Source organism: Pseudoalteromonas ardens, assembly GCF_030125445.1.
In the GTDB taxonomy this organism is placed as follows: Bacteria; Pseudomonadota; Gammaproteobacteria; order Enterobacterales; family Alteromonadaceae; genus Pseudoalteromonas; species Pseudoalteromonas ardens.
This window is the reverse complement of sequence record NZ_JASJUV010000003.1, coordinates 573,367-631,037: the sequence shown is the minus strand read 5'-3', so window position 1 is coordinate 631,037 and position 57,671 is coordinate 573,367. Positions and strand designations below refer to the sequence as shown.

General features: G+C 49.1%; 49 protein-coding genes and 21 tRNA genes (1 of these 70 running past the window's edge). 31 read left to right on the top strand and 39 right to left on the bottom strand.

Annotated features, from left to right (window positions below; all coding sequences use genetic code 11):
* From rsxC to nth (QNM19_RS13555), 5 genes are all read left to right on the top strand, one after another.
* Positions 1-1,334, top strand: partial view of an electron transport complex subunit RsxC gene (gene rsxC / locus QNM19_RS13575; protein WP_284026795.1) — the final stretch only. Its footprint begins 1,513 nt before the window's first position; the window shows 1,334 of its 2,847 coding nt (coding positions 1,514-2,847); the start codon falls outside the window, past its left edge; it ends in the stop codon at positions 1,332-1,334.
* Positions 1,331-2,389: an electron transport complex subunit RsxD gene (rsxD, locus tag QNM19_RS13570; RefSeq protein WP_284026794.1), complete on the top strand. Its 1,059-nt coding sequence runs from the start codon at positions 1,331-1,333 to the stop codon at positions 2,387-2,389. The genes rsxC and rsxD overlap by 4 nt, the downstream gene beginning before the upstream one ends.
* A complete protein-coding gene (gene rsxG, locus QNM19_RS13565; RefSeq protein WP_049866269.1) occupies positions 2,386-3,027 on the top strand; it encodes an electron transport complex subunit RsxG in 642 nt (213 codons plus the stop codon). The genes rsxD and rsxG overlap by 4 nt, the downstream gene beginning before the upstream one ends.
* Complete coding sequence (locus QNM19_RS13560; protein ID WP_049866268.1) at positions 3,020-3,718, top strand: electron transport complex subunit E; 699 nt, start codon at positions 3,020-3,022, stop codon at positions 3,716-3,718. Before rsxG ends, QNM19_RS13560 begins: the two co-directional genes overlap by 8 nt.
* Positions 3,719-3,799: 81 nt before the next feature.
* Positions 3,800-4,432, top strand: coding sequence for an endonuclease III (nth, locus tag QNM19_RS13555; RefSeq protein ID WP_049866267.1), 633 nt, complete (start codon positions 3,800-3,802; stop codon positions 4,430-4,432).
* 58 nt (positions 4,433-4,490) lie between these two features.
* Here the strand turns inward: nth (QNM19_RS13555) and QNM19_RS13550 are convergent, their stop codons facing one another.
* Entirely contained in the window at positions 4,491-5,168 is a 678-nt protein-coding gene (locus QNM19_RS13550; protein ID WP_049866266.1) for a hypothetical protein, read from the bottom strand.
* 309 nt (positions 5,169-5,477) lie between these two features.
* On the opposite strand from QNM19_RS13550, the gene QNM19_RS13545 reads away from it, so the two are divergent.
* Positions 5,478-7,058, top strand: coding sequence for an L-lactate permease (locus tag QNM19_RS13545; RefSeq protein ID WP_049866265.1), 1,581 nt, complete (start codon positions 5,478-5,480; stop codon positions 7,056-7,058).
* Here QNM19_RS13545 and zigA read toward each other — a convergent pair.
* The 4 genes from zigA to QNM19_RS13525 form a co-directional block, all read right to left on the bottom strand.
* Positions 7,055-8,266: a zinc metallochaperone GTPase ZigA gene (gene zigA, locus QNM19_RS13540; RefSeq protein ID WP_417712343.1), complete on the bottom strand. Its 1,212-nt coding sequence runs from the start codon at positions 8,264-8,266 to the stop codon at positions 7,055-7,057. The genes QNM19_RS13545 and zigA overlap by 4 nt on opposite strands.
* 54 nt (positions 8,267-8,320) lie before the next feature.
* A complete protein-coding gene (locus tag QNM19_RS13535) occupies positions 8,321-8,764 on the bottom strand; it encodes a TraR/DksA C4-type zinc finger protein (protein WP_058797409.1) in 444 nt (147 codons plus the stop codon).
* A 148-nt stretch (positions 8,765-8,912) separates the two neighbouring features.
* Entirely contained in the window at positions 8,913-9,089 is a 177-nt protein-coding gene (locus QNM19_RS13530; protein WP_156202186.1) for a hypothetical protein, read from the bottom strand.
* 90 nt (positions 9,090-9,179) lie between these two features.
* Positions 9,180-9,695, bottom strand: a complete 516-nt coding sequence (locus tag QNM19_RS13525; protein ID WP_049863652.1) for a hypothetical protein — start codon at positions 9,693-9,695, stop codon at positions 9,180-9,182.
* A gap of 162 nt (positions 9,696-9,857) precedes the next feature.
* Here QNM19_RS13525 and QNM19_RS13520 point away from each other — a divergent pair, with 162 nt between their 5' ends.
* Together QNM19_RS13520 and nth (QNM19_RS13515) are read left to right on the top strand one after the other, a co-directional pair.
* Positions 9,858-10,904, top strand: coding sequence for a helix-turn-helix domain-containing protein (locus tag QNM19_RS13520; protein ID WP_049863653.1), 1,047 nt, complete (start codon positions 9,858-9,860; stop codon positions 10,902-10,904).
* 18 nt (positions 10,905-10,922) lie between these two features.
* Positions 10,923-11,657: an endonuclease III gene (gene nth / locus QNM19_RS13515; RefSeq protein ID WP_284026792.1), complete on the top strand. Its 735-nt coding sequence runs from the start codon at positions 10,923-10,925 to the stop codon at positions 11,655-11,657.
* Here the strand turns inward: nth (QNM19_RS13515) and QNM19_RS13510 are convergent.
* From QNM19_RS13510 to QNM19_RS13470, 9 genes are all read right to left on the bottom strand, one after another.
* Complete coding sequence (locus QNM19_RS13510) at positions 11,654-13,234, bottom strand: methyl-accepting chemotaxis protein (protein ID WP_049863654.1); 1,581 nt, start codon at positions 13,232-13,234, stop codon at positions 11,654-11,656. The two genes, nth (QNM19_RS13515) and QNM19_RS13510, sit on opposite strands and share 4 nt — an antisense overlap.
* A 213-nt stretch (positions 13,235-13,447) precedes the next feature.
* Positions 13,448-13,523 (bottom strand) — tRNA-Glu (locus QNM19_RS13505).
* A 76-nt stretch (positions 13,524-13,599) separates the two neighbouring features.
* Positions 13,600-13,675 (bottom strand) — tRNA-Glu (locus tag QNM19_RS13500).
* A 152-nt stretch (positions 13,676-13,827) separates the two neighbouring features.
* Positions 13,828-13,903: transfer RNA gene (locus QNM19_RS13495), tRNA-Glu, on the bottom strand.
* A gap of 68 nt (positions 13,904-13,971) precedes the next feature.
* Positions 13,972-14,047 (bottom strand) — tRNA-Glu (locus tag QNM19_RS13490).
* Positions 14,048-14,199: 152 nt separating this feature from the next.
* Positions 14,200-14,275, bottom strand: a tRNA-Glu gene (locus QNM19_RS13485).
* A gap of 68 nt (positions 14,276-14,343) precedes the next feature.
* A tRNA-Glu gene (locus tag QNM19_RS13480) sits at positions 14,344-14,419 on the bottom strand.
* Between the two features lie 164 nt (positions 14,420-14,583).
* Positions 14,584-14,659: transfer RNA gene (locus tag QNM19_RS13475), tRNA-Glu, on the bottom strand.
* A 72-nt stretch (positions 14,660-14,731) separates the two neighbouring features.
* A tRNA-Ala gene (locus QNM19_RS13470) sits at positions 14,732-14,807 on the bottom strand.
* A 648-nt stretch (positions 14,808-15,455) separates the two neighbouring features.
* Between QNM19_RS13470 and QNM19_RS13465 the strand changes: the two genes are divergently transcribed.
* From QNM19_RS13465 to QNM19_RS13435, 7 genes are all read left to right on the top strand, one after another.
* Positions 15,456-15,531, top strand: a tRNA-Val gene (locus tag QNM19_RS13465).
* Positions 15,532-15,551: 20 nt separating this feature from the next.
* A tRNA-Val gene (locus tag QNM19_RS13460) sits at positions 15,552-15,627 on the top strand.
* 69 nt (positions 15,628-15,696) lie between these two features.
* A tRNA-Val gene (locus QNM19_RS13455) sits at positions 15,697-15,772 on the top strand.
* 114 nt (positions 15,773-15,886) lie between these two features.
* Positions 15,887-15,962, top strand: a tRNA-Val gene (locus QNM19_RS13450).
* A 116-nt stretch (positions 15,963-16,078) separates the two neighbouring features.
* Positions 16,079-16,154: transfer RNA gene (locus QNM19_RS13445), tRNA-Val, on the top strand.
* Positions 16,155-16,194: 40 nt separating this feature from the next.
* Positions 16,195-16,270 (top strand) — tRNA-Val (locus QNM19_RS13440).
* Between the two features lie 392 nt (positions 16,271-16,662).
* Positions 16,663-18,297, top strand: coding sequence for a response regulator (locus QNM19_RS13435; protein WP_049863655.1), 1,635 nt, complete (start codon positions 16,663-16,665; stop codon positions 18,295-18,297).
* A gap of 20 nt (positions 18,298-18,317) precedes the next feature.
* Here the strand turns inward: QNM19_RS13435 and msrB are convergent, their stop codons facing one another.
* From msrB to QNM19_RS13405, 6 genes are all read right to left on the bottom strand, one after another.
* On the bottom strand, positions 18,318-18,773 hold the full coding sequence (gene msrB, locus QNM19_RS13430; protein ID WP_010386505.1) for a peptide-methionine (R)-S-oxide reductase MsrB: 456 nt from the start codon (positions 18,771-18,773) through the stop codon (positions 18,318-18,320).
* Between the two features lie 170 nt (positions 18,774-18,943).
* Complete coding sequence (locus QNM19_RS13425; RefSeq protein ID WP_049863656.1) at positions 18,944-19,429, bottom strand: DUF2919 domain-containing protein; 486 nt, start codon at positions 19,427-19,429, stop codon at positions 18,944-18,946.
* A 44-nt stretch (positions 19,430-19,473) separates the two neighbouring features.
* Positions 19,474-21,495 carry an NAD-dependent DNA ligase LigA gene (gene ligA, locus QNM19_RS13420; RefSeq protein WP_049863657.1) on the bottom strand — a complete coding sequence of 674 codons (2,022 nt, stop codon included), beginning with the start codon at positions 21,493-21,495 and terminating at the stop codon, positions 19,474-19,476.
* Between the two features lie 81 nt (positions 21,496-21,576).
* Positions 21,577-22,284: a cell division protein ZipA gene (gene zipA / locus QNM19_RS13415; protein WP_049863658.1), complete on the bottom strand. Its 708-nt coding sequence runs from the start codon at positions 22,282-22,284 to the stop codon at positions 21,577-21,579.
* 16 nt (positions 22,285-22,300) lie between these two features.
* Positions 22,301-25,708, bottom strand: coding sequence for an AAA family ATPase (locus tag QNM19_RS13410; RefSeq protein ID WP_284026791.1), 3,408 nt, complete (start codon positions 25,706-25,708; stop codon positions 22,301-22,303).
* A 48-nt stretch (positions 25,709-25,756) separates the two neighbouring features.
* A complete protein-coding gene (locus QNM19_RS13405) occupies positions 25,757-26,488 on the bottom strand; it encodes a TrmH family RNA methyltransferase (protein ID WP_049863659.1) in 732 nt (243 codons plus the stop codon).
* A gap of 134 nt (positions 26,489-26,622) precedes the next feature.
* Here QNM19_RS13405 and QNM19_RS13400 point away from each other — a divergent pair, with 134 nt between their 5' ends.
* The gene (locus QNM19_RS13400; RefSeq protein ID WP_010386512.1) at positions 26,623-26,919 is read left to right on the top strand and encodes a hypothetical protein; all 297 of its coding nucleotides are present in this window, start codon (positions 26,623-26,625) and stop codon (positions 26,917-26,919) included.
* A gap of 81 nt (positions 26,920-27,000) precedes the next feature.
* Here QNM19_RS13400 and QNM19_RS13395 read toward each other — a convergent pair whose 3' ends face one another.
* Together QNM19_RS13395 and QNM19_RS13390 are read right to left on the bottom strand one after the other, a co-directional pair.
* On the bottom strand, positions 27,001-27,603 hold the full coding sequence (locus QNM19_RS13395) for a CBS domain-containing protein (protein ID WP_049863660.1): 603 nt from the start codon (positions 27,601-27,603) through the stop codon (positions 27,001-27,003).
* Between the two features lie 222 nt (positions 27,604-27,825).
* Positions 27,826-28,101 carry a hypothetical protein gene (locus QNM19_RS13390; protein WP_010386514.1) on the bottom strand — a complete coding sequence of 92 codons (276 nt, stop codon included), beginning with the start codon at positions 28,099-28,101 and terminating at the stop codon, positions 27,826-27,828.
* A 254-nt stretch (positions 28,102-28,355) separates the two neighbouring features.
* Between QNM19_RS13390 and cysZ the strand changes: the two genes are divergently transcribed.
* The gene (gene cysZ, locus QNM19_RS13385) at positions 28,356-29,084 is read left to right on the top strand and encodes a sulfate transporter CysZ (RefSeq protein WP_049863661.1); all 729 of its coding nucleotides are present in this window, start codon (positions 28,356-28,358) and stop codon (positions 29,082-29,084) included.
* A 43-nt stretch (positions 29,085-29,127) separates the two neighbouring features.
* Here cysZ and QNM19_RS13380 read toward each other — a convergent pair whose 3' ends face one another.
* Positions 29,128-30,657: a response regulator gene (locus QNM19_RS13380; protein WP_049863662.1), complete on the bottom strand. Its 1,530-nt coding sequence runs from the start codon at positions 30,655-30,657 to the stop codon at positions 29,128-29,130.
* A 154-nt stretch (positions 30,658-30,811) separates the two neighbouring features.
* Here QNM19_RS13380 and QNM19_RS13375 point away from each other — a divergent pair, with 154 nt between their 5' ends.
* A complete protein-coding gene (locus QNM19_RS13375; protein WP_049863663.1) occupies positions 30,812-36,364 on the top strand; it encodes a response regulator in 5,553 nt (1,850 codons plus the stop codon).
* Positions 36,365-36,396: 32 nt separating this feature from the next.
* On the opposite strand, the gene QNM19_RS13370 is transcribed toward QNM19_RS13375, so the two are convergent.
* From QNM19_RS13370 to hemA, 16 genes are all read right to left on the bottom strand, one after another.
* On the bottom strand, positions 36,397-36,795 hold the full coding sequence (locus QNM19_RS13370) for a DUF5004 domain-containing protein (RefSeq protein ID WP_049863664.1): 399 nt from the start codon (positions 36,793-36,795) through the stop codon (positions 36,397-36,399).
* The gene (locus QNM19_RS13365) at positions 36,785-37,312 is read right to left on the bottom strand and encodes a P-loop nucleotide/nucleoside kinase family protein (RefSeq protein ID WP_284026790.1); all 528 of its coding nucleotides are present in this window, start codon (positions 37,310-37,312) and stop codon (positions 36,785-36,787) included. Before QNM19_RS13365 ends, QNM19_RS13370 begins: the two co-directional genes overlap by 11 nt.
* Positions 37,313-37,386: 74 nt before the next feature.
* The gene (locus tag QNM19_RS13360) at positions 37,387-38,895 is read right to left on the bottom strand and encodes a serine hydrolase (protein WP_284026789.1); all 1,509 of its coding nucleotides are present in this window, start codon (positions 38,893-38,895) and stop codon (positions 37,387-37,389) included.
* Positions 38,896-38,964: 69 nt separating this feature from the next.
* Entirely contained in the window at positions 38,965-39,747 is a 783-nt protein-coding gene (locus QNM19_RS13355; protein WP_049863668.1) for an AraC family transcriptional regulator, read from the bottom strand.
* Positions 39,748-39,880: 133 nt separating this feature from the next.
* A complete protein-coding gene (rlmM, locus tag QNM19_RS13350; protein WP_010386523.1) occupies positions 39,881-40,966 on the bottom strand; it encodes a 23S rRNA (cytidine(2498)-2'-O)-methyltransferase RlmM in 1,086 nt (361 codons plus the stop codon).
* Between the two features lie 23 nt (positions 40,967-40,989).
* A complete protein-coding gene (locus tag QNM19_RS13345) occupies positions 40,990-41,358 on the bottom strand; it encodes a DUF423 domain-containing protein (RefSeq protein ID WP_049863669.1) in 369 nt (122 codons plus the stop codon).
* A complete protein-coding gene (locus QNM19_RS13340; protein ID WP_049863670.1) occupies positions 41,351-42,013 on the bottom strand; it encodes an alpha/beta family hydrolase in 663 nt (220 codons plus the stop codon). The genes QNM19_RS13345 and QNM19_RS13340 overlap by 8 nt, the downstream gene beginning before the upstream one ends.
* On the bottom strand, positions 42,010-42,903 hold the full coding sequence (locus QNM19_RS13335; protein WP_010386532.1) for a transcriptional regulator GcvA: 894 nt from the start codon (positions 42,901-42,903) through the stop codon (positions 42,010-42,012). The genes QNM19_RS13340 and QNM19_RS13335 overlap by 4 nt, the downstream gene beginning before the upstream one ends.
* A gap of 62 nt (positions 42,904-42,965) precedes the next feature.
* The gene (gene kdsA / locus QNM19_RS13330; protein WP_010386533.1) at positions 42,966-43,820 is read right to left on the bottom strand and encodes a 3-deoxy-8-phosphooctulonate synthase; all 855 of its coding nucleotides are present in this window, start codon (positions 43,818-43,820) and stop codon (positions 42,966-42,968) included.
* A 33-nt stretch (positions 43,821-43,853) separates the two neighbouring features.
* Positions 43,854-45,104: a DUF819 family protein gene (locus QNM19_RS13325; protein WP_010386534.1), complete on the bottom strand. Its 1,251-nt coding sequence runs from the start codon at positions 45,102-45,104 to the stop codon at positions 43,854-43,856.
* 97 nt (positions 45,105-45,201) lie between these two features.
* The gene (locus QNM19_RS13320) at positions 45,202-46,005 is read right to left on the bottom strand and encodes a tetratricopeptide repeat protein (protein ID WP_049863671.1); all 804 of its coding nucleotides are present in this window, start codon (positions 46,003-46,005) and stop codon (positions 45,202-45,204) included.
* A gap of 142 nt (positions 46,006-46,147) precedes the next feature.
* Entirely contained in the window at positions 46,148-46,522 is a 375-nt protein-coding gene (locus QNM19_RS13315; RefSeq protein ID WP_049863672.1) for a SirB2 family protein, read from the bottom strand.
* A gap of 25 nt (positions 46,523-46,547) precedes the next feature.
* On the bottom strand, positions 46,548-48,089 hold the full coding sequence (locus QNM19_RS13310; protein WP_284026788.1) for a DUF3369 domain-containing protein: 1,542 nt from the start codon (positions 48,087-48,089) through the stop codon (positions 46,548-46,550).
* A gap of 160 nt (positions 48,090-48,249) precedes the next feature.
* Positions 48,250-49,098, bottom strand: a complete 849-nt coding sequence (gene prmC / locus QNM19_RS13305; RefSeq protein ID WP_284026787.1) for a peptide chain release factor N(5)-glutamine methyltransferase — start codon at positions 49,096-49,098, stop codon at positions 48,250-48,252.
* Positions 49,098-50,183, bottom strand: coding sequence for a peptide chain release factor 1 (gene prfA, locus QNM19_RS13300; protein ID WP_010386540.1), 1,086 nt, complete (start codon positions 50,181-50,183; stop codon positions 49,098-49,100). The genes prmC and prfA overlap by 1 nt, the downstream gene beginning before the upstream one ends.
* Before the next feature lie 7 nt (positions 50,184-50,190).
* Entirely contained in the window at positions 50,191-51,447 is a 1,257-nt protein-coding gene (hemA, locus tag QNM19_RS13295; protein WP_049866601.1) for a glutamyl-tRNA reductase, read from the bottom strand.
* A gap of 83 nt (positions 51,448-51,530) precedes the next feature.
* On the opposite strand from hemA, the gene lolB reads away from it, so the two are divergent.
* The 13 genes from lolB to QNM19_RS13230 all read left to right on the top strand — a co-directional run bounded on the left by lolB (position 51,531) and on the right by QNM19_RS13230 (position 57,636).
* A complete protein-coding gene (lolB, locus tag QNM19_RS13290; protein ID WP_284026786.1) occupies positions 51,531-52,118 on the top strand; it encodes a lipoprotein insertase outer membrane protein LolB in 588 nt (195 codons plus the stop codon).
* Positions 52,115-52,972, top strand: a complete 858-nt coding sequence (gene ispE, locus QNM19_RS13285; RefSeq protein ID WP_284026785.1) for a 4-(cytidine 5'-diphospho)-2-C-methyl-D-erythritol kinase — start codon at positions 52,115-52,117, stop codon at positions 52,970-52,972. The genes lolB and ispE overlap by 4 nt, the downstream gene beginning before the upstream one ends.
* 79 nt (positions 52,973-53,051) lie before the next feature.
* Entirely contained in the window at positions 53,052-53,999 is a 948-nt protein-coding gene (locus QNM19_RS13280) for a ribose-phosphate pyrophosphokinase (RefSeq protein WP_010386544.1), read from the top strand.
* Between the two features lie 200 nt (positions 54,000-54,199).
* On the top strand, positions 54,200-54,808 hold the full coding sequence (locus QNM19_RS13275; RefSeq protein ID WP_049864751.1) for a 50S ribosomal protein L25/general stress protein Ctc: 609 nt from the start codon (positions 54,200-54,202) through the stop codon (positions 54,806-54,808).
* Positions 54,809-54,827: 19 nt separating this feature from the next.
* Positions 54,828-55,412, top strand: a complete 585-nt coding sequence (gene pth / locus QNM19_RS13270) for an aminoacyl-tRNA hydrolase (protein WP_049864750.1) — start codon at positions 54,828-54,830, stop codon at positions 55,410-55,412.
* Positions 55,413-55,529: 117 nt separating this feature from the next.
* Entirely contained in the window at positions 55,530-56,621 is a 1,092-nt protein-coding gene (ychF, locus tag QNM19_RS13265) for a redox-regulated ATPase YchF (RefSeq protein WP_049864749.1), read from the top strand.
* Positions 56,622-56,865: 244 nt separating this feature from the next.
* Positions 56,866-56,942: transfer RNA gene (locus tag QNM19_RS13260), tRNA-Met, on the top strand.
* Positions 56,943-56,981: 39 nt separating this feature from the next.
* Positions 56,982-57,066 (top strand) — tRNA-Leu (locus QNM19_RS13255).
* Between the two features lie 36 nt (positions 57,067-57,102).
* Positions 57,103-57,177 (top strand) — tRNA-Gln (locus QNM19_RS13250).
* A gap of 2 nt (positions 57,178-57,179) precedes the next feature.
* Positions 57,180-57,256, top strand: a tRNA-Met gene (locus tag QNM19_RS13245).
* Between the two features lie 4 nt (positions 57,257-57,260).
* A tRNA-Leu gene (locus QNM19_RS13240) sits at positions 57,261-57,345 on the top strand.
* A gap of 36 nt (positions 57,346-57,381) precedes the next feature.
* Positions 57,382-57,456 (top strand) — tRNA-Gln (locus tag QNM19_RS13235).
* A gap of 95 nt (positions 57,457-57,551) precedes the next feature.
* Positions 57,552-57,636, top strand: a tRNA-Leu gene (locus QNM19_RS13230).
* The last annotated feature ends 35 nt before the right edge of the window (positions 57,637-57,671 follow it).

Genomic DNA, 57,671 nt, shown 5'->3' with positions numbered 1-57,671 from the left:
AACAGAAAAAAGACAGTCAGTCAGCGGTGCAGGCCGCCATCGAAAGAGCGAAGGCTAAAAAAGCCGCTGATGGCACACTGGAACCAGACAATTCAGAGGTCGCGCTGGAGCGCGCTAAGCGAAAAGAAAAAGCGCGTCAGTATAAAGCAGAAAAAGACGCCCAGGCTTCACCTGAAATGCATGCCGGTGGAGAAGGGTCGCGCAAAGATGCCGTTGCTGCTGCGATAGCACGCGCCAAGGCCAAAAAAGCGGCCCAACAAAGTGATGCAGCTGAACCGCAAACAGCAACCGACGATCCGCGTAAAGCAGCTGTCGCTGCCGCAATAGCACGTGCTAAAGCCAAAAAAGCAGCGCAACAGGATGATCAGCCAGCGCAACAACAAAACGAAGAGGCAGACAGCGATCCGCGCAAGGCCGCCGTCGCAGCTGCCATTGCCCGTGCTAAGGCAAAGAAAGCCGCCCAAGAGGCCGAGCAACAAGCAGACGCAGAGCCTGCAGAGACTGACGCTGAACCGGAAGATCCTCGCAAGGCCGCCGTTGCAGCTGCCATTGCCCGTGCCAAGGCGAAGAAAGCCGCCAAAGAGACCGAGCAGCAAGCAGACCCAGAGCCGGTCAGTAATGACGCTGAACCGGAAGATCCCCGTAAGGCCGCCGTTGCCGCTGCCATTGCCCGCGCTAAGGCTAAGAAAGCCGCCAAAGAGGCCGAGCAACAAGCAGACGCAGAGCCTGCAGAGACTGACGCTGAACCGGACGATCCTCGCAAGGCCGCCGTTGCAGCTGCTATTGCCCGAGCCAAGGCGAAGAAAGCCGCCAAAGAAGCTGAACAGCAAGCAGACGCAGAGCCTGCACAGACTGACGCTGAACCGGAAGATCCTCGCAAGGCCGCCGTTGCAGCTGCCATTGCCCGTGCCAAGGCGAAGAAAGCCGCCAAAGAAGCTGAGCTGCAAGCAGACGCAGAGCCTGCACAGACTGACGCTGAACCGGAAGATCCTCGCAAAGCCGCCGTTGCAGCTGCCATTGCCCGTGCCAAGGCGAAGAAAGCCGCCAAAGAAGCCGAGCAGCAAGCAGACGCAGAGCCTGCAGAGACTGACGCTGAACCGGAAGATCCTCGCAAAGCCGCCGTTGCAGCTGCCATTGCCCGTGCCAAGGCGAAAAAAGCCGCCAAAGAAGCTGAGCAACAAGCAGACGCAGAAACGGCCGATTCAGCGACCGAGAATGATGCGCCCCTGAGCGCGGAAGAAAAACGTCAGGCGGCAATTAAAGCCGCTGTGGCACGCGCAAAAGCGAAAAAGCAGGCTGCCGCCAAAGACCAAGAAGGAAATGATCTGTCATGAAATTAACCATGGCTTCATCGCCCCACAATCACAGCCATAAAACACTTAGCCGCCTGATGCTGACAGTGATCGCCGCGTGTGTTCCCGGTATTCTGGTACAAAGTTACTTTTTCGGTGCCGGCACCTTATTCCAGCTAGTACTGGCGCTGCTTACGGTCAGTGCGACCGAAGCCGTGATGATGAAACTGCGTGGTCGCCCTGTCTGGCCAACACTCAGCGATGGCAGTGCCTGGCTGACCGCAATGCTGCTGGCGATAAGTATTCCGCCTTTGGCCCCCTGGTGGGTCACTGTAATTGGCTGCGTGTTTGCCATTGCGATGGTCAAACAGCTCTATGGTGGTCTGGGTTTTAACCTGTTCAACCCCGCGATGGCTGCATACGTTTTGCTGTTGATCTCCTTTCCGGTGCAGATGACCAGCTGGACACCAGTCATCGACATACAGGCAACACCACTGTCAGTACTGGATCAACTGGCACTCATATTTACTGAACAGACCCTTGCAGGAGTGCCACTTGCGGAAGCACGCCAGGTCATTGACGGTACTACCTCAGCTACCCCGCTAGATCATGTCAAAACGGCCGTATCGCAAAATTTGACTGTCTCAGAAGCCACTGATAATGCTGCGTACGGGGAATATGCAGGACAAGGCTGGCAGTGGGTTAACCTAGCTTACCTGTTAGGCGGTTTGTACCTGCTAAAAGCCAAAATCATTAACTGGCACATCCCGGTGGCGTTTATTATGACCCTGGCGATATGCAGCGGCCTTGGGTTTGTGCTGTCTCCAGCAACGCAAGCAGGTACCCTGTTCCACCTGCTGAGCGGTGCGACTATGCTGGGCGCCTTTTTTATCGCCACCGATCCGGTGTCAGCCAGTACCACCAACCGCGGCCGCCTGATCTATGGCGCACTCATTGGGCTGCTGGTTTATCTGATCCGTCATTTTGGTGGCTACCCGGACGCCGTCGCCTTTGCCGTATTGATCATGAACATGGCGGTGCCTTTGATTGATTACTACACGCAGCCTCGTACTTACGGGCATGGAGCAAGCTCATGATCCTGTCATCAATGAAGAAAAACGGCTTTATTCTGACCGCCTTTGCACTGGCGACCACAGGTAGCGTCGCATTGGTACAAACCTTTACGGCGCCAGAAATTGCCAAACAGGAACAACGTCACCTGATGCGCGTCCTCACCCAGGTCATTCCACAGGCGCAATACGATAACGAGCTCTATCTGGACTGCACGGTAAGTAGTGCGCCTGAGCTGGGTCCTAACGGACCACATGTCATCTACCGAGCGCGCCTGCAAGATACCCCTGTCGCCTTGCTGGTACAACATATTACACCGCGTGGCTACAGCGGCAATATCGACATTCTGAGCGCAGTCTACAATAATGGTGAGATCGCCGGCGTACGCGTCACGCGCCATGAAGAAACCCCCGGTCTTGGCGATAAAGTCGAGCTGGCAAAGTCTGACTGGATAACCCGTTTCAGTGGAACGGTCGTAACTCAGGAAAAAGACCCGGCTTTTAATGTCCAAAAAGATGGCGGCCAATTTGACCAATTCACCGGTGCGACTATCACACCTCGCGCCGTCGTTCAGAGCGTTAATGCCGCAGCGTGGTATGCCCGCAGCAATTTTGACACGCTCTTTGCCGCGCCAAACCACTGTCAGGAGGCCATCGATGAGTGAATTTAAACAACTCGCCCACGAGGGGATGTGGAAAAACAACCCCGCACTCGTGCAGCTGCTAGGCCTGTGTCCATTGCTGGCCGTCACCAGCACCATCACCAATGCTTTGGGCCTGGGGCTGGCCACTTTGCTGGTACTGGTTGGCTCCAATGTCACCGTTTCCATTGTGCGAAACTGGGTACCCAAAGACATCCGGATCCCGGTCTTTGTGATGATCATTGCCGCCTTTGTAACTATCGTGCAGCTACTCATGAACGCTTACACTTTCGGTCTGTATCAGTCATTGGGGATCTTTATTCCACTTATCGTCACCAACTGTGCCATCATTGGCCGCGCCGAAGCGTACGCCTCTAAAAATACGCCCCTGCTGTCAGCATGGGATGGCATTATGATGGGATTGGGCTTTGGTGCTGTACTGGTATTACTTGGCGCTATGCGCGAGTTAATTGGCCAGGGTACCCTGTTTGATGGTGCAAATCTGTTACTGGGCGACTGGGCAACGGCACTGCGGATCGAAATCATCGAGTTCGACAGTCAATTCCTGGTGGCCATTTTGCCACCCGGCGCATTTTTAGGACTCGGTTTAATCATTGCTGCCAAAAATTATGTCGATGCCCGCAAAGAAGCCCAGGCTGAACCTATCAGCAACCCTGAAAAGGCGCCTCGAGCCCGGGTCACCAGCTTAGATTAATTCGCAGCGGGAAAGCCGTCACTTTCCCGCTTAACACCGATAAAATCAACAGCACAACCATACAGCAAGTAAGTCAGTACTATGAATAAAGCAAAACGACACGAAATTCTCACCCGTCTGCGGGATGACAATCCTAACCCGGAGACTGAACTGGAATACACCTCGCCTTTCGAGCTGCTGGTCGCTGTCACTTTGTCGGCTCAGGCCACTGATGTGAGTGTCAACAAAGCCACCCGTAAGCTGTTTCCCGTGGCTAACACCCCACAGGCGATTATCGACCTCGGTGTAGATGGCCTGAAGGACTACATCAAAACCATCGGTTTATTTAACTCCAAAGCCAATAATGTCTACAAGATGTGCCATATTCTGATGGAACAACATGGTGGAGAAGTCCCGGAGAACCGCGAAGCGTTGGAAGCCCTGCCCGGCGTCGGTCGTAAAACCGCTAACGTAGTGCTTAATTGTGCTTTCGGCTGGCCAACCATTGCGGTTGATACACACATTTTTCGCGTTTCAAACCGTACCAAATTTGCCATGGGTAAAGATGTGGTCGCAGTTGAAGAGAAACTAGAAAAGGTGGTGCCAAAGGAGTTTAAAGTCGACGTCCATCACTGGCTGATTTTACTTGGTCGCTACGTCTGTACCGCACGCAAGCCTAAATGTGGTAGCTGTATCATCGAAGACTTGTGCGAGTTTAAAGAGAAAACAGAGTAAATACCTTGGTGCACAGTGGGCGCAACTCAAAGCCCACCACGCATCACTGCCACCCACATTATTCGCTGTTTGCTGGTCGCCTGATCATCATTAGTCTTTTAAGCAACACACTGCTGCCCAGCACATCTGTGATTTGATTGTACCAGTTGGTGAACAAGACCCGGATCACCCAGTAGAAAAGTACCCCTATCATCAGATATATCAGCGCATTACTGTCTATGAAATCCGGCCAGCTGTCTGATGTATTGGCTGAGAAAGACATCACCGCACCTAATAACGCAAAACACGCTCTCCACGTATGCCTGACCATACGGTGCTTGCCGCTGAGCCCTCCACTCAGTATCATTTTGGCATCTAAACACGCAGCCATCGCGGCAATCACCGCATGAAGGGTAAATATGGTTTTGAAAGTCGCCGAAAGCTCGGTAGCGGTATACACGAAGTAAAACAAATCAAAGCTGATGTAGATAATCACCAGCATTGCAATGAACTCAAAAGCACCCACTGAGCGCTCTTTCCTCAACACAACCGCCCAGGCTGTTGAGCCATAGTACAAGGTCAGTAACGCCATCGTCAGGCCGCCATTAAACAGAGCAGCACTGCCCGCCATGACTAACATAGATAAGAAAAATAGATTTCCGGACCATCTGTGTTTGGTCGTTCCTTTGGCAAAACTCAACGCGCCTATGCCAAACAACAATAAAAATGACCCAGCAATAATATGCAACGTCAGCATGTCGCCTCCTTGTTGTATCTGATACCTGTGAGCATCGCTTTTGTGCGCCGTTGCTCGCCAAAGCCAGGAGCTACGCAAACCTTCCCTGACTAAAATTCATACTAACAAGACGTATGTTAATCGAGTACATCAATTGCACGATAAGCCCAAATGAAGTGTTACAAACCATTACATTTGTGTCTTACCTGACCCATTTTTTGCGCAGCTTGCCGGCGTTACCTCTAGAACAAGTGTTGCAAACTCCATATATTCAGTGCCTTATTGACGTGCTAAGCTCACTTTATTAAGCAACGGATTGGTTATTCTCTGATGACACTACCACAACAACTCACGGCTCTGGTGCCAATCCTTAGCGTGTTTATCTTGCTGGTATTATTTAGGTTACCTGCGAGACAAGCTATGCCATTTAGTTTGCTGCTTAGCGCTTTATCCGCTTATTTGGTCTGGCAAGTCCCCTGGCAACAAATCTCAGCCGCCGCGCTGGAAGGCTTGATCATCGCAATAACCATAATATGGATTGTTTTTGGGGCAATCTTTTTACTGAAGGTGCTACAACACACCAGGGCTATCCTCACCATTAAAAATGGTTTCGCCCGGATCAGTCCGGACAAACGAGTACAGCTGATTATCATTGCCTGGTTATTTGGCAGCTTTCTGGAGGGGGCAGCCGGATTTGGTACACCCGCTGCCATCGCAGCGCCTTTGTTGGTTGCCCTGGGGTTTACACCGCTGAGCGCAGTTGTACTGGCGCTGGTGGCCGACTCCAGTGCGGTCTCATTTGGTGCCGTTGGTACACCGGCGATTGTCGGAATTGGTCAGGGCGCCGCGAATATCGATTACACACAAGTTCAGCACATTGCCTTAACCGCCATTGGTATTGATATTGTTGTTGCAGCCCTGCTGCCGTTGATTTTAGTTATGCTGTATTGTCGCTTTTTCAGCGACGCCCCTAGCTGGCGATCCGGATTTGCTATGGCGCCTTTTGCTCTATTCAGTGCGCTGGCTTTTACCCTGCCCGCGTATAGCGTCGCCTGGTTATTGGGGCCAGAGTTTCCCTCTGTGCTGGGCGCAATGGCGGGGTTAGCTATTGTCTGCCCCTTAGCGCGAAAAGGATTTTTGTTGCCTAAACCCGAAAACACAACAATATCGACGACGTCGAATGCAGACACTCCTTCATTGGGCCTGATCAAAGCTTGGTTACCCTATGTGATAGTTGCTGCATTACTTGTGCTAACCCGGATCCCCTCATTGCCGTTCAAGGCCATTCTACAAAACGTTCAGTTTGAATGGGCCCATATCCTGGGATCAGCCATTTCAGTTAATGTCATGCCTCTGTACCTGCCTGGCAGTGTGTTTGTCGTAACCGCGCTTTTTGCCTTGTGGTTACAAGGCGGCACGATGTCACACTTTCGCCTTGCGCTGCAAAACAGTGTCAGTATGCTATTGCCCTCTGTCATCGCACTGAGCGCAGCCGTGCCTATGGTACGCATCTTTCTTCATTCAGCAATAAATGATGCAGACCTGCCTGCCATGCCAATGGCACTGGCTGAATCTGTTGCGTTACACTTGAGTGACTTTTGGCTATTGATTGCACCCCTGGTAGGTGCGTTAGGGGCGTTTATCGCGGGCTCGGCAACCTTTTCTAACCTGATGTTTGCCAGCTTTCAGCAAGCATTGGCAACAGAAGCCGGGCTGGATATGCAGCTGGTGCTGGCACTACAAATGCTCGGCGCGAATGGTGGCAATATGATTGCGGTAGTCAATGTGGTGGCAGCCGCCAGTGTCGTCGGCCTGCATGGCAAAGAGGGCGATATTATTCGCTACACCCTAGTTCCCATGCTTTATTACTGTCTGACGGCCAGCCTGATTGCCTGGTTGGTTTTTGTTTAGTGCTCCCAAGAAGGGAAAGGATCCGGCAGCGTTTTCCACGCTTGCTGGCCTTTTAGCACGTCTTCTTCACTCAACAAACACGCGTTCAGGCGGCGGATAATGTCTTCTTTATCCAGCCCCTGACCAATAAACACTAATTCCTGGCGCATGTCACCAAACGGCTCAACCCAGTGCTCTTCAATGGCAGCAATATATTCCGGGTCTTCTGGCCACTGATCTCGTGGTACGGCTTTCCAAAATAATCCTGCCGCACCATGTCTGGCAATCCCCCCAGCCTGACTCCAGCTACCGGCAAAGTGAGGCCGGGTTGCCAGCCAGAAAAACCCCTTTGAGCGAATCAGCTTACCGGCCAGCTCGTCACTGTGTAAAAAGTCATAAAATTTTTCCGGATGGAAGGGTCTTCTGGCACAAAAGGTAAAACTGCTGATGCCAAATTCTTCCGTTTCCGGAATGTGCTCGCCCCTGAGCTCTTTGAGCCAGCCGGGTGCCTGCTGGGCTTTTTCAAAACTGAATTTTTTGGTATTTAACACCTGCGCCAGAGGGACCTTACCATGTGCCATTGGTATTTGCTCAGCATCGGTATTAAGTGTACGCAAAATGCTCTGCAAGCGTTTAAGCTCGGTACCTGAGATCAAATCTGTTTTGCTGATCAGCAATACATCGGCAAATTCAACCTGCTCAACAAGTAAATCGGCCACACTACGCTCATCTTCTTCACCTAAACTCTCGCCGACATCCTGCAACGCCTCTGCCCTGTCGTAATCTTTCAGAAAGTTCACCGCATCCACCACTGTGACCATGGTATCCAAAGTGGCGATGTCAGATAAACTTACCCCCTGCTCGTCTGCAAAGGTAAAAGTTTCGGCCACAGGCAGTGGTTCAGAAATGCCAGTTGATTCGATCACCAGATAATCATATTTACCCGACTTAGCCAGCCGGTTGACCTCTTCAAGCAGGTCTTCTCTGAGTGTGCAACAAATGCATCCATTACTCATCTCAACCAATTTTTCCTCGGCCCGATTGAGATTCACTTCATTTTGAACCGTCGCAGCATCAATGTTGATTTCACTCATATCATTGACAATAACGGCTACTTTTAGCCCCTCACGGTTACTCAGAATATGGTTCAGCACCGTGGTTTTTCCTGCCCCTAGAAAACCTGACAACACGGTTACGGGCAATAAATTTGATGTATTTAACATAGCCATTGCTTGATTACCTTACACAGTTTTTGACGGTAGATTGTGTGGGTTCAAGTTCTGTCAGGCATCTCTGTCTTTAACATACATGTGCTCCTTCAGTTCAGAGCACAGTTTTACGTCAGCGCATAATTCAGCCGTGGGCCTTGCCAACAAGCGGGCAATGCCGATCGGCTCACCCGTTTCCTGACAATAGCCATACTCATTGAGCCGGATCCGCTCCAGTGCCTGCTGAATTTTAGGTAACAGCTTTTGCTCACGGTCAACAATGCGCATCAGGATCATGCATTGCTCCTCCCATGATGCTCTGTCACTCAAATCAACCAATTCAGGCGGATCCATTATTTGTGCTTTGGTGTCGCGAATACGCGCTCTGGTAGAGTCATGTAACTCAATCAGATATTGTCTGAAAAATGCCAATTGTTCGGCATTCATATAATCGGATTCAGGTGCAGCCAGAATTTGCTCAGTTGTGAGCGTTGAGGGAGTGGAATTAAGTGCTTGCATAAAGGTGCCTTGTCAGAACATTGAACTTGACAATGTTATATTATAACAAAATCGTATTTAAAAGGATCACCCGATAAAATTTATTTATTTGCGATACTGTGTTGCAAAAGTAAGTTAGTAGAACTTTGCACCACAAGCTAAGACAAGGTCAGTCAATATTTAGCCTATTCGCCAAAGACATATGGTAATTTAGCAAGGTTATTTTTGCCTGTATCACCGCGCTTTCTTCCTCTGTGAACTGGCTCAGCACTTGTTGCAGCTGAGCTTTGTCTGAACTGATTGCATTCAGAAGTTCCAGCGCGCTGAAACGCTCATTGTATATCACACTCCCTCCGTTGCCCTATAGCACCCAAAAACACCGTGGAGGCAGTTATACGTACCGCCCCGGTATCTCCGGTTTTGCTAGCTTATTCTGTTATGACGTCTTATCATTAATTTGCTTCTTGCGTCTCCATGGCTCAATAGGCAGAGTAACGTATCTCCACCAGACATATTTCCATGGGATCAAAACAATCAATACACATATACCAATAATTGATGATTTTGCGTTTACGATACCCGGAACATCCTGACCTGCGAGAAATGATGGCAAAGCGACAACAGTCAGCCAAACGAGTTTCCAGGCAATTTCAAAGATCATAATAGGTAAAAAGGCTAAAGGGCGAAAAACACCTCCAATTGCCAATACAGCCAGCGTTACCAACATCGAATGTCCTAGTCCCCTCCAGTTGTTCCACTCAGAAGCCCCCTCCAGTATGTAGTTCAATTGCTTTGACCCCAATACAATGACCATTGCAGCAAAAATGATCCTAAGCCCCCAAGTTTTCCACAACGGTACAGGCGGAGCACCCTTTTCTATGAAATCATGCATATTATTGTTTTCTCTTGTTATATTATTAGATTCGTTCTCTGTGGATGAATTACTTTGCATAGCAATGCCTCGTTTTCTAGATTTCACCTCTATGCTGCCATGCATGGGAGTTCAAGGAAGATCGAATTTGAAAATCGATGTACGAAAGGGCGATAAATAAGAAGATTCTCGAAAAACATTGAAATTAATGTAGAATCGCAGCAGGAATGGGGGGAGTAAGCATTGGACCTGCTGAACATCGCGCAACTATTTGTTATTTTACTGAGCCTGGTTTTAGCTGCGATTCATTATCGTCTGCGAAGAAGCCATGTATTGCATATAGTATTTGCCGTGTTTTGCGCCTCTTCGTCTATGCACCTTGGCTATAAACTGACAGGTAATTATTGGGCCCCTTATCATCATCTGATAGGCGTTTTCGGTTTCGCTACCTGTAGTGGTTACTGGCTATTTTCGCGCGCTTTTTTCCGTAAAACGAACCCAATCAATCGTCATCACCTCCTTTTCGTCGGCTTACTTGGAGCATGTATGATATTGCGGCACCTGCTACGCTTTTCTGAGAAAATGTGGCTGCTGGATACCAATTTGCTCCCTGCGCTGACAATCGTTTTATCAGAAGCCATTGCCTTATTATCTTCTGGTATGCTCATTCTCGCCTTTTGGGAAGGCTATCGTGTCTTGCAAAGTGCCACAGCAATATACCGTAAAATGGCTGGAATTTTCCTCACTTCATTCATGATTAGCTGTTCCAGCGTCATGCTATTTGCAGCTGCACTACCAACTGATTTACTGGCTGGAGAGGGACGAGGCTGGCTTGTTGCTTTTGCCTACACGTTAATATTAATCAGCACACACGGATTGATCCGATACCGTCAACAACAGTTTGATCAAAAAGTAAAACGTACTGATTCGTCTGTTCAGGAAGAAAATGCGCTTGCTCATCAAATCCATACTTTGCTGGTTAAAGAAAAACGCTATTTAGAGCCTAGTTTGCGAGTTGCTGATATTGCCCGGGAGTTAGACGTTCCCGAATATCGAATTCGCACGATTATGCTCAACCATTTCAAAGCCAAAAACTTTAATCATTACGTTAACCAGATGCGTGTTGAACATGCCAAAACGATATTAAGTGCACCAGATAAAAGTGACTGGCCTGTACTGGTTGTTGGGATTGAAAGTGGCTTTGCTTCTGCCGCGCCCTTTTCACGCGCATTTAAGGAATTTGCAGGTTGCACACCAGGACAGTATCGCAAGCAACTACTTACAACCTAAATAGCTCAAAACATCAATATGAATACATCGATATCAAAGAAAGAAAAAGTACAGGCAATCATAAACATTTTGGACGAACTGTACCCTTCGCCCCCCATTCCTTTAGATCATAAAGATCCTTATACTTTGCTTATCGCTGTTTTACTCTCAGCGCAGTGTACTGATGAGCGCGTCAACCAAATCACCCCTAAGTTGTTTGCCCGTGCAGACAATCCGTATGACATGGTGAAACTGACAATTGATGAAATCAAAGAAATAATTAAGCCATGCGGATTATCACCGATGAAGTCCAAAGGGATCTGGCATCTTTCAGATATGATCATTAAATTGCATGATGGAGCAGTTCCTCAGGATTTAGCGGCCCTTGAAGCTATGCCTGGTGTTGGCCATAAGACCGCCTCTGTTGTAATGTCACAAGCTTTCAATGTGCCAGCCTTCCCCGTTGATACACATATTCACAGACTTATGTATCGCTGGGGATTAACCAACGGGAAAAGTGTTGAACAAACCGAGCGCGACGCAAAAAGGTTATTCCCCAGAGAAAAGTGGAACGACCTCCATTTGCAAATTATCTACTATGGCCGGGAATACTGTCCCGCGCGCGGTTTTTCGCTCGATAAGTGTGTTATTACCCAGCAGTATGGACGCAAGAGCTTCATCAATGAAGTCCTGAAAAAACAATCCAGAAAAAGCAAACTCACTGAGTGGGACAGACATACCCAGCTCCTGGCGCATGTCACCAAAAAGGGCTAACAACTTAGCCTTAACAAAAACTGGTCAACCAATGCAGCTTGATCGGCCAGTGCTTGCTCTGTATTTTTCATCGCTGCTGTAGTGGTGTCTGCACTTTGCATTGAGGCATTCGCAAGCCCGGAGATATTCACGGCTTTGTCGTTGATCTCATTACTGGCCCCCGACATTTGGTCAGTCGCCGTGGCTATTTCGTAATTCAGTGCAGAAATATCTTTTACCATATGCTCTATCGAGGCCAGGTTTTCTTTTGTTTGCTCAGCCTGAGCCACACATTCAGTCGACTTCTCAACCCCATTTTGAATCGCCGCTACCGCGCGCTCAGCCCGTTGTTTGAGCCCGGCCACTATGTCATCAATCTCTCTGGTCGAATCCTGAGTACGCTGCGCCAATGCCCTTACTTCATCAGCCACTACAGCAAAACCTCTTCCCTGCTCACCGGCCCTGGCCGCTTCTATTGCCGCATTCAGAGCGAGCAAGTTAGTCTGCTCTGAAATATCACGTATCACGTCAACCACTCCCCCAATATGCACGGTTTGTTCATTTAGCTCAGCAATATCACGCTGAGTGCGGCTCAACTCTTCGCATAGAGCATGGTTTGTTTGCATACTGGCCTGCACCACAGAGTTCGAATCCAATACTGAGCGCAAAGCCCCTTCAGAGCGGTTTGCTGCATCACTGGTATTGCCCGCAATATCAGAAATCGCAGCGGTCATTTCGTTCATCGCTGTCGCCAAGGAGCCTGTTTGACTTTGTTGTTCCTGCAGTAACTCGGTATTGCTGTGGCACTCTGACACGGTTGCTTGTGCATGCTGGTCAACAAGTTGACTGGCATCCTGTACTCTGCCCAGTACAGCGCGTAGTTCAGAGCCGCGTGCCAGCAACGCCAACTCAATGGCCGCAACATCATTCACTTTATTGAGATAGATTTTTTGCATCAGCGGATTGTCATAAACTTGTTTGGCTTTTTTACTCAAACGACGCACTGGTGACAGCCTTTGATAAGTCAGCGTAAGTACGCCAACGAGCAGTAAGGTCTCGAGGATATAGTTCCATGGTGCAGGTAAACTGGTAAAAATCATGCTCAATATATAAGACACTAAAAGGATCAACATCATTTGAGCTGACAAAGACATAGATGAACGCGTCAATTTTGCCGCATCAACTCCCTTATCAAGTTGCTGGTAAATGTTTTCAGCACGTTTCACCACCTCCCGCTCGGGCTTGGTTCGCACGGATTGATACTCGGCAGTTTGACCAAGCTCATCATTGATTGGCGTCACATAAGCATTGACCCAGTAATGATCTCCATTTTTACAGCGATTTTTTACTATGCCCATCCAGGGCTTGCCTGACCCGATGAATTGCCAGAGATCTTTAAATGCGGCTTTGGGCATGGTTGGGTGACGTACCAGGTTATGTGGCTGCCCTTCCAGCTCATCTAATTCGAAGCCAGCAACGTCACAAAAGCTCTGGTTCGCGTATGTGATACGCCCTTTTGTATCTGTGGTAGATAAGAGGTTATAAGAGACCGGATAATCATTTTCTTTATCCGTATAATCGGTACATCTTTTGGCCATGATACTCACCTAAAAGACGCGATACTAACCCATTTTTCTGAGGTGAGCTTGTTAATAAAGCCTTAACTTTGTTTTAAATCAAATAATTCAAGTAAATGAAATATATGAAAAAATTCATTTTAATATTGAAAATAATGAAACAGGGGATAATGAATCTAATGAGATATTTTGAAGATAAATTATTAACAAGAATGGTATTACTAAAAAGAAGAGTGGCGTCCCCTAGGGGATTCGAACCCCTGTTACCGCCGTGAAAGGGCGGTGTCCTAGGCCTCTAGACGAAGGGGACGCAGGTGTTGTTCCTGTGTCACTAGGACTGGTTATTTAGACTCTCACCATATGAGTTTGGTACTTACCTGAGTAAGTGGCGTCCCCTAGGGGATTCGAACCCCTGTTACCGCCGTGAAAGGGCGGTGTCCTAGGCCTCTAGACGAAGGGGACAAAAAATTTGCTTATTGAAGCACCGCTTCAATAATTTTTTGTTAGCGTGAAAGTCGAGCCAGCGAGACCGAACTTCCTTTAACAAAATCTTTTGTCACTAGGACTGGCTATTTAGACTCTTACCATACGAGTACTGTACTTACCGAAGTAAGTGGCGTCCCCTAGGGGATTCGAACCCCTGTTACCGCCGTGAAAGGGCGGTGTCCTAGGCCTCTAGACGAAGGGGACACAGAATGTGTCACTAGGACTGGCTATTTAGACTCTTACCATACGAGTATCGTACTTACCGAAGTAAGTGGCGTCCCCTAGGGGATTCGAACCCCTGTTACCGCCGTGAAAGGGCGGTGTCCTAGGCCTCTAGACGAAGGGGACAAAAAATTTGCTTATTGAAGCACCGCTTCAATAATTTTTTGTTAGCGTGAAAGTCGAGCCAGCGAGACCGAACTTCCTTTAACAAAATCTTTTGTCACTAGGACTGGCTATTTAGACTCTTACCATACGAGTATCGTACTTACCGAAGTAAGTGGCGTCCCCTAGGGGATTCGAACCCCTGTTACCGCCGTGAAAGGGCGGTGTCCTAGGCCTCTAGACGAAGGGGACACAAAATGTGTCACTAGGACTGGCTATTTAGACTCTCACCATATGAGTTTAGTACTTACCGAGGTAAGTGGCGTCCCCTAGGGGATTCGAACCCCTGTTACCGCCGTGAAAGGGCGGTGTCCTAGGCCTCTAGACGAAGGGGACGCAGAATTTGTCTAGCAAATCACTGATTTGCTAATTCTGCGTTGAGGTGAGCCTTTTGCCAGAAAAAGCGAACGGCATTATTCTCTCTCTTACAGAATGTTCTGTGTCACTAGGACTGGCTATTTAGACTCTCACCATATGAGTTTAGTACTTACCGAAGTAAGTGGCGTCCCCTAGGGGATTCGAACCCCTGTTACCGCCGTGAAAGGGCGGTGTCCTAGGCCTCTAGACGAAGGGGACACAATATTTCGAAGTATGGCATTCGAAGCCACATCCGAACATTATATCACTAGGACATATTTACACTAGGTTTGGTGGAGCTAGGCGGGATCGAACCGCCGACCTCTTGCATGCCATGCAAGCGCTCTCCCAGCTGAGCTATAGCCCCTCACCTATTCGCAATGAAACATCACCGCCTCATCGCTGAGTGCGGGGCGCATTCTATGCATCACAGAAAACAAAGTCAACACCTTTCCTGCAAGTTTTTCTCAACTGCTGCAAAAACACCCCGAAAGAACAGAATATAAGCGAAATTCAGGGTGCAATCAATAGAAGTCTATGTTTTTGCTCAATTTAAAACCAGTTCACCCTATCGAACACGGGTCATGACACTTCCCCACCAATATTTGGAGGTCACTTTTACTTATACCTTCTATATTTCTCACCAAGTTGTAGTGCAATTAAAAAGCGCATATGAAAGCCCCCTGCGATGCAACAAGTGATTTGAGCTGAGACTCAAAGATACTCAGCACAAAAATAAGCCTTTTAATATTGCCCGACAACTCACCCCCCTCTTTAATTCAGCCTGTAACCTGATCCCCCCACAACTCCCAATTCTATTTCTATCACTTTCATAAGATATCTATGCTTCATTTATTGCCCGGACATATAATGAAGGAAAATACCCAAAAAACGAACAAGTGGACATAAAAGAAGCACACAGATAAAAAATCAGGATTTTGTGTTGACTCCTTTGAAAGGAAACATATAATAGCGCCCCACAACGACACGGCAAGGTGTTGTTGGTTTCAAATGTGGGTTGTTAGCTCAGTTGGGAGAGCATCGCCCTTACAAGGCGAGGGTCACTGGTTCAAGTCCAGTACAACCCACCATTAATTTGAAACAGCGTATTGGGTTGTTAGCTCAGTTGGGAGAGCATCGCCCTTACAAGGCGAGGGTCACTGGTTCAAGTCCAGTACAACCCACCATAATTTAAATGGTCTATTTAGATTAAAAAATTATGGTTCAATACGCATAAAGCAGAATAAACAAGTTATGGGTTGTTAGCTCAGTTGGGAGAGCATCGCCCTTACAAGGCGAGGGTCACTGGTTCAAGTCCAGTACAACCCACCATTGATTGGTGAACTTTGGTCGATGCAGCATCGCGCTCATTCTTACCAAGGCAAGGGGCTGATTTAAAGTCAGTACAACCCACCATGACTTTGAATTCTGCTGTAAATTTAAGATGGGTTGTTAGCTCAGTTGGGAGAGCATCGCCCTTACAAGGCGAGGGTCACTGGTTCAAGTCCAGTACAACCCACCATTAATTGGTGAACTTTGGTCGATGCAGCATCGCGCTCATTCTTACCAAGGCAGGGGCTGATTTAAGGTCAGTACAATCCATCATCTTAAATTTAATTCTTGCCAAAATAATACTCTGGGTTGTTAGCTCAGTTGGGAGAGCATCGCCCTTACAAGGCGAGGGTCACTGGTTCAAGTCCAGTACAACCCACCATTTCCTCGGAAATACAGAGTATATTCCTGCATCTATGCATGGGTTGTTAGCTCAGTTGGGAGAGCATCGCCCTTACAAGGCGAGGGTCACTGGTTCAAGTCCAGTACAACCCACCATCCTCTAAATTCCTCTTGTTTACCTCGTGTACATTGGTCGATGCCACATCGCGCTCATTCCTAACCAAGGCGAACATTACCAACTTAAGTCCAGTACAACCCAGCATCCTCTAAATTCCTTTTATTTACCTCGTATACATTGGTCGATGCCACATCGCACTCATTCCTAACCAAGGCGAACATTACCAATTCAAGTCCAGTACAACCCACCATCATCTAAATTGCTGTTATTTTTCTCGTATACTCCAGTCAATTCAGCACTGGACTCGTTCTAACAATGCCCCCCTACTTTCTATGCATTCTTACCAAGCTTTTTAATCCTTATGTTTCAAAAGAAAAAATAAACGTCTAGACTAAAAGCATGCAGAATTTATTCCTTTATCTTTTACTCTATGCCTGTTCAACCCTTTGTAAATGCAAAAATTTTGATCGTGGAAGAACAGCAGCTGGCGCTGAGCTACATTAAACAGTCGCTGGACCAGCTGGCTTACAAAAACGTCCAGTTTGCCGAAAACGCCCAGCTGGCAAAGGAAAGCTGTATCCATCATAAATTCGACTTAATTATTTGCTCGTTTGATCTGAGCAAACGTCAAAATGGGTATCAGCTATATGAGGAGTTGCTTAAAAAACGCCTGATCCGCCAAAGCACCGGGTTTATTTTCACCTCCGCCGAAACCAGTCCAGAATTAGTTCACAGCATCGTCGAGTTGCAACCAGATGACTTCCTGGTGAAGCCATTTAGCATAAAGGAACTCAAAGCGCGTATTGAGCGGGTGTTAAAGCGTAAACGTAGCCTTAAGGCGCTCTATAACCTGATTGACGACGAAAACTACTCTAAGGCACTCAAACTCATCAACTCTGAACTTGAGAGCGGTGAGCACGCTTACAGCCCGATATTACTAAAGCTTAAAGGCGAGACTCTGTTAAAACTTAAGCGGTTTGACGAAACCAAGCAATTCTACCGCTCCGTACTAGAGTTGCAAAAATTTACCTGGGCCAAACTCGGTTTAGTCGAAACCCTGATTGCAAATAATGAAGACATCATGGCGCAAAAAATGCTCAAGTCACTGATAGAAAAAAGCGAAACCCGACTTGCCGCATTAGATCTCTTGTCTCGCCTGGAGCTCAAACTCAACCAATTTGAAGAAGCGCAGGAATCATTGGTAAAAGCCTCTCAAATTGCGCCGCGCAATATTGAGCGTCAGAAATCCCTCAGTACTGTTGCACGTATTAACCATGATTATGAATGCAGCTACAATGCACAAAAAGAAATCGCCAACTTTGCCCGCTTTTCAATGCATGACAGCCCTGAAGTCTATTTGAATGCAGCACGAGCCGGCATTGACTTTGCACTCAGTACAGATCAGCATGATCAGATCACCCGTCTCACCCGGCAAACACAGCAATATCTGAGCGATCTCAAAAAGCAGTTTCCCAATGCCAACAACCAGACTCAAATTGACGTATTAAATGCACGGCTTCATTATCTGAAAGATGAACATACCAAAGCGCGGCAACTCATGGAGCAGTTGGAAGATGAACCTCAAATACGTTCGGTTGATGCTGCATTAGATAAAGCCAAAGCCTTTCACGAATTGGGGTTTCAGCACAAAGCAGAAGCGTTGTTTGGTCAAATAATTACGCACTGCGAACGCCATCAGCAGCAGAAAGATCCAACCTTAATGCACCTGCTTCAACAACAACAGGATGAGCGTAAAAACATCACAATGGGGCCAAAAGAGCTCAATAACCATGCTGTAAAACAGTTTCAGAAGGGGCAGTTAGACGTGGCTTTAGAAGCGTTTACACAGGCATTCAGAGTGATGCCTAAAAATGCCAGTATCGCACTCAATTTATTGCAGTGCCTGGCCGATGCAACTGGAAAGCAAGCCACCACGTTTAACTCAAATCTGGCAGAAAAATGCTATAAAACACTAAGTGCAGCACAACTTGAACCAGAGCAGCAGGAACGTTTCGACAAGTTGCAAGCCCAGCTGGCAGAGATGAAACTAGACTTTAAATCCTAACGAAAATCGCCCCTGTTAAGTTAGTGGGTGCCTTCTTCATGTTTTTTCAACGCCAGTGCATTGACACAATAGCGTAGACCACTGGGCTTTGGCCCATCCGGAAAAACATGTCCAAGGTGTGCATCGCAGACATTGCAAACAATCTCCACCCTGTCCATACCATGAGAGCGGTCCAGCCGATAAGCGACTGAATCTGCACAATATGGCTGCGTAAATGAAGGCCAGCCTGAGCCGCTATCAAACTTTTCTTCTGCATCAAAAAGCAGCTGATCACAACAGGCACAGTGATATTTACCCGGTGAAAATACGGTGCAACTTTGCGAGCTAAATGGACGCTCTGTACCGCGGTTGCGGGTAATATGAAAAACAGAAGGTTCCAGCAATGCCTGCCATTGCATCAGGTTTTTTTCGACGCGCCTGGGTGGTTGTGGATTGCCGTTGTCTGCGAACTGCAGAATATCTCGCCAAGTTAACATGTCTCTTTCTCCGCTTGATGTAGAGTTACTCCATATTGGCAAACACATGAGATTTGTCTTATTGTTATAGAGTCACACAGCCAGTCCGGATCAGACTAGCGTGGTATTTTTACGCCAATATGAAAGCCACGATCGCCCTAATGTTTAGTTGTTAGCCCGTCAGCGTCAAGTCAATTATTTTCAGGTTCAGGCCAATCCCCAAAAAAACACGTTAAGTATCGGCTTTTGAGCAAATACAAAATTACCCAGGACACCAACACAGCCTGAATGGCCAGATAGAAAGAAAATTGATACTGCGCCTGAACAATTTGCATCCCTAACCAGGTCAGGTCGAGACAGGCTGCCAGCAGTAGTGGCCAGCGCATATGACGCCAGAAACTGGCTAGTTTGGGAGAACTCGTTGGCCTGCGTAATGAAAACAGCACAGTCGGGATGAGTGCCAGACTCGCTATCATGACTGCCACAAAGAAGTGCTGCTTTGAATGGAAAAACAATGACATGAGGTCAAGATCAGGACGCCATGTAAGGGCTGAAACCAGCCATAAAAAGAAGGGTCTGAGCAACACCAATAAAGTCAGGTTAAACCCTACAGGCGTGCGATATACCCCATATTTATCCCAATACTCGGGTCCATACCCTGCCTGTAACTTGCTCATACCACTTCTCTCATTCTGTGGCAGGTTAGTAGCCTGCCTGTTAATTACCCCTGATGTGAATCAAGCAGTGCAATCAGCGCCGCCTCATCCAGGATATCAATCCCGAGGTCCTGCGCCTTAGTCAGCTTAGAACCCGCTTTTTCGCCTGCAACGAGTGCATGGGTATTCTTTGACACGCTGCCGGATACTTTGGCACCCAGTGCCTGCAATCGTGCCTTAGCATCGTTGCGGTTTAACTGACTCAAAGTACCTGTCAGAACGTATGTTAAACCAGTAAGCGGTTGCTCACTTTCTTCCTTCGCTGCAATTTCAGGCCAATGAAGTCCCTGCTCTAGCAGGTCACTCACCACTTTCTGATTGTGAGGCTCAGAGAAGAACGCATGGATATGCTGGGCAACCACTACGCCAACATCGCTGACTTCCTGTAGACTTTCAATGGAGGCGTTCATCACGTTTTCAAGCGTCAAATAATGATTCGCCAGGTTTTGTGCCGTGGCCTCGCCCACTTCACGGATCCCAAGTGCATACATAAACTTGGCCAGAGTCGTTTGTTTCGCTGCCTGCAATGCCGCAACCAAATTTTTCGCTGATTTCGGGCCCATACGCTCCAGCGACTCAAAGTGCCCCTGACGCAATATGAATAATTCGGCTGGCGTCGTGATCAACTCGCGTTCAACCAGTTGCTCGACAATCTTGTCACCCAGTCCATCGATATCCAGCGCCTTACGCGAAGAAAAGTGTTTAATCGCTTCTTTACGTTGCGCGCGGCACACTAAGCCACCAGTACAACGCGCAACCGCTTCCCCCTCTACCCGCTCAACATGGGAATCACACACCGGGCAGGTAGTCGGGAAAGTAATCTCACGGGCATCCGCAGGCCTTTTGTCCAGTACTACCTGGGTGATCTGCGGGATCACGTCCCCGGCACGTCGAATGATGACAGTATCACCAACTCTTACGCCCAAACGTTCAATTTCATCCCGGTTGTGTAAGGTCGCATTAGAAACCGTGACTCCCCCAACGAATACGGGCTCAAGGCGCGCTACAGGTGTAATGGCGCCGGTTCGCCCCACCTGAAACTCGACATCCAGTAACTGAGTCAATTCCTCCTGTGCGGGGAATTTAAACGCAATGGCCCAGCGCGGCGCACGTGCAACAAAACCGAGCTGCTCCTGAAATGGCTTATGGTCAACCTTAATCACTACACCATCTATTTCGTAAGGCAGCGCATCGCGCTCAGCCATGATGGCCTCATAGTACTGATAAGCCGCACTGGCGCCTGTTACCCGCTTTGTCTGCGGGCACATTGGCAAGCCCCACTCTTTCAACTGTTGTAGCTGAGCATAATGAGTATCGGCCAGCTCAGCGCCCTGTACGACACCCATTGAATAGGCGTAAAACATCAGTGGCCGCTTTGCGGTAATTTTAGGATCTAGCTGACGCAGGCTTCCCGCGGCCGCATTACGCGGGTTAGCAAAGGTTTTTTCGTCACGTTGCGCTGCGGTTTCATTCAGGCGAGCGAACCCCGCTTTGTCCATAAAGACTTCGCCACGTACTTCCAGCTCCGCGGGAATATCATCGCCACGCAGGCGCAGTGGAATATTGCGGATGGTCTTGACGTTTTCGGTGATATTTTCACCCACCTGGCCATCACCGCGAGTTGCTGCCTGGACCAGCACACCATTGCGATAAAGAATAGAGACAGCCAGGCCATCCAGCTTAGGTTCACAACAGAAATCTAACTCTTCATTGTGCAGCAGACGTTCTTTAATGCGGCGATTAAAAGCAGTGAATTCAGCTTCATCAAATGCATTATCGAGCGACAACATAGGGACCTGATGGGTAACCTGTTCAAATTTACTCAGCGCTGCCCCCCCTACTTTCTGAGACGGTGAGTCTGGGGTTACATAGTCAGGGTGCTGAGTTTCCAGCTCGATCAGGGCACGCATTACACGGTCATATTCTGCATCGGGTACCGTTGGCTGATCCAAGACATAATATTGGTAGTTATAGGCTTCCAATTGCTGTCTTAATTCTTTGATTTGTTTGCTGATAGTTTCTGACATTACAACCTCTTAATAACACAAAAAGCCACGGACCCGGGTCCGTGGCTCTGTCGCGTTTGAGCCCGAAGGCAGCTTTAACGCTTATACGGTATATTCTCGTACCTTTTCAACATAGGCACGGGTGGTATTCACAGTGAGTGGCTCTCGATTGCTATCGAGCACACTGGCACCAAATTCATCGGCGAGTTTCTTCGCTGCACTGTGCAGCATATTGAACGCTGCCATGCTGTCACCTTCACACGGCAAGGTCATAAACAGACTCACGCCACCGGTGCTGAATTGTTCCATATTGTCGATATCGAAGGTGCCCGGATTATACATATTGACCAAACGGAACAAGACCGGACCATTGCCGGATGATTCAACATGACGATTAAAAAAGCCTTCATCAGAGTACTTAAAGCCCAAGCTTAATACACAAGGTAGCAGCTTAGAGCCCGCCATGGTTAACCCTTCAGGCATATCAATATGCAGAATAATAAAGTCCTGTGGCGCAGTTTCCTGCGGTGCTTCCTGCTGCTCAGTCTCCGCTTGCTCGGTCGCTTCGGTATCGGCTTCAGCAGAGGCCGGTTGCTTATCCTCATCAACCGCAGAAAAGCTCATTTCGCCCAGCTGAGGCTCTTCTTCGTGCTGTGGCTGGGGGGCTGTCTCCGGCTTTTTTGCGGGTGCGGGGCTATCGGTGGTGTCCTGGTTCTCTTTTTTTCTCACCGACCATAAGCCATGTATCAATAATCCACCAATGATCAGTGCACTGATCACGATTAATGCCCATCTTAATTCTGTGGCCATTGCTCACCTTTACTTATTATGCATGCGCCATTTGCACTGCTTGTTCTATGTCTACGGCAACCATACGTGAAACTCCGGGTTCCGCCATGGTTACCCCCGTCAACCGGCCAGCCATTTCCATTGCGACCTTATTGTGGCTGATGTAAATAAACTGCACCGTTTGCGACATTTCTTCGACCAGTCGGCAGAAGCGTCCTACGTTCGCATCGTCCAGCGGTGCATCTACTTCATCCAGCATACAAAATGGGGCCGGATTCAGTCTAAATATTGAAAATACCAATGATAATGCGGTCAGGGCTTTTTCTCCACCACTTAACAGATGAATTGTCGAGTTTTTCTTACCCGGCGGCCTTGCCATTATGGTGACACCGCTTTCCAACAAGTCATCACTAGTGAGTTCAAGATAAGCGCTGCCACCGCCAAACACTTTGGGAAACAGTTCCGCCAGGTCCTGATTCACCTGATCAAAAGTCGTTTTAAAACGGCTGCGCGTCTCACGGTCAATTTTACGGATAGCCCCTTCCAGCGTTTCCAGCGCGGCACTAAGGTCGTCCAGCTGCTCGTCAAGATACCGCTTGCGTTGCTGGGCCTCATCAAATTCTTCAATCGCGGCAAGGTTAACCGCGCCCAACAGACTCAGCTGCTGGGCAATGCGAGTCAACTTACCCTGATGGTTGCTGGCCTGTGCGTCTTCAGGAAGCTGAGCCAGAACGTCTTTGAGGGTCTGACGCAGCTCTGTCAAAGGTTCAAGTACGGCCTGTGCCTTCACCATTAAACTTTGTTCCTGCAACGCTAACTGCTGGCGCTGCTCTTTAAGTTTAGTGCTCTGTGCCTGAGCATCTTTAAGCGCCAGCTGTTTATCACTCAGTTGCTGCTTTGCTTCATTCAGCTGTGCCGCGCCATCCTGTAATGCTTGCTCCAGCTCGGTATGGCGGATCAACAATTCTGTTTGCTGTTGCTCCAACTCAACACCTGGTTCTTCACAACTGTGCAATTGTTGCTGCACTTGCGCAAGTGATTCTGTGCCCTGCGACAGGGCCTGGGCAAGGTGGCTGAGTTTAGTCTGGCCAAGCTGCACATCACTTTCAACCTGCTGAAGTTTCAGTTTCGCCTGATGATGTTGCTGTTGAATATCACGTTGTTGTTGCTGTTGCTGAAGCTGCACCCGCTTGAGCGTTTCCAGTAACTCGCTTGCCTGGTCCATCTGTTGCTGCTGCAGTTCCTGCGCTTCTTCTGCCTGCCACAAAGTTTGCTCGCTTTCTTCGAGCTGTGCCACCAGCAGTTCACTCTGCTCAGCCAGTTCATGTTGATTACGCTCTAGCTGATGGCTTTGTTGTTGCCAGCTGGTTTGCTGAGCCACTAACATATCCACCCGAGTCTGGCTGCTGGCGACCTGTTTGGCCGCTTCATGAACAGCCTGTTTATTGGTTTCAAGCTGCTCGGCACATTGCAACACCGACGTTTCCAGTGGCCCAAGCGCAGCTTCCAGTTCGCTAAGCCGCGCTTCAATTTCCGGCAGTGCCGCCTGATGGGCACGCAGCTCACTATAATGGGCAAGTAAGTTCTCCGACTGCGTATCTGTCTCTTGCGCCCGCCAGTTATGCCCATACAAGTTGCCTACATCATCAATGGCGGCAAAAAACGCTGTGTGTGCGCTAAAGTGACGCGCCTCACCGAGCCACTCAATCTGATTGAGAAACTCGGGGTAAACGTCTGAATGGACTAACATCGCCACGCTGTTCGGGGCTTTCTCTCTTTTTGTACTGGCCCAGATCCGGTTGACATAGTCTTGTTCTGTGATCCGCAGCGAGCCCAGCCCCAGCATCGCACGCTCCACAACCTGTTCGCGGCCCGGTTCGACCCTTAAAGCACTGAGCAATGACGCACCTGGGGCGTCTTCGCTGTCACCTTGCTGAGCATGGGTGAGTTTTTCCAGCGCCTGCACCTGAGCCTGAACCTGCCCAAGTTTGACCTGCTGTGTCTGAACCTGCTGCTGTAACGCCGCTTTTGCCTCATTCAAACGGTTTAGCTCGGCACTCAGACGCTGGTTTTCTTGCTGTGAGATGGCCATCGCATGCACCAACTCCTGATGTGCCTTTTGTTGCTGTGCCAATGCCTCAGCCGGGTTTTGTGTGCCATGCTGCGCCAACTGCTGTGCCAGTTGTGCTTGTTGCTGCGTCAGGTGCTGTTGTTGCTGAGTTAAACGTTGCAACGCTAACTGACATTGCTGAACATGCTGTCGTGCCTGCTCAAGTACCTGCTGATTCTGCTGATTCGCCGCTTCTGATGCTTGCAGCTGCTGGATTTTTTCTTCGTTTAATATTTCTGCTTCCGCCAGCTTCTCTGCACTTATCTGCGCAGCCTCCTGATGTATCTCAGCTTGCTCGGCTAATTCTGCACAATGTTGTTGTTGCTGTTCATATAACGTCTGAGCCTGGGCAATCTCTTCGTTCAGCTTTGTTTGTTTATCCACTAAGTCACGGCGCTTTTCGCCCAGGTGGATTTTCTGCTGCTCCAGCCGGGTTAACTGAGTTTGGGTAGTATGAAGCTGCTGTTGTAATTGGGTTTGCGCCTCGCTGAAGTGGGTGACTTGTTGTTCACACGTGGCCAGGACATCATCATGGCCGCCATGGGCTTGCTCCAAAAAGGTCAATTGCTCATTCAGTTTAGTGATCTGAGTAGTTTTTTCCTGCTGCCTGGCATGTAACTCCTGCCACTTTAACACCGCCAGCTGGCCTTTCAGAGTCCGCTCCTGTGCCTTAAGGTCTCGATACTGACGGGCCGCATCGGCCTGCTTTGACAGCCGGTCGAGCTGATTTTGCAGCTCCTGACGCATATCCAGCAAACGTTCCAGGTTCTCTCGGGTACTTTTGATCCGAGTCTGCGTTTCCCGACGACGCTCTTTGTATTTGGAGACACCGGCTGCCTCCTCTAAAAAGATACGCAGCTCTTGCGGCTTACTCTCGATAAGTCGCGAAATCATCCCTTGCTCAATGATCGCATAACTGCGCGGGCCCAGGCCGGTGCCAAGAAAGATATCCGTGATGTCACGTTTACGGCATTTACTGCCATTGAGGAAATACAGTGACTGGCCATCTCGAGTGACCAGACGCTTGATGGCCACCTGAGTCCGATCAGCCATAGAGCCCGGCAGTCGCCCCTGAGTATTATCGAAAAGCAACTCTACCGAAGCCTGAGACACAGGCTTGCGATGGGTTGAGCCATTAAAGATAACATCCGTCATGGCATCGCCGCGGAGGTTTTTTGCGGAGCTTTCACCCAACACCCAGCGGACGGCGTCAATGACATTAGACTTGCCACACCCGTTGGGGCCAACAACACAAGTCATCGGCTCTGGAAAGGGAATTTTAGTCGGCTCAACAAAAGATTTGAAGCCAGCCAGTTTGATGCTGCTCAGACGCATATAAACAGTAGCTTAAGCGCAAACACAAGAATTCAAAGTCACACCACCTTAGCTATGGCGTTTGATGTTATCAAGAATGATCCCTGTCGCCATCGCCACGTTTAGTGACTCTGCACCACCAAATGCGGGGATGGTAATGGGCTGATTAATATGCTGTGCCACGGCATCGCTGATACCATGAGATTCGCTGCCCATCACGAGTATGCCACGCGCAGCAAAAGGCGTTGTATGCACGCTCTCACCTTCTAAAAAAGCCCCATAAACCGGGCCATCGTAGTCTTGCAGCAGGGCGCACAGATCCGTTCTGATCACCGCAACACGCGCAAAAGAACCCATAGTCGCGCTTATCACCTTCGGATTCAGATGATCCGCACAGTGCTCACTGAGTACAATCTGGCCCAGGCCATACCAATCTGCAACTCGGATAATGGTGCCCAGGTTGCCCGGATCGGATACATCATCCAGCGCCAGGATCAACCCTTGCGTGTTCAGCTCTGCCTGTGGCTCTGTCTGGGCAACAGCAATGGCTGCATTATTGCTGACCAGCGTGCTGACCTTACTCAGCTCAGCCTCATCACACAGCACCACGTCATGACCTTCCAACAAAGCCTGGTTGTCGGCAATAAAATCGGCGCAGGCAAAAAGGTGTTTAACTGGCTTGCCTGCAATGAGCAACTCCTGGACATTTTTGGCCCCCTGCACCAGGTACAGACCATGTTGTTTACGATATTTTTTTTGCGCCAGAGCACGGAGCAGCTTTTGTTGATTTTTCGACAGCATACCTACCTCATTGGTTTACCCGCGAAGTATAACCGCAATGGCGCAGAAAAGGCAGAGTCATCCAGCTGCTTGCTTGCCAAAGTCCCGTCGCGCACCTTAAAATAGGGACTTCTTCATACCTATAAGCTGTATTTATGTCCATTGAACTTCAGGTAATCCTGCTCAACGTCATCATTTTATGTTTGGCCTACTTTGTCATTTACCCCCGTTACGCTGGTAATGATCTGAAAAAGGTCTCTATTCAGGATTTGATCGCAACCATCGTTTCGCTGGCCATTGTCGGCTCGGTCTACTACGACTCCGGATTATCGTTTTCTCTGGTCTTGTTCGAGGTCAACTGGGCCTGGTTTACGGTTATTTCCTTTACCCTGATTGAATTGCCTTTGTGCTATTGGTACGCCAAACGTCACGGCGTTAAGTTTCCAGAGTAATAAAAAAGGCACCCGCAGGTGCCTTGGCGTTAATTTACATTAACTTTAGGAAATAAATCGGTTGGGCTGTACTGGCTGGAATTACAGCTCACTGTGGTGCAACAAAGACACTACAATGTCGTTAAAGTGTTCGGCTGGCCGCAGCTGATTAACAGAACGACCACCCGCCTTGATCAACTCGACCAAATCAAAGTAACCACAAATCTGACCGGTTTCAGGCGCTGTCACCAATAAGTAATCCAGGCCGTGCGCTTCCATGGTCACCAGTACATCACCAGCACGCGCGGTACGCAGTTCGGTCAGGCTCACCTGCTTGAGCGTTTTCAATGGCAGCATGACATCGGTGGCAACCAGCTCACTGCGCTGACAACCTCTCAGTTGGGCTTCTTTTAAAATATGTCGACTCCCTAGCCGGGCTTGCGAAATAATGCCCAGCAATGCGCTATCCTGAGCGACAAACATTGAGGCCACATGGGTTTTGTTCAGCACCAGCGTGGCTTCATCAACACTGGTATCCGGGTCCAGACACACTGAATTCTGACCATCCAGATTGTGCATGTATTTTTGTGCCGATACAGACAAGCGATCGAGTCCATTGTTATCAACGTCAGTTATCAATGGATTAGCCTGTACGGGCATGTCGGTGGTCACATCAAGCGTATTGAGTCTGTTAAACGTATTCATTATTCACCTCTGTTTCGGGAATATACCAAGGTGCGTTATCACTGACAGCCAGGCAGTGGATCAATCTCGACTAAACAAATCGATTGATGCTTGCCTTTGGCTAAGTGTATTCACATTGGTCGTTGCCAGTCGCTTAGCTGTTAAAACAGGAGCGCTGACTTTAAGCACATTACGACACGGCCTGTCAGTCAGGCGTGTACATTCAAATTAAAAATGAGTGGCTTAAACGGCAACAGGTGGGGCTCGGATCCCCTGGTGATAGTGAGTAAACGGGTGGTATAAGCTAACGGCATCGTGAAAATCAGGGACAAACTGAATCGATTCCTGTTTGGCTGCGCCAGGTAAAGGAATATCAAAATCACTGTCTAGCTTATCTTTGTCCGGTTCGGTTAAAAGCTCTGCCAGCTGCGTGGTTTTGACTGACACACTGCTGCCAGCGGCGTTCACTGTCAGTGACACCATCAGACACAATGCTAATAACCAAAAACGCGATTGCATGGGCAAACTCCCTCAGGACGATATTTTGAATGTATAGGCAAGCTGATGCGGTTTCAACCAGCAAAGTGCAATAATCTGCAAATTAATTCTATCCGGACCAGCCTGAGCCCTTAGCAAAACCACCAGCAACTCAAAAAACTAACTAAAACACAATGAGATGGCACAGCATGCACAATTTGTTACTGATTAGACTGCCCTTTTTATGTTGCCCGGATTTATAATGAAGGCAGAACTTTCAGTACAGAGGTATCTCAATGCAACTTACCAAGGGGATGGAATATTTTGTCGCGGGCTTTTCATTGTTAAGCCAAAAAGGACTTAAACGTTTTGTGTTTATTCCACTACTCATCAATGTGATGCTGTTTGGCGGCTCATTGTTTTTCCTGTATGACTGGCTGACACAAGGCTTTGCTTATCTCAATGACTTGTTACCTGATTGGCTCAGCTGGCTGGAATGGTTAATGTGGCCGATTGCCGTATTGGTGATTCTATTCAGCTACAGTTTGGTATTTTCAGTAATCACTAACTTTATCGCCGCACCATTCAATGGCTTGCTGTCTGAGAAGGTCGAACTGTTTCTCACCGGGCAAAAAATTAACGATGACGGCTTTGCCGATCTAGTAAAGGATGTGCCTCGTATGCTGGGGCGCGAATGGAGTAAGCTGGTTTACTATCTGCCGCGTGCCATTGGCTTTTTCATCTTGTTGTGGATGCTGCCGCTGATTGGCCAGATACTTTGGGTGTTGTTTTCGTGCTGGATGTACAATGTACAGTATAACGACTACCCGTTTGATAATCATAAAATCTCTTTCAAAGAGATGAAGGAAACCTTAAAAGCGCATCAGGGCCTGTCGTATGGCTTTGGGTTTGCTGTCATGGTGCTGACCAGCATTCCAATCGTAAACCTGATTGTGATGCCGGCCGCGGTGTGCGGGGCCACGAAACTATGGGTTGAGAATTATCGCCCTAAATATCGCAATTAACTCCCAGCACTTTCCTCCTGGGCAACATCAGCTGCTCGGGAGGCTAACTCGCCTTTTCCCCTAACGGCAAACTCACCGTCACCTCAGTGCCGCGTTGCTCATCGGTATTAAACGCTATCTGACCCTGCTGAGCTTCGGCAAGCAATTTGGCGGTGTAAGTGCCGACCCCTGCTCTGTCAGGCTTACCAAAGGTTACAAACTTATCGAAGAAACGCGTTCTGACGCCGTCCGGTATGGGATCCGGGTTTTGAATGATCACCGTCAGCTGCTGCTCCGCTGGCTGCGCACTGATAGTCACTAGGGGCTTAGCATTGACCGCCTCCAGTGCATTGGTGATGAGGTTATGAAATAAGGTATAACACAGCGCCGGCTCACCAAAAAACATGAGATCTTTAGACACCACGGTACGTAACTGTACTTTGTGTTCTTCAACCAACGGGGCCAGGTCTTCCAGCACGGATTCGATCACTTTGTGCAAAGGGTGATTGAGCGGATTGAGTCGATACTCATTCGCTTCAATTTTTGCCAGTGCTGACATGCTGTCCATGGCATGCTGAAGGCGCAAACAGCTATGTTGAATATAGCTCAGATACCGCTTTGCTCGCTCCGGATCTTTAATGTGCCGTGCCAGCAGCACCGTTGAACTGCGAATATCCGACACCGGTTTTGCAAGGTTCGTTTGGGTCAGGCTGTCAAACTCGTCCCGTAGCCTGGCATTATCCAGCATCGCATCTATCTGCGCACGCATCAGCCGATTCGATTCAATATTACGGCAATGGGCCCTGACACGAGACTTTACCACCGACGGGTTGGCTGGCTTAGTTATGTAGTCGACCGCGCCAAGCTCAAGCCCCCGTACAACGTGCTCTGTTTGTTCCAGCGCGGTTAAAAAAATCACGGTAATATGCTGAGTATGCGGGTCGTCTTTGAGACGACGGCATACTTCCAGCCCATCCATACCCGGCATCATAATATCCAGCAAGACCAGGTCGGGTTGCGGTTCTGCAGCGCAGATCTGCAAAGCTTTTGCGCCACTCAGCGCGGCTTTAACCTTGTACTCTTTACGCAGTACATCACCAATAATTTTGATATTGTCTGCGACATCATCGACCACCAGCACCTGAATGGGTTGCTCTACGACCGCTTCTTCTTCGCCCATTTCTCCGTGGTAAGGGCGAACGGGTTTATTCAGTGCTCTGCGCAGCCGCTCTAGCATGATTTTACTGGAAAAAGGCTTTACCACATATTCAGACACGCCACACTTAATGGCCTGTAGTACCTGAGATTGCTGGATGGAAGTGGCAGTCATGACAAACGGGATAGCAGCCGTACGCGGATTTTTTCGGACTTCTTTTAATAAATCGATCCCCGCCAGCTTGGGCAGCATCCAGTCGGCGATAATGAGGTGAATATCCTGATATTGCAGTTTATCGAGTGCATCGGCACCATTGGGGCTCTGTAACACATTGACCCGCCCAAGACCGGTCACAATATTAGCCACCATAGAGCGAATGGTCTCGTGCGCTTCAACAACCAGGATGGTCATAGTGGTTACTGCACTGCCATTGTCCATTCTTCTCTCCTAAAGCCAACTGCCTCCCAATGAGGCCGGCACAGTTAAGGTGTTACAAGGTCAGAAAATTTATTTGCTGTTATTGTGCACATGTTATTATTATCTGTCTAACATTTGTACAACGAATTAACTGACCAGCCAGCAGGCCAACGCTATGCCCGTCACCTCAGTTTTATGCCCGACCCAAACACTGCGCTACGGTTTTGCACTCACTGTTAGTTTAGCGGTGAAATTGCTCTTATGTGTGCTCTTCGCTCAAAAAGTGCTGGCCACGACACTGAAAATTGAGAATATCGCCACTTATAACGGCTTGAATACCCCGCAGATCTACGCTGTTAGCAAAGATCAGCAGGGGTTTATGTGGTTTGGCAGCGCCGACGGTATTAAACGCTATGATGGCTATCAATTTAGTAACTTTAAACACGACCCGAACGATCCTCACTCACTGTCTGCTGACAGTGTCAGTGTCTTACTATTTGATACCCGCGGCCGTTTATGGGCTGGCACCTGGGGCGGTGGCCTGAATCTGTTTTTAGGGGCTCAGCAAGGATTTCAGCACTTTCGTCATAACCCGAATGATGCGCAGTCTCTTGGGGCAGACAAAGTGCAGGCCCTGTTTGAAAGTGCGGATGGCAGCCTGTGGATTGGTACCAATGGCGGCGGTCTTAACCGTCTCAAAGCAGATGGCAACGGATTTGAGCGTTTTATCCATGAGCCAGGCAACCCCGCAAGCATAGGTAATAACCGGGTATGGAGTATTACGGAGGACAAAGCGGGCAATATCTGGTGCGCCACGTCAGATGGACTTTACCGGCTTAACCGCCAAAGTGGCCAGTTTAGTGCATTTAAAATGGCAGCTCAGTCACTCGATCACCCTGAGGTCAGGCAGGTCTCCGTTGCCGCGGATGGCCGACTGTGGGTAGCCACGCGCACGAGCTTTGGCCGCTTTGATCCGGACACGCAGCGTTTTCATACCTACCAGCTCAATGAACACAGCCTGCCGAGCGTATCCAGTCTGTTGCACCATCAGGGTGACATTCTGTTATCGACCTTTGCGGGTATCTATCGTTTTTCACCAATCCAGGACAAGTTCATTCCCACCGCACAAGATGGCAAGCTGGCCTTATTGCAAAACCGAGACGTGCGGCAGGTGTTAATTGATCAGACCGGGCTGATGTGGGCCGCAACGCGCTATTCTGGGGTCATCAAAGTCTTTCCTCACCCGCCCGCCTTTAAGGCATGGCATCACTTTTTGGCAGATCAGCAGCTTTCCGGATTATTTAATCAGGTACTGAGTATGGCTCAGGCCATTGAAGGCGGCGTGTGGCTTGGCACCGGTCGCGGTCTGGTGCATTTTGATGGCCACGGACAATTTACCCCGTTTGCTTCGCCTGAGGAGTTGACGGGCGATTATCGGCTCAGAGTACACCACCTCAACCGGGACACGGATGGCCAGCTCTATGCCGGTACCAATTTTGGGCTGTTTAAAGTTGATGAGCTAACTCGTGCTTTGACGCCCTTTATGCCACCAGGCGTGCGCGAGAGCTCCCCCGTCGACTACATTAATTTTGATACTCAGGGATGGCTGTGGTTAATCATTGCCGGTGAACGCAGAGTCACACGCTGGCACCCACCAAGCGGTGAAGTACAGCATTTCTTACCCAATACAGACCCTACTTTTGTGTTGATTGACAGCGATGACCAGGTCTGGGTAGGCAGTGACGGGGATGGCCTGTTTCGCCTGAGCCCGGACTTGACGCAAATACAGCACTATCTGCCCGATAACACCCCCACCAGCCTGGATGGTCGTCATATTAATCAGGGTATTCAGAGCGGCCGTAACCTGTGGTTTGCCAGCAATAACGGCATTACCCGTTTCGCACTCGATCAGGGGCAGTTTCGGCGCTTTAGCAATACCACCTCACAAGCCAATTTTGCGGTGAAATCCATTGTTGCTGATGAACTGGGACTGCTGTGGCTGGCAACCTCTGGCGGTGTGTTTCAGCTTGACCCGCTGAGTGGGATCTTTCATCAGTTTACAACCCATGACGGACTGGGTAACAACCACTTCCTGGCACGCTCATTTGTAACCTTTGATGAACAGATCCTGTTTGGCAGCATAGACGGCATTACCGGATTTAACCCGCTTACGGTTTATGTCAACATCTCTGCGCCGCCGCTGGTTTTTACTCATGCCGATTTGGATGGCGAACGGCTGGACAAACTCGATACCGGCATTGAGTTTACCCATAGAGACAGAAATCTGGCCGTATATTTTGCAGCGCTGGATTACCATGCGACTGAAGATAACCGCTACCGCTATAAGTTATTGGGGCACGATGCCGACTGGAGCGCCATCACAGATACGCCCCGTGCAAGCTATCGGTCACTGCCACCCGGCGAGTACGTGTTACAAGTATTAGGCAGTAATAATCACGGTGTCTGGAATGACACTCCGATTGGGCTACAGATCATTTCTCTGCCAGCCTGGTATGAAACCTTGTGGTTTAAAGTACTGTTGCCTGCTGTGCTCATTATCTCGATCGTCACTATAGTGCACATCCGAGAGCGCAGACTGCGTCTGGCCAGCTTAAAACTGGAACAAAAAGTGGCTCAGCGCACTCAGGACCTGGTGGTACTGGGTGAAGTAGGTAAAGAAGTCGCCGCAACTTACGACATGAAGATCATTTGTGAAACCATCTATCAGCACTTAAAGCAGACTTTACCCTGCGAGTTTTGCGCGGTGGGTATTTATCACCGTGACCAGCAGTATATTGATTACATCTATGCCGTACAGGATGATGAGCCGTTTTCAGCGTTGATCAGCAAACTCTCCACCAGCCGCGGTGCTGATGTGTATTGTGTCCAGGAAGCCAGCCAAGTGTATGCTGCCTGTCCACAGGACTGGCAGAAACTGGCGCTGAATGCCGCGGACAATCTCCACGGTGACGCTACACAAAGTGTTTTTTGTGCCCCATTGGTGGTCGACGGTGAAGTGCTGGGCGTGTTTACCCTGCAATTTAACCATGAGCATGCGCTCACCCGCGCGCAACGGGCGATATTACGGGTGGTGGCCAATCACCTTGCCGTCGCCCTGGCCAATTCCTTGTCCTATGGCGAGCTCAAAGAAGCAGAACAACGGCTGGAACTGGCAATGTCCGGCGCCAACGCCGGAACCTGGGAGTGGGATATCAGCAGTGGCCAGCTGATCACCAATGAGGTCTGGTCAGAAATGCTCGGCTACCAGTGTGAGGAGCTTGAGCAGCGCTATGGCCCCAGTATTGCCCGCTGGCATCAACTCATTCACCCCGACGATCTGAGTGCCACCGAAGACGCATTACTGGTCCATGCGCGGGGCGACAGCGATACCTTTCGCCATGAAATGCGGATGAAATGTGCCGATGGTAGTTGGAAATGGATCCTCAGCATTGGCCGCAGTGTTGTGGCCAAACATGGTCCTGGTGGCAAAGAAGTATTTGGGATCCACATGGATATCAGCGACGCCAAAGCGCTCCAGGTAGCCTTGCAAAAAGCCAAAGATAAAGCAGAAAGTGCCACTCAGGCTAAATCTGACTTTTTATCGAATATGTCGCATGAGATCCGCACCCCCATGAACGCTATCATTGGTATGAGCTACCTAGCACTGCAAACGGCTTTGAATCGTCAGCAGCGCAATTATGTGGAGAAGATCAATCGCAGTGCCGAGTCACTCCTTGGGATCATCAATGATATTCTCGATTTTTCTAAGATTGAGGCTGGTCGGCTGGATATTGAAGCCATCGAGTTTGACCTGGAAGAAACCCTCACTCAGAGCATCGACCTGTTGGCCATCAAAGCCCGGGAAAAAGACATTGAGCTGTGTGTCATGCTGGATCCCGGGATCCCGGCGCGCCTGATAGGCGATCCGCTGCGGATCTCACAAATATTATTAAATTTAGGCAGCAATGCCATCAAGTTCACCGAAGAAGGCGGTGATGTGATCATTGATGTATCGCCACAGGCAGGCGACAAAGAGACCCTCACACTGGCATTTGCGGTCATAGACACCGGCATTGGTATGACCGAAGAACAACAGCAAAAACTGTTTAAATCCTTCAGCCAGGCGGATACCTCAACAACCCGCAAGTATGGGGGTACCGGTCTGGGGCTGGCCATCTGTAAAAAGCTGGTGGAACTGATGGGTGGCCAGATCAGCTGCCAGAGTATTGCCGGTGAAGGCAGTACTTTTGCATTTGAGATTGTGGTGCAATTATGCGACTGCAACACCGCAGCTTTGCCGGTACTGTCCGTGCAGCATGCCATCATTGTCGATGACAATCAGTATGCCGCGGCGACCCTGAAACGCTACCTGCATGCCTTTGAGATCAGCGCAGAGCCTGTCAGCAAAGACTCCCTTAACGAAGATACAGAAGCTTTGATGAGCGCCCAATTCATTCTGGCAGACAGCCGCTGTGTGGATGTCTTACCCGACCCGCTGCGCGCAAAGCTGCCCGTTGTGCTGTTGAGTCATAACGGAGATAGCACAGAAGCCGATGTCAGCTATACCCTCTCAAAACCAGTTTTCCCCAAGCCGCTTGCCGCCTGCCTGCTCAGTCTGTTCGGCGATCCAGACACCTATGAGCAACACGATACGACCACTGATGAACAGCCTGATTCTGTCGCGGGCGCTCACTTACTGCTGGTAGAGGACAATGACCTAAACCAGGAACTGGCCATAGCCTTGCTGGAAAAAAATGGCATTCGGGTTGATGTCGCCGAACATGGTCAGCAGGCACTGGAGATGCTGCAACAGCGTGACTACGATGGCGTGCTCATGGATTGCCAGATGCCAGTGATGGATGGTTACAGCGCGACCGAAGCTATCCGCCGTCAGCCCAGATGGCAGGACCTGCCAATCATTGCTATGACCGCCAGTGTGATGCTCGATAATCGTCAAAAAGCGCTGGAATGTGGCATGAATGACATCATTGAAAAACCCCTAAATCCGCGCAAAATGTTTGCCACACTGACACGATGGATAACCCCGGCCCAGCCAGCAAATATATCCGCCACCAGCGAACGTCCGCCTTCAGTAACACCAGATGAACCCGGGAACTTACCGGCGATTACCGGGCTGGATACCCAGGCAGGACTGGCCATCAGTGAAGGCGACACAGCCCTGTACAAAAAGTTGCTGATGCGTTTTTGTGACAAACAGGCGCAATTCGCACACGCCTTCACCGACGCGCAAGCACAGACAGATGTTGATCCACAGGGACCGATGCGGTGTGCTCATACGCTCAAAGGCAGCGCTGGTAATGTTGGGGCAGTTCAGGTGGCGCAGCTGGCCGCTGAATTAGAAACCGCCTGTGCCAACAATGCACCTGTACAACCCGTATTGGATGAGCTAATGATCAGCCTGACGGCACTTATTGATGCACTTAAGCTGTCATTGAATGAGCTGCAAGCCCGTGAACACAGCAACGAAACAAGTCTCCCAGCAAACGCACATCAGGATATTGATATTGCTGCCTTACTCGCGGAGCTCAAGGGCATGATCAGTGATTCTGATATGGATGCCAGCGACCGGGCTGAGACGCTGCTCGAGGCGCTCAGCGGGACCCCTCGACAAGCGTTGGCAGAACAACTGTTTACCCAGATTGAGGATTTTGATTTTGATGGTGCAGGTGAGACTTTGACAGCACTGGATCAACAGCTGACAGGCTGAACAACGAGTATGTCAGTTATCCAAAGTCATACTCAGTGATTCGCTCTGTGCCAGGTTGTGGTGTCACCGTGCTCAGAAACCAATACGAACTGGTTTGCGGTGATGCTTTTCACCTTAAACTGAAACTGATGCGCCACAGATGAGAAATTCAACGTTTCCGTCACCGTGAGCGTTTCCCCGTCCAGACGCCAGGTCCCTGTTACTTTATTTATATGTGCTTCCCCAAACTTGGCAGAAAAAGAAGCCTCTTCGATAATACATGTACGCTGCGTGTTTTCAAAAAACTCACAAACCTGAGTAGTTTTGTGGCTCGGGCCAGCATCAACCGTAATCCACTCGCCCTGTAGTTTATTCAAGTTAGGCACATTAGCACTGGCTATATGACAACCCGAAAGTAAAAACGTCACTGGCAGTATAAACCTAACTCTCATTGATGCTGTCCGTGTGAGCTAAAGTCAGGTTTTCACTTGCTTCAGGTGCTTCAAAATACTGGCTAACCTGATAAAACACCGCTTCGTTATCAAACTGTGCTCGCGCTGGCTGTTCAATACGGCGTTTGGCCAATTGTGCCAGGCACTGTGTATCACTGACATCCAGATAGTAAAGCTGATGTTCAGCCTGTACCGTTTCGCTCAGCTCAACAAACCAGGCGCGTTGCCGCCGGGTGTTCGCCGGAAAGTCCATCACCACATTCAGACCTAGTTGCAACAGGCTTTGTACATGGGCTTTGATAAAGGGTTTGATTAGCCGGGATTTCTCGATGTAATCATCGAAGGTATTGATTTGGCCCGGATAATGCGCTGCCAGCCAGTCATCCTCAGACAACACAACCGCCTGATGGTCTTGCGCCAGCTGGCGCGACAGGGTGGATTTACCAGCCCCCATCTTGCCGCATAAATAATAGAGTGTGCCGTGTTGTGCCACTGTGCCGTCCTTGTGTAATGTCATCGGAAGGTCAGTTTTAACATATTACACACCTAGGTCAACTACTGTGGAAGTGAACTACAACACACCCACTCTACCTACAGACGCTGATAAACCCGACCTGCCCACTCCAGGCTGACAGGCTTCCCTTCTGCATTCAGTTTAAATTCGACAGGCTGAGGCTGAGCAAACGGCACATCATAGAGCGCAAACCGAGCTTGAGTGGCCGGTTTGAGCATAAAATGATAGTCAAAACTCTGTCCGCTCAGATAGTCACCCTTTACTGTCAAAGTCAGATCGAGGTAAGCATTGTCACCGCGATAGTGTCCGGCATAGTTTGCTAGCTCTTTTTTTGAAGGCGTATAACGCCACTGCTGCCAGTGTTCAGCTTGCTCTGCATCATTCAGACGTTGCTGACGTCGAATAAGCAGTTTGGCGACTTTGTCCTGATAAGTGCTCAGATTTTCCCGCTCAGCGGCTTTATATTCAGGTGCATCCAGCAAATACAACAAATACTGCTTAATCGTCTGAATGGTATAACGGCCAGTCATGTTGTCTGAGTTCGAAAAAGTCGCTAACCCTATTTTTAGCTCTGGCACAATGGCCATCAAAGAACGTGAGCCGGTATAGCCACCACCATGGATCAGCACAGAGTAACCTTTAAAGGTGCAGATATTCCATCCAAGCGAATAACCATGACAGGGGATCCGGTAAACATTGCGCGCTTGTGGGTCAAGCGCTACCGCCTGCTGATGTGACAGCGCCAGATCCGCAGCAGAAATATTGCCCTGACCCGAGGACAAATTCAGTTGCAACCATTTTGCTATGTCTGAGGTAGAAGTGACTATCCCACCTGCAGAGTGCATCATTGTATCAGTTTTAGGCGGAACCGGTTTCCACCCTGCTTCACTTCCCTGCCAGATATGGTTCCAGGCAACCTCGTCAGCCGCAAAGTCTGATGTACGGGCTGAACTGTACGGCATATTAAATGGCTTAAACAGCACCTTTGCCAGCCAGTCCTGCCAGCTGCGACCAGTTACCTGTTGTAAGATTGCCCCGTAAATATTGTACCCAAGGTTGTCATACTCGAACCCTTCATCGCGTTTTTTGCCATACCGTTTGATAAGCCACGGATAGTCATCGACCGCCACTTCCGTCATATAGGCTTCCATTTCAGTTACAAAATCCGCACTGACAGGAACCTGATGAGAGAGCAAATCAATTAAACGCCACTGTTTGGCATCTACCCCTTCGGGAAAACTGTTGGCAGGCCAAAACTGACTAAGAGGTGTGTATAGATCAAGCACCTTTTGACGATGCAGGTGAGCGGCAACTAGCCCCATATAGGCTTTTGTCTGAGAAGCAATGTAAAGCGGTGTCTGTGACGTGACAGGCAAATTGGTACCTGCTCTGCGCTTCCCCCATACTTTATTGAGCAGCACCTTATCCTGATTAACCACCACCATACCAAATCCCGGGCCAAGCTCCGGTGTACGCTCGATATATTCGGCAATATAATCTGCCGCCTGTTGCGGTGTGGCTGCCAATGCAGAGAGAGGATTCAGCGTCAGTGCACAAACCGAAGTGAGTAGTGCGTGTAATTTCATAATGATTTCCGGATGGTTATTATTGTGTGCATATCCTAGCTTGCTGATTTAGTACTGTATTGAACAGATTTAACCTGCTTTGCTCTGAAACAACTTTTGAAGTTTCCCAGGTGACAGACCTAACCTGCTCGTCATAGCTCTACTCATATGACTCTGATCGGAAAAACCGGCATGAAATGCGCTATCACTCAGGGGCAGACCTTGAGTCATCGAGCGCACTGCTTTACTCAGCTGCAGCTGTTGCTGATAAGCACTGGCAGAAATATGAAAGTACTTTTTAAATGCACGGGAAAAGTACACCGGATGGATCCCTTGCTGTGTTGCCAGTTCGCTAAGCGACACTGGCCGTTCGGCCTCTTCCAGCAACTTTTTAGCTCGCACTAACCAGTCGGGTCGCTGCCGCTCTCTGACGGTATGTTGAGGGATACTACATTCGCTCAGGGTGTCCCAAAAAAGGTCATGCAATGTATCTAACTGACCATGATACAACGCCTGTAAATAAGATGCCTGCCCTGCCCGGGGACCTGCAGTCAGCCGAGACTGCCACTGATATCGAGGTGAAGTTATTTTATCAAACTGGGAAAGCAGCTCAGGAGACAAGGAAAACGAGAAGATCAGCGTTCCCTGAGCACCGTACTGATCACTGTGCAAAATATGCTGCGGCTTAAAACATAATCCCGGCGTTGCTATATCGAAAGCCGACTGCTCAGTTTGCTCACGCAAGCCACCACTGAGCAGCACGGATAACTGTGCATGATCGTGTCGATGTGCTGGCATCATGCTGCCTGGCGCATAATAGCTCAGCGTTGCCTTTAGCTGAGGAGACACAGTGTGCTGCAGTAGTCTTGTCATCAGTTACTCCTTTGCTGCTGATTTTATTTAAATAACAGCGAAGTGTAAAAACAAGAGCGTAAGAAAATATTGCGGGAAAAAAATCAAGTAAAGTGATGGCGGCTACCATACCTGGCAGCCACCGAAACAATGCTTAGCTGTAGAGGTTCTGCGGTACTTTCAGTACCTGAATATGCACGGTCACTTCTTCGCGGTCGTGATAGAGGTGTTTGGCTTGTAGCTCATAGCCTACGCCGTATTTTTTCAGCTCATCGCGGATCAGCGTCAAACACTCATAGACGGTATCAAAACGCTTTTTCATTGGCAGCTTAAGGTTGAAGATAAGCTCGCGAACAAAACCATTTACTATCCAGTCGACCATCAGCTCACTGACGCGGGTTGGTTTTTCAACCATGTCACACACCAGCCAGTCGATGTTGCGCTTTTCCGGGCGGTATTTAAAGCCGTCTTCACGGAAATGCTTTACCTGTCCGGTTTCCATCAAATCGTCGTTCATTGGGCCGTTATCGATTGCCGCCACAAATAACCCACGGCGCACCAACTGATAGGTCCAGCCACCCGGGCACGCGCCCAGATCGACGCCGCGCATACCAGGACGAACTCGATCAGGTTCGTTCTCTTTGCCGACAAAGACGTTAAAGGCTTCATCCAGCTTCAGTGTTGAGCGACTGGGGGCATCGGCCGGCATTTTAAGCCTGGGGATCCCCATAAAGAAAGGCGAGTTGTTGTTACTGAATGAGTAACCAACATACGCCGTGTCGTTAGCCAGAAACAGCACATGTAACACAGGCTTATGGGCTTTGTGGTCGCGAGTCAGCTTATTTTGCTTCTCCAGCGCTTTGGCAAGTGGTGTCGAAAACTTCTTACAGAACTTCGACAACTCCTTGCCTTCATTGGTATCCGGGGTTTCTACCCGCAGATCGCCACACAAAGGAAAATCACCAACCACCTGTTTGATCTCAGACACCCTGTCTTCAACAGGCATTTTGCTTAACAGCACACCTGCAAACCACTGACGGGCAAAGACCAGGCTAGAAAAATCAACCTGTTTAAGTAGCTGCTCACTCTGAGCCGGATCAAAACACTCAAAGGTCACATAGCCTGTATTAGGCTTCGCTTTCACGTAACCGGCAACATTATGTAACGCGGCGTGATGTGTAATTTCGGCCGCTGCATCGCTTTCAAAGCCGCTTCGGCAATAAATAACCACACTAGACATAGTGATAAAAAGTCTCTAATCAATTAAAAAGGCTGGCGGGCAACCTGAAACAGCAGCCAGGCCCAGCCAAGAATAAAACACAATCCGCCCAGTGGTGTGACAGGTCCCAGCCACTTAGCGCCGGTCAGCGCCAGCAAATACAAGCTGCCGCTGAAAAGGACAATCCCGGTCGCAAAAAAATAACCCGACAGCTGAACTTTCACGCCCCACTTCAAAAGCAGAGCCACGGCCAACAGAGCCAGACCATGCGTCATCTGATATTCAGCGCCGGTTTTAAAAATGCCAATGGCGTAGTCACTCAAACGGCTTTTCAGACCGTGGGCTGCAAAAGCCCCCAGCATGACGGACAGCATACAAAATGCCCCGCCCAGCAATAAGAATAGCTTAGCCATTGAGTGTCTCCGTAATTTTAGTTGCAATGGCCTCAGCTGCCAGTTGACGGTTTTGCGCTTCTGTCAGGCCACTGGCTTTGCGCGGCTTCAAGGAATGGTCGCCATCTTTAAGCCATACCAGCTCAGGCCAGCTCTGCTCTTCAGCTTCCACTGCCAAAGCATTGACCTCGGCATGATTACCAAACGTGTCACGCTCTCCTTGCAGCACCACAAATGGGCAAGGGATATCAGCAAAGTGCTCGGTACGCAGCTTGTCCGGCTTGCCCGGCGGGTGAAACGGATATCCCAGCGCAAACACGCCTCGTACCTCAATCCCCTCTTCACACACCAGCATCGACGCCATGCGTCCGCCCATTGACTTACCACCAATAAACACAGGCAAGGTGTCCAGCTGAGCGCCCAGGACATCCCGATAATGTGCCAACAGCTTAGGGGCGCGCTCTGGCGGACGACGTTTATCTTGTGCCTTCGCTATCTGCATATAACCAAAATCAAACAGCCCGACGGTGATCCCTTGAGTGCTCAGTCGGGTGGCCATATCCTGCATAAACTCGCTATCCCGGCCTGCGCCCGCGCCATGAGCCAGGATCAACTGCGCCTGAGGTTGTTCAGCGTGGTGCCACTCTATATCAATCTTTACTTCGCTCTGCGTCATTGTTGTTCCTGCTCTACCATTTCCAGCATCCAGTTTTTGAAGGACACAATTTTACCTAATTCCGCCTGCGATTCACGACAAACCAAATAATAGGCATTTTTACTTTCCAGATGATGACTGAATGGGATGATCAAGCGCCCGGCATCCAGGTCGGGTTTTGCCAGTACGCTATTACCCAGCGCGATCCCCTGACCATGTACAGCCGCCTGAGTCACCATCGAAGAGTGACTAAAAATAGGCCCAGTATTGGCAGGGACATTCCGTACCCCCGCAGTTTTGAGCCAGGCTTTCCAGGCGCGTCGGGTGGTATCGTGAAGCAGTGTATGATTCGCGAGATCGCTGGGCTGATCCAGCGGCTTAGGGCCATTGAGCAATAAAGGGCTACACATGGGCACCAGATACTCAGTGTGCAGCTTATGTGTTTGCACCCCACTCCAGCTGCCCCGACCATAATAAATGGCCACGTCCACATCATCCGTCAATGAGTTCTCATCCAGATCCTGCGCTTTTATCCGCACATCAATGTCCGGGTGTAGTTCATTAAACAAACTCAGTCTGGGCACCAGCCACTGAATCGCGAAGCTGGGCGTCAGACTAACCGTCAGCGAGCCTTTCGCTCCCCGTGCCAGGAGTTTTTCTGTGGCATCGATCAACTGAGAAAACAGCTCTTTAATGTCCAGAAAATAGCCCTGTCCTTCTTCAGTTAACAGCAAGGACCTGTTTTTGCGTAAGAAGAGTTTAACCCCAAGGTGCTCTTCCAGAATCTTGATCTGGTGGCTAATGGCAGCCTGAGTCACAAACAGCTCTTCGGCGGCTTTGGTAAAACTCAGATGACGGGCAGCGGCTTCAAAAGCTTTCAGTGCATTTAATGGGGGTAATCGTCGTGACATGGCACAAATTCCGAACCAGGCTGATGGAAATGGCGGAGCACGCTCCGCCTGTAATTATAGGGTTACAGATCAGCTGCGCTGGTATCTAACGGAGCAAACCCTTTGACCAGATCGTCTACGGCTTTCATCTGCTGCAGGTAGCCTTCCAGCTTAGCCAGAGGTAACGCACACGGGCCGTCACATTTGGCTTCGTTTGGATTTGGATGTGCTTCAATAAACAAGCCCGCCAGCCCTAACGCCATACCACTGCGTGCCAGTTCCGCTGCCTGAGCACGACGCCCATCCGCGGAGTCACTGCGGCCACCCGGGCGCTGCAACGCATGCGTGGCATCAAAAATCACCGGTGCCATATGCTTCATGTCATCCATTCCCAGCATATCAACCACCAGGTTGTTGTAACCAAAGCTGGTGCCACGTTCACACAAGATCACTTGCTCATTGCCCGCTTCACTCATCTTCTTAATGATGTGACGCATCTCGTGCGGTGCCAGAAATTGCGGTTTCTTTACGTTGATGACGTTGCCTGTTTTAGCCATCGCCACAACCAGATCGGTTTGACGAGCCAAAAAGGCTGGCAACTGGATCACATCAACGACTTCAGCAACCGGAGCCGCCTGATGCGGCTCATGTACATCAGTGATCAACGGCACATTAAAAGTGCTTTTGATTTCTTCGAAAATTTTAAGTCCTTCTTCCATACCAGGACCACGGTACGAGTTGATAGAAGAACGATTAGCTTTGTCAAACGAGGCTTTAAACACATAAGGAATGCCCAGCTTGCTGGTCACCTCAACATAGTGCTCAGCAATGCGCATTGCCAAGTCACGTGATTCCAGCACATTCATGCCACCAAACAGCACGAAAGGTTTATCGTTAGCAACTTCGATGTCTGCTACTTTAATAATCTGTGTATTCATTGTCTTTCCTAAAATAGTCGCTAACTGGCAGTGCTAACTGCCAATCACACGCAAAATTTGTCCGCACAGCCAGGCGGCGTAGGTGCCTAATGCATAGCCCAATACTGCCAACAACACGCCCACCGGGGCCAATGCCGGGTGGAATGCTGATGCAACGACGGGAGCCGAGGCCGCGCCACCTATGTTGGCTTTACTGCCAACGGCCACGTAAAACACGGGCGCTTTAATGAGTTTAGCCACCAGAAATAATAGCCCCACATGCACCGCCATCCAGATCAGGCCGATCACCACATATTTAGGCGCTTCAACTATTTTGGTGATGTCCATGTGCAAACCTATGGTTGCGACCAGGATGTACAAAAAGCTACTCCCAACCTTGGAGGCCCCCACAGCCTCGAAGTTACGGGCCTTGGTAAATGACAATGCCAGGCCGATGGTTGTCACTAACACGATAATCCAGAACAGCTTTGAATGCAGAGAAAACTTTTTCAGTTCCGGGAAGTTGCTGGCGAAATAAGGAACCAAGAGGTCGGCAGCAAAATGCGCCAGGCCGGTTGCACCAAAGGCAAAGGCAATCAGCAACATTAAATCTTGCAGTTCCGGGCGTCTAGCGTGTTCCGCCTCAAAGGCCTGTACTTTGTTAATCAACCGCTCAATCGATGCCGTATCAGCCCCGGTGCGCGCATCTATTTCTTTGTGTCTGGCGGCCAAAAATAACAGCCCAGCCATCCATAAGTTGGCAACAACAATATCCACGGTCACCATGATGGTAAAGATTTCTCCCCCAGCACCGTATATTTCTTTCATTGCCACCATGTTGGCACCGCCGCCAATCCAGCTACCGGCCAATGCTGCCATACCACGCCAAACGGCTTCTGGCCCCGCGACGCCAAGCAATTCAGGCATAAACGTGGCGGTGATGAGCAATGCGATTGGCCCACCCAGTACGACGCCAACCGTGCCGGTCAGAAACATAATAATCGCGCGTTTACCCAACCCCATAATCGACTTCAGGTCGATGCTTAAGGTCAGGAGTACCAAACAAGCTGGCAGTAAAAAGTACTTAGCAACCGAATACACATCATTGCCACTGCCATCAACAATGCCAAAGGTATTCAATAAAGATGGCAGGAAGTAGCACATCAATAAGGCGGGCACATAGCGATAAAACTTAGCCCAAAACCCGGTTTTCAGATTGGAGGTATAAAATACGAACCCCAGAATGACGGCCAGCAGGCCAAGCACAACGGCATTGTTGGTAATGAGTACACTACTCTCTTGCATAGGATCTCTCTGTTTCCTTGATTATACAAAAACCGCCTGGGGATCTCGCCGGGTCACTGACCCAGAGATCCCATCATACAGAGTGCGCAGATCTCACTTAATGGAGGATATTATTGTGATCGGCCAGTTCTGCGATTTGATTTTGAATGAGTTCAATGGTCGGGTCATCCGGGCACTCATCGACAAAAAACTGCAGGTCATCTTTGGCCATTTTAGGGCAATTAAGCTGGTTCAGCAGGTAGCCACGGTCACGGCGCTCATAGGGATCATCGCCCAACAGCTCCATTAGCATCTCGACACAGCTCAATGCATGACCAAACTTCTCTGCTGCAATAAAGGACCATTTTTGTTGAGCCAGGTAGAGCTTAAATGCTTCCTCGCCAAATACCAACTCCATGGGTTCCTGCTCTTTGTCGTCGCCGTTTTCCGGGATCACATACCAGGACTGATGGCCGGAGCTTGGGTCGATAATGTACCCCTCTTCATCACTCAACGCGATATGAACCAGCACATCGCCCTGATTAATGGCCAGACTTGCGTTCAGACGTGCACGCTCCAGTAGGTGCACCAGAATAAGGGCCAGTGCCATACTGGTACCACTGTGCATTTTAAGCACATAGCATACATTGTTGAGCAGGTGTTCGGGCACTTTTTGGTCCGTGCCGCTGAACAACCACTGGGTATAAAACGCATCAAGCAGTGCATCTACACACTTATGTTTGTCATCATTTTGATGGCAAATAGCGTCAACAGCCTGCTCCAGCTCAGCGAGCAAACATAGCGTGTGTGAAGTATCTGCTTGAGCATCCCACTGCGGCTCAGCCCAGATACAACGTAACAAGGCAGGCGTTGAAAAATGATCCGTACTTGTGTCGTGTTCATCGAACCAGATATCAGTCATAAATAACGAACTGTTTTCTACTGTCTATAGTCATAATGGGCTAGTGTAACATTTTTCAACACATTCCCAAGGGGATTTTTATTTTGGGGAAAATTCACGAAGTGGGCAGGGAAAGCGGGCAACGATGCTGCCCGCATGTCTATCATAGTATCAGCGCATTTTTAGCACTGGCAAGGTAACCAACGGCCAACAGCGTCACTGTTGCCATGACCAGTGCACCAATTTGCTTGGCTTTTGTTGTGGATTTCGCAATCACGAAACCTAACGCTATATATGCAATGACTAAAGCAATTTTTTCCATCAACCAGGGTTGCTGTGCCGGGTTCAGACTGGCCATCACAGCCAGCGATACCGCAGAAATCAATAGCACAGTATCAACACTGTGGCTAGCGATGAAAACCCCTTTGTTGGCTGCCAGTTTACCACTGGCCAGACGCGAAATAGCGCGGGTATAAAACAAAATAATACTTAAAACTGCAAACATCACATGCGTGTGTTTAAGTGCCATGTAATCCAAAATTGCCCCTTATTAAATTTTAAAATCAATCTTGTAAGCGAGTCAGGATCTGTTCCAGCTCGTCTGTAACCTCATTAAATACGTCTACCAGTTTTGGGTCAAAGTGTTTGCCTTTCTGGCTGTTAATTTCTGCGACCACCTCTTCCAGACTATATGCCGCGCGATAACAGCGCTCATGACGCATGGAGTCGTATACATCTGCAATCGCTGCTATACGACCAAAAATATGGATTTCCTCGCCTTTTTTGCCGCTCGGATAACCGCTGCCGTCCCACTTTTCATGGTGGTCTCGGGCAATCATCGCTCCGGCATTAACGATTTCACGGCGCGAGTCACGCAGGATCTGATACCCTTTTTGAGTATGAGATTTCATCACGTCCCATTCTTCTGGCGCAAGCTTGTTAGGTTTGTTTAAAATGGCATCAGGAATACCCACATTCCCTACATCGTGCAACGGCGAAGCCAGCCTGATCAGCTCAGCTTCACGGTAGCTCAGGCCATAGTGCTTGGCCATTACATAGCATATGTTGGCAACGCGCTTTACATGATTTCCCGACTCCGTAGAGCGCTGTTCAAGTGCTTCACTCAGGCGGTAAACCAGTTCCTGTTGGGTGTCTTCAATCTCAGCCTGCAACTGAACGTTTTCATATGCCAGTTGTACGTTTTGCGAGAAAATTTTGATCAGGTGTTTTTGCGTGTCAGTCAGAAACTCCGGGATCCCGGAAACAAATAGCATAGAGGCATGATTATATTCGCTTGAACAATAGGCAAATAAATAGTTGTCCTTGTATACGATCCCTCGGTCCTGCAATGCCTGTCGGCAAGCTTCCATTTGCTCAGTATCCAGTACATCTTCTATGGGCTTGCCTTCACTTCGGGCAAATTCGCCACGGCCGGTAAATACCACCAGTTTGTCACTGCTATTGCTGGGATCATTGCTGGCCACCAAAGAGGTGGCGTAAATCGCTTCGTCCACAGTTCCCAGCAAAGATGTCAGCTGCTGAATAACGCCCTCGATAAACTGGTCAATAGAATGGGAGGCAAAAATATTACGAGATGCAGTGATGATTTTTTCCAGCCCCTGACGAGACTGATCAATAGACAAAATATCCCGATAAGAGCGCAAACTCGACATCACCACAGTAAACAGCTTCTGCGCCGTCAGTTCGGTTTTAGATTTGTAGTCATTGATATCATAATTAACAATAACCTGACGCTCCGGTGCCTGGCCTGGCTGACCCGTACGCAAAATAATGCGGATATTATTGTTCTTGGCAGTTTCGCGGATGTACTGTGCTACCCTCAGGCCTGCATCATCCGTTTCCATCACTACATCAAGCAATACAATCGCAGCGTCGGGATGGTCCATAACCACCTTTTTTGCTTCCTCGCCGGAATAGGCACTGAGGAACTCCAGGCGCTTTTTCTGAAACTCAAAATCGCTGAGCGCGAGCTTGGTCACCGCATGCACTTCAGGTTCATCATCAACAATGATCACCTTCCAGGTGCCACTTTTTTCCTGTACTTCCGAATCACTTGGCTCGTCTGAAAACAAAAAATCATCCATTGGAGAGTCCTTAACACTCTTTTTGTACTCGTATCTCGCCAGTATTGCGCGCGCTGACGATCATGAAGCAGGTTGGCGATAACCGAGCTGTTCACCACAATACGGTATCACTGCACTATGCCTAATGCCTGCACAAGGCAATTTAGATAACCAGCAACGATTATTGTGGCTTTTGCGCCATCGTTACCCTATCACAGCCTGCCATATCTTTTATTGTAAGTATATTGCGATAGTTCATTTGTGCAAAAATCTGCTGAACACCAGCAGCTTGCTGATACCCGTGTTCAAACATCAGGTAGCCATCCGGCGCCAGATATTGCAGTGCCTGCTCAGTAATATGACGGATATCGGCATACCCTTCTTCCGGTGCCACCAGGGCAGATAAAGGTTCGAAACGGACATCCCCCTGAGTCAGGTGTTCATCCGTCTCACATATATACGGGGGGTTGCTGACAATCAAATCAAAACGCTGCCCTGACAAGGCTGAAAACCAGTCACTCTGGCGGATCTGCACATGCTCAAAACCCAGACGTTGACGATTTTTCTCTGCCAGGGCTACCGCGTCGTGGGAGTAGTCTACACCGATCAGCTGCCAGTCAGGCTGCTCCGAAGCCAGCGCCAGCACTATTGCGCCCGTCCCAGTCCCCAAGTCAACGACTCGGGCATCTGTCGGCAGGGGTAAGGTCAATGCATGCTCAACCAGGGTTTCCGTATCTGGTCGGGGAATGAGGGTGCTGTTATTGACATACAGAGGCAAACTCCAGAACTCGCGTTCCCCCGTCAGATGGGCGACTGGCTCACCCGCTTTTCGACGTGCAATGAGTGATTCAAATAATTGATATTGCTCTGCATTCAGCTCAGCTTCTGGCCACGCGAATAAGTAACTGCGGTTCTTTTGAAGAATGTGTAAAAGCAGCACTTCGGCATCGAGCTTCGCTGACTCTGAGCTGCTTTGAAGTTGCGAACTCGCCCAGGCAATCGCCTGAGCAAGATTGGGATATTGCGCCATTAGTCGTCGCCCATGGCTGCTAATAGATCAGCCTGATACTCCAACACTAACGGATCGATAACGGCACCCAGGTCACCGGCCACCACTTCATTGAGACGATACAGCGTAAGGTTAATACGGTGGTCCGTAATACGTCCTTGCGGGTAGTTATAAGTACGGATGCGTTCAGAGCGGTCACCACTGCCAACCAGGTTTCGACGTTCGCTGGCTTCTTCAGCCTGACGCTTTTCATCTTCAGCCTGCTGCAGTCGGGCGCCCAGTACTGACAACGCTTTCGCACGGTTTTTATGCTGCGAACGCTCATCCTGACACTCGACCACAACCCCGGTTGGAATGTGAGTAATACGAATTGCAGAATCAGTTTTGTTAACGTGCTGACCACCCGCACCAGATGCACGGAAGGTATCAACCTTAAGGTCCGACGGGTTAATTTCAATGGCTTCTGCTTCAGGAATTTCAGCCATCACAGCAACCGTGCACGCTGAGGTATGAACACGGCCCTGAGATTCTGTTTCTGGTACACGTTGTACACGGTGTGCGCCCGACTCAAACTTCAGCTTGCCGTAAACGCCATCCCCTTTGATGTTGGCGATCACCTCTTTGTAGCCACCGTGCTCACCTTCATTAGCACTGACGACTTCGACCTGCCATTTTTGTGCTTCTGCATAGCGGCTGTACATACGGAATAAATCACCTGCGAAAATCGCGGCTTCATCACCACCGGTACCAGCACGCACTTCAAGGAATACGTTATTGTCGTCTTTCGGGTCTTTTGGCAGCATCAGGATCTGGAGTTGCTCTTCCAGCTCTGAAATTTGTTCTTTTGCGTCTTTGAATTCTTCCTGAGCCATTTCACGCATGTCAGGATCTGAGTCTTTCAGCATTTCTTCAGCCGCAGCCACGTTTTCCTGAGCCTGCTGATAGGCAGTGAACGCCTTAACGACATCTTCCAGCTCTGAGTATTCTTTTGATAACGCGCGAAAACGGTTTTGATCGCCAATAACTTCCGGATCCCCCAGCATGGCTTCCACTTCTTCGTGGCGCTCAACCAGCGTTTCCAATTTACGATAGACGGACTCTTTCATTTAACTTTTATTCCTGCTCAATACCTAATGCTTGTTTTAATACTGCAATACGCTCTATATCGCCCTCTTTTGCCGCCGCCTGAATGGCACGGGTCGGTGCATGAGTGAGCCGATTGGTGAGCTTGTTTGCCAACTCTAACAAGACCTTTTCTGAATTCTTACCCGATTGTAGCTGATTTAACGCCTTTTCCACGAGCTCTAATTTAATCGTCTGCGCTGATTCACGGTATTCCCGGATCACATCCACAGAAGTCAGTGAACGCTGCCACTGCGCAAATTCATGTGTTTTATCGTCAATGATTTGCTGTGCTTCGCGCGCTGCCTGTTCCCGCGACGCCATGTTTTCGTTCACAATCGCCTGTAGATCGTCCACGGTATATAAATACGCAGCGTCTAAGTCATTCACCTGACTTTCAATATCACGCGGTACCGCAATATCAACGAACAACATCGGCTTATGTTTGCGCTTTTTCAGTGCCTGCTCTACCACGCCTTTACCTATGATAGGCAAGGTACTGGCCGTGGAGCTGATCACAATGTCAGCCTGGTGCAATTGCTCCGGCAGCTGAGCTAAAGAAATGACATTTGCGCTAATTTCATTGGCTAGCAACTGTGCCCGCTCAATGGTGCGGTTGGCCACAGTGATGGCTTTAGGGTTGTGTTGAGATAAATGCTTGGCAACCAGCTCAATGGTTTCACCCGCGCCGATGAGTAACACATTGGTTTTTTCCAGCTGACCATAGATGTGCTTGGCCAGATTAACGGCGGCATACGCCACAGATACCGCACTGGCGCCAATTTCGGTTTCGGTGCGAACTTGTTTGGCCACCGAGAAGGTTTTCTGAAATAAGCGTTCAAACACAGGCTGAATGCCATTATGTGCCTTTGCACTGTTATAAGCTTGCTTAATCTGACCCAGGATCTGTGGCTCACCAAGTACCAGCGAATCCAACCCACAAGCCACGCGCATCAGGTGATTGACGGCGTCCTGATTGTGGTGCACATAAACATTCTCAGCCAACTCGTGCTCTTCTATCTGGTGAAATTGCGCAAGCCAACCCAGAAGCGCTTGGGAATTCGGGTCCTCAAGGCTACAATAGATTTCGGTCCGATTGCAGGTAGAAACAATCACGGACTCATTAAACTGCGGTAACTCAGACAGCTGCTGTAGCGCATCCGATAGTTGTTGCGGAGAAAAAGCGACTTTTTCCCTCAATTCGACGGACGCGGTTTTGTGATTGATCCCAAGTGCGATGATGGTCATAACTGCCAGTATTGCTCAAGCCCTGCTTTAAAGCCGCTAATTTTACCAAAAATCAATCGAATATGGAAAGTAAGGAACTTAGTTTGAAACAGTTTCATTTGATTTTGCTCATGTTTTTATTGTTTCTGGGTGGATGTGCACAGCGTATTACGCCGTCTGACGAGCAGACGCAGCAGAATCGTCCCGAAAGTTACAACAACTGGCGGGCAACGGGTAAGCTCGCATTTATCTCTCCCGAGGAGCGCCAGTCAGCCAACTTTAACTGGCAATACCGCGAACAAAAACAAACCCTGACACTGAATACGTTTATTGGTACCCAGGTATTAAAATTAGAAGAACTCGACCAATACAGCACACTCACGCTCGAAGATAAAACCTACACCAGCGAAGACAGCAGTGAGCTGGTATATCGTCTGAGTGGCTGGCAACTGCCGGTATCGCAGGCGCCGCAATGGTTAACAGGTCAAATAGACGCCCCCGATAACCAATATAATCAAAAACAGCAACTGATCCAGGCGACCTGGCAGGATAAGCAGGGGCTGCGCTGGCAGGTCGCCTACCAGACATATCAACGCGTCAACGGACTCGAACTGCCAACCCGACTCACACTGACGCACAATGACATCACCATCAAAATCCGTATCAGTAACTGGCACTTTGAGACTTTATGAAAACACTTACATTAACCGCTCCGGCAAAACTCAACCTGTTTTTACACATCAATGGCCGCCGCACTGATGGCTACCACGAGCTGGAAACCCTGTTTACTTTGCTGGAGTACGGCGATCAATTAACCTTCGCACCACTTGAACAAGATACCATCGAGATCCACGGTGATGTTGCGGGTATCCCGTTGCAGCATAATTTAATCTTTCGGGCTGCCGACGCGCTGCGCCCGTATAAATCCGCAGCTAGGGGGGTTCGTATTCACCTGACTAAAAACCTGCCTATGGGTGGCGGTGTTGGCGGTGGTTCATCGGATGCAGCCACCACATTACTGGCTCTCAACACCTTGTGGCAATGCAACCTGTCCATCGCCCAGCTGGCCGATATTGGATTGACACTCGGGGCTGATGTGCCTGTTTTTGTACATGGGAAAACCGCGTTAGCTCAGGGGGTTGGAGAGAAATTGAGTCCATACCCTGTCACCGAAAAATACTACCTGGTGGTATTTCCCAATGTCCACGTCAGCACCGTAGAGGTCTTTACACATCCGGATTTACCCCGGAAAACCCCCAAATTATCAGCTAACTGGGCATTAGAGCAAACACACAATGACTGTCAGGAATTAGTTAAAAAGCTCCACCCCGAGGTTGATAAAACCCTGAGCTGGTTGTTAAGATATGCGCCGTCCAGATTGACAGGGACAGGAGGGTGTTGCTTTGCAGAATTTGAATCTGCGCAAGCCGCACAGCGTGTCCTCGAACAGCTTCCCTCTCCCTGGACAGGCTTTATTAGCCAAAACGCTTACGAGTCAATTGCCCACAGGCAATTGGCTGCATGGCGTAAAGATGAAGTAAAATAGTTTAAGTTAGCTTGTTTTGACACTGTCACAGACGACGTCATTGCATAACATAATATTACAGTGCCTGAGGAACCCTACCGTGCCCGACATGAAGCTCTTCGCTGGTAACGCAACACCTGAGCTAGCTCAAAAAGTTGCAAAACGTTTGTTTATCGAATTAGGTGATGCCGTTGTAGGCCGTTTTAGCGACGGCGAAATCAGCGTTCAAATTAATGAAAATGTTCGTGGTTCTGATGTCTTCATCGTTCAGTCCACTTGCGCACCAACCAATGACAACCTGATGGAACTCATTGTTATGGTAGATGCGTTACGTCGTGCTTCTGCAGGTCGTATTACAGCTGTTATCCCATATTTTGGCTACGCCCGTCAGGACCGTCGTGTACGTTCTGCGCGTGTACCAATCACAGCTAAAGTTGTCGCAGACTTCTTGTCAAGCGTTGGGGTTGACCGCGTACTGACCGTTGATTTGCACGCAGAGCAGATCCAGGGCTTCTTCGATGTACCTGTTGATAACGTGTTTGGTAGCCCGGTACTACTTGAAGACATGAAAGAGCGTGACTTCGACGACGTTGTTGTCGTATCACCGGATATCGGTGGTGTAGTTCGTGCGCGTGCAATCGCGAAACTTCTGGATGACAAAGACCTGGCTATCATCGACAAGCGTCGCCCACAAGCGAACGTTTCTCAGGTCATGCACATCATTGGTGACGTAGAAGGTCGTGACTGTATCATCGTTGACGATATGATTGATACCGGTGGCACACTGTGTAAAGCTGCTGCGGCACTAAAAGAGCATGGCGCTAAGCGTGTATTCGCTTATGCAACTCACCCGGTATTGTCTGGTAATGCAGCTGAAAACCTGCGTAACTCAGTGATCGACGAAGTGATTGTCACTGACTCAATCACCTTGTCTGACGAACTGAAGTCTGTTGACAAGATCAAAGTACTGACTCTGGCTGATATGCTAGCTGAAACCATCCGCCGCATCAGCAATGAAGAGTCTATCTCTGCGATGTTTGAACACTAATCTGTGTTTATCCGCAAATAAAAAGCACCTCAGGGTGCTTTTTTTATGTCCAAAGGTTTGCAAGGCTGCTGGTAAGTGGTATATTAGCGCGCCTTTTTACTGGGCTTGCTTTGGATACAACCACGGCGAGTACAGTGATTTACCGAAGTGCTTGGTCGCGAGCCCTTCGAAGTATTAACTAAAAATAATTGGAGACACTCATGTCACAATACGTATTAAACGCTGAAGTACGCGAAACTCTGGGTACTGGTGCGAGCCGCCGCCTACGTCGCGCTGATAAAGTTCCTGCTATCCTTTACGGTGCAGGCAAAGACGCTGTTTCGCTTACTCTTGAGCACAACAAAGTTATCCAGATGCAAGAAGACGAAGGTTTCTACACGCACATCCTAACTCTGAACATCGGTGGTGAGTCTGTTGAAGCTATCCTGAAAGACATCCAACGTCACCCGTACAAGCCTAAGGTAACTCACCTTGACTTCCAACGCGTTGACGCTTCTCAAAAGCTTCACACTAAAGTTCCTGTTCACTTCATCAACGAAGAAGCAGCAACTAAAGGCGGCAACACGATTGCTCACCACGTAACTGAAATCGAAATCACATGTCTGCCAGCTCAGCTTCCTGAGTTCGTAGAAGTTGACGTAGCAGCTATCGCAGTTGGCGCAACTGTACACCTTTCAGACATCGCACTTCCAGCTGGTGTAGTTTCTGTTGAGCTTGCTAAAGGTGCAGACCACGACCAAGCGGTTGTGACTGTAAACGCACCTAAAGGCGGCGCTGCTGAAGAAACAGCTGAAGAAGCTGCTGAATAATTTTTAAGGTGTTAGCACCTTGAATACTATTCAAATGCTAGTGGGCCTGGCAAATCCAGGCCCCGAATATGCAAACACCCGTCACAATGCCGGGGCTTGGTTTATCGAAGAACTGGCCAGGCGCTACAACGTCCCTCTCAAACCTGACTCCAAACATCATGGCCTTAGCGGCAAGCTGATCCTGAACAATCAGGAATTTAAGCTTCTTATTCCAACCACTTTTATGAACCTGAGCGGTAAAGCTGTAGGTAGCCTGGCTAATTTTTATAAAATACCGCCTGAGCAAATCCTGGTTGCACATGATGAAATGGATATGGACCCCGGTGTCGCCAAACTCAAAAAAGGCGGCGGTCATGGCGGACACAATGGCCTGAAAGACATTATCGCCAAGCTGGGCAATAACAAAGAGTTTATGCGCCTACGCATTGGGATTGGCCACCCTGGACACCGAGATAAGGTGACAGGCTGGGTACTGGGCAAGGCGCCTCAGGCAGATCAGGAAAAAATTGATGCAGCGGTGGATGAAGCCGTACGTTGCATGGAAATCCTGGCCAAAGACGGTGTGTTAAAAGCACAAAATAGACTACATTCTTTTAAGCCGTAACACCGACGTACAAGTCCCGTTACTGCTGTGATTGATCGCTTAATATCAGTCGCAAGATATAAAAATCCGGCCATGCCGGATTTTGTCCGATTGATAGCAAATTAAAGGTTTTAAACTATGGGTTTTAAATGTGGCATTGTTGGCCTACCTAACGTTGGTAAGTCAACCCTATTCAATGCATTAACCAAAGCGGGCATCGAAGCCGCGAACTTCCCTTTTTGTACTATCGAACCAAACACGGGCGTTGTTGCCGTTCCGGATCCTCGTTTGGATCAACTGGCTGCGATTGTTAATCCACAAAAAACCATTGCCACAACAATGGAATTTGTTGATATTGCGGGTCTGGTAAAAGGCGCATCAAAAGGTGAAGGTCTTGGTAACCAATTCCTGGCAAACATTCGCGAAACCGATGCGATTGGTCATGTAGTTCGTTGCTTTGAAGATGAAAACATCGTGCACGTATCTGGTCAGGTAAACCCGGCGGATGATATCGATGTCATCAACACAGAGCTTGTGTTATCCGACATGGAAGCAGCCGACCGCGCAGCGCAGCGAAATGCTAAAAAAGCCAAAGGTGGCGATAAAGACGCTAAATTCCAAAACGAAGTCTTGGAAAAAGTCAAAGCACACCTTGATGAAGGTTTAACACTGCGTTCATTGGAACTGACTAAAGAAGAGCTGGCTGCAATCAAGCCACTGAACTTCTTAACGATCAAACCGACTATGTATATCGCCAACGTCACTGAAGATGGTTTTGAAAATAACCCATTTTTAGACAAGGTACGTGAAATTGCCGCAGCGGAAGACGCTGTTGTAATTCCAGTCTGTGCTGCGATTGAGTCTGAGCTGTCTGAACTTGAAGAAGAAGACAAGCTTGAGTTTATGGCCGACCTTGGTCTGGAAGAGCCGGGGCTTAACCTTGTGATCCGCGGTGGGTACGAGCTACTAAAACTGCAAACCTACTTTACTGCTGGTGTAAAAGAAGTACGTGCATGGACCATTCCTGTCGGTGCAACTGCGCCACAAGCAGCAGGTAAGATCCACACTGACTTTGAGCGCGGCTTTATTCGTGCACAAACCATTGGTTTTAATGATTACATTGAATACCAGGGCGAAAGCGGTGCTAAAGACGCAGGTAAAATGCGTCAGGAAGGTAAAGATTACATCGTTAAAGACGGCGATGTGATGAACTTCTTGTTCAATGTCTAAGTAACGCACTCAATACTGGCAGGCAAAACCTGTCTAACAAAAAGCGCCTCATGGCGCTTTTTTTGTCTTTCTATTACACTGGACGTGAAATTATTAGCCTAATTGCATTAAAAACACGCTGGTTCGCTTAATTTATCTGCAAACAAACTGTGTTAGGTATTTTTTTGCAAAAAAGGTGTTGACGACATACGGCCATATACGCATAATACGCCCCGCATCAGCGATGATGAGAAATTAAAGAGATGGCTATGTAGCTCAGCTGGTTAGAGCACATCACTCATAATGATGGGGTCCCCTGTTCAAATCAGGGCATAGCCACCATGCTTTAATTACTACCAAAACTCATCTAGCTAGCAAGACGCGGAAGTGGCGGAATTGGTAGACGCGCTGGATTTAGGTTCCAGTATCTTCGGATGTGAGAGTTCAAGTCTCTCCTTCCGCACCATGTTCTCGATAAGAACTGAAATAATCGACTTTTCGTTGGAGTATCGCCAAGCGGTAAGGCAGCGGGTTTTGATCCCGCCATTCCCAGGTTCAAATCCTGGTACTCCAGCCAATGGCTATGTAGCTCAGCTGGTTAGAGCACATCACTCATAATGATGGGGTCCCCTGTTCAAATCAGGGCATAGCCACCACGTTGCGGAAGTGGCGGAATTGGTAGACGCGCTGGATTTAGGTTCCAGTATCTTCGGATGTGAGAGTTCAAGTCTCTCCTTCCGCACCATGTTCTCGATAAGAACTAAAATAATCAACTTTTCGTTGGAGTATCGCCAAGCGGTAAGGCAGCGGGTTTTGATCCCGCCATTCCCAGGTTCAAATCCTGGTACTCCAGCCATCTCTTATGAGATAAAAATGCGGAAATGGCGGAATTGGCCAGTCGTCTTGAATTGGACGCTGGATTTAGGTTCCAATATCAAAGCGAAAAAACATGCGGAAGTGGCGGAATTGGTAGACGCGCTGGATTTAGGTTCCAGTATCTTCGGATGTGAGAGTTCAAGTCTCTCCTTCCGCACCATGTTCTCGATAAGAACTAAAATAATCAACTTTTCG

Bases quoted from the DNA above. Each gene is read 5' to 3' on its own strand.
- rsxD (WP_284026794.1), top strand. From the start codon at position 1,331: ATGAAATTAACCATGGCTTCATCGCCCCACAATCACAGCCATAAAACA.
- rsxG (WP_049866269.1), top strand. From the start codon at position 2,386: ATGATCCTGTCATCAATGAAGAAAAACGGCTTTATTCTGACCGCCTTT.
- QNM19_RS13560 (WP_049866268.1), top strand. From the start codon at position 3,020: ATGAGTGAATTTAAACAACTCGCCCACGAGGGGATGTGGAAAAACAAC.
- nth (WP_049866267.1), top strand. From the start codon at position 3,800: ATGAATAAAGCAAAACGACACGAAATTCTCACCCGTCTGCGGGATGAC.
- QNM19_RS13550 (WP_049866266.1), bottom strand. From the start codon at position 5,168: ATGCTGACGTTGCATATTATTGCTGGGTCATTTTTATTGTTGTTTGGC.
- QNM19_RS13545 (WP_049866265.1), top strand. From the start codon at position 5,478: ATGACACTACCACAACAACTCACGGCTCTGGTGCCAATCCTTAGCGTG.
- zigA (WP_417712343.1), bottom strand. From the start codon at position 8,266: ATGGCTATGTTAAATACATCAAATTTATTGCCCGTAACCGTGTTGTCA.
- QNM19_RS13535 (WP_058797409.1), bottom strand. From the start codon at position 8,764: ATGCAAGCACTTAATTCCACTCCCTCAACGCTCACAACTGAGCAAATT.
- QNM19_RS13525 (WP_049863652.1), bottom strand. From the start codon at position 9,695: ATGCAAAGTAATTCATCCACAGAGAACGAATCTAATAATATAACAAGA.
- nth (WP_284026792.1), top strand. From the start codon at position 10,923: ATGAATACATCGATATCAAAGAAAGAAAAAGTACAGGCAATCATAAAC.
- QNM19_RS13510 (WP_049863654.1), bottom strand. From the start codon at position 13,234: ATGGCCAAAAGATGTACCGATTATACGGATAAAGAAAATGATTATCCG.
- QNM19_RS13435 (WP_049863655.1), top strand. From the start codon at position 16,663: ATGCCTGTTCAACCCTTTGTAAATGCAAAAATTTTGATCGTGGAAGAA.
- msrB (WP_010386505.1), bottom strand. From the start codon at position 18,773: ATGTTAACTTGGCGAGATATTCTGCAGTTCGCAGACAACGGCAATCCA.
- QNM19_RS13425 (WP_049863656.1), bottom strand. From the start codon at position 19,429: ATGAGCAAGTTACAGGCAGGGTATGGACCCGAGTATTGGGATAAATAT.
- ligA (WP_049863657.1), bottom strand. From the start codon at position 21,495: ATGTCAGAAACTATCAGCAAACAAATCAAAGAATTAAGACAGCAATTG.
- zipA (WP_049863658.1), bottom strand. From the start codon at position 22,284: ATGGCCACAGAATTAAGATGGGCATTAATCGTGATCAGTGCACTGATC.
- QNM19_RS13410 (WP_284026791.1), bottom strand. From the start codon at position 25,708: ATGCGTCTGAGCAGCATCAAACTGGCTGGCTTCAAATCTTTTGTTGAG.
- QNM19_RS13405 (WP_049863659.1), bottom strand. From the start codon at position 26,488: ATGCTGTCGAAAAATCAACAAAAGCTGCTCCGTGCTCTGGCGCAAAAA.
- QNM19_RS13400 (WP_010386512.1), top strand. From the start codon at position 26,623: ATGTCCATTGAACTTCAGGTAATCCTGCTCAACGTCATCATTTTATGT.
- QNM19_RS13395 (WP_049863660.1), bottom strand. From the start codon at position 27,603: ATGAATACGTTTAACAGACTCAATACGCTTGATGTGACCACCGACATG.
- QNM19_RS13390 (WP_010386514.1), bottom strand. From the start codon at position 28,101: ATGCAATCGCGTTTTTGGTTATTAGCATTGTGTCTGATGGTGTCACTG.
- cysZ (WP_049863661.1), top strand. From the start codon at position 28,356: ATGCAACTTACCAAGGGGATGGAATATTTTGTCGCGGGCTTTTCATTG.
- QNM19_RS13380 (WP_049863662.1), bottom strand. From the start codon at position 30,657: ATGGACAATGGCAGTGCAGTAACCACTATGACCATCCTGGTTGTTGAA.
- QNM19_RS13375 (WP_049863663.1), top strand. From the start codon at position 30,812: ATGCCCGTCACCTCAGTTTTATGCCCGACCCAAACACTGCGCTACGGT.
- QNM19_RS13370 (WP_049863664.1), bottom strand. From the start codon at position 36,795: ATGAGAGTTAGGTTTATACTGCCAGTGACGTTTTTACTTTCGGGTTGT.
- QNM19_RS13365 (WP_284026790.1), bottom strand. From the start codon at position 37,312: ATGACATTACACAAGGACGGCACAGTGGCACAACACGGCACACTCTAT.
- QNM19_RS13360 (WP_284026789.1), bottom strand. From the start codon at position 38,895: ATGAAATTACACGCACTACTCACTTCGGTTTGTGCACTGACGCTGAAT.
- QNM19_RS13355 (WP_049863668.1), bottom strand. From the start codon at position 39,747: ATGACAAGACTACTGCAGCACACTGTGTCTCCTCAGCTAAAGGCAACG.
- rlmM (WP_010386523.1), bottom strand. From the start codon at position 40,966: ATGTCTAGTGTGGTTATTTATTGCCGAAGCGGCTTTGAAAGCGATGCA.
- QNM19_RS13345 (WP_049863669.1), bottom strand. From the start codon at position 41,358: ATGGCTAAGCTATTCTTATTGCTGGGCGGGGCATTTTGTATGCTGTCC.
- QNM19_RS13340 (WP_049863670.1), bottom strand. From the start codon at position 42,013: ATGACGCAGAGCGAAGTAAAGATTGATATAGAGTGGCACCACGCTGAA.
- QNM19_RS13335 (WP_010386532.1), bottom strand. From the start codon at position 42,903: ATGTCACGACGATTACCCCCATTAAATGCACTGAAAGCTTTTGAAGCC.
- kdsA (WP_010386533.1), bottom strand. From the start codon at position 43,820: ATGAATACACAGATTATTAAAGTAGCAGACATCGAAGTTGCTAACGAT.
- QNM19_RS13325 (WP_010386534.1), bottom strand. From the start codon at position 45,104: ATGCAAGAGAGTAGTGTACTCATTACCAACAATGCCGTTGTGCTTGGC.
- QNM19_RS13320 (WP_049863671.1), bottom strand. From the start codon at position 46,005: ATGACTGATATCTGGTTCGATGAACACGACACAAGTACGGATCATTTT.
- QNM19_RS13310 (WP_284026788.1), bottom strand. From the start codon at position 48,089: ATGGATGATTTTTTGTTTTCAGACGAGCCAAGTGATTCGGAAGTACAG.
- prmC (WP_284026787.1), bottom strand. From the start codon at position 49,098: ATGGCGCAATATCCCAATCTTGCTCAGGCGATTGCCTGGGCGAGTTCG.
- prfA (WP_010386540.1), bottom strand. From the start codon at position 50,183: ATGAAAGAGTCCGTCTATCGTAAATTGGAAACGCTGGTTGAGCGCCAC.
- hemA (WP_049866601.1), bottom strand. From the start codon at position 51,447: ATGACCATCATCGCACTTGGGATCAATCACAAAACCGCGTCCGTCGAA.
- ispE (WP_284026785.1), top strand. From the start codon at position 52,115: ATGAAAACACTTACATTAACCGCTCCGGCAAAACTCAACCTGTTTTTA.
- QNM19_RS13275 (WP_049864751.1), top strand. From the start codon at position 54,200: ATGTCACAATACGTATTAAACGCTGAAGTACGCGAAACTCTGGGTACT.
- ychF (WP_049864749.1), top strand. From the start codon at position 55,530: ATGGGTTTTAAATGTGGCATTGTTGGCCTACCTAACGTTGGTAAGTCA.